This window comes from Aquipseudomonas alcaligenes NBRC 14159 (assembly GCF_000467105.1).
Lineage (GTDB): Bacteria > Pseudomonadota > Gammaproteobacteria > Pseudomonadales > Pseudomonadaceae > Aquipseudomonas > Aquipseudomonas alcaligenes.
The window spans coordinates 1-53,674 of record NZ_BATI01000029.1; the positions used below are offsets into that span (position 1 = coordinate 1).

The 53,674-nt window shown below is 66.3% G+C and carries 58 protein-coding genes and 1 pseudogene (1 of these 59 cut by a window edge); 30 read left to right on the top strand and 29 right to left on the bottom strand.

Annotated elements, in window-relative coordinates; all coding sequences use genetic code 11:
* The first annotated feature begins 93 nt into the window (after positions 1 to 93).
* Positions 94 to 876: a type IV pili methyl-accepting chemotaxis transducer N-terminal domain-containing protein gene (locus PA6_RS15565; protein ID WP_021701896.1), complete on the top strand. Its 783-nt coding sequence runs from the start codon at positions 94 to 96 to the stop codon at positions 874 to 876.
* A gap of 3 nt (positions 877 to 879) precedes the next feature.
* Here PA6_RS15565 and PA6_RS15570 read toward each other — a convergent pair whose 3' ends face one another.
* The 3 genes from PA6_RS15570 to ybaK form a co-directional block, all read right to left on the bottom strand.
* A complete protein-coding gene (locus PA6_RS15570) occupies positions 880 to 1,659 on the bottom strand; it encodes a substrate-binding periplasmic protein (RefSeq protein ID WP_021701897.1) in 780 nt (259 codons plus the stop codon).
* 41 nt (positions 1,660 to 1,700) lie between these two features.
* Positions 1,701 to 3,188, bottom strand: a complete 1,488-nt coding sequence (gene glpK / locus PA6_RS15575; protein ID WP_021701898.1) for a glycerol kinase GlpK — start codon at positions 3,186 to 3,188, stop codon at positions 1,701 to 1,703.
* A 71-nt stretch (positions 3,189 to 3,259) separates the two neighbouring features.
* Positions 3,260 to 3,730: a Cys-tRNA(Pro) deacylase gene (gene ybaK, locus PA6_RS15580; RefSeq protein WP_021701899.1), complete on the bottom strand. Its 471-nt coding sequence runs from the start codon at positions 3,728 to 3,730 to the stop codon at positions 3,260 to 3,262.
* Positions 3,731 to 3,880: 150 nt separating this feature from the next.
* On the opposite strand from ybaK, the gene PA6_RS15585 reads away from it, so the two are divergent.
* Entirely contained in the window at positions 3,881 to 4,639 is a 759-nt protein-coding gene (locus tag PA6_RS15585) for a DeoR/GlpR family DNA-binding transcription regulator (RefSeq protein ID WP_021701900.1), read from the top strand.
* Between the two features lie 127 nt (positions 4,640 to 4,766).
* Complete coding sequence (gene glpD, locus PA6_RS15590) at positions 4,767 to 6,287, top strand: glycerol-3-phosphate dehydrogenase (protein WP_021701901.1); 1,521 nt, start codon at positions 4,767 to 4,769, stop codon at positions 6,285 to 6,287.
* Between the two features lie 7 nt (positions 6,288 to 6,294).
* On the opposite strand, the gene PA6_RS15595 is transcribed toward glpD, so the two are convergent.
* The 4 genes and pseudogenes from PA6_RS15595 to PA6_RS23755 form a co-directional block, all read right to left on the bottom strand.
* Positions 6,295 to 7,317, bottom strand: a complete 1,023-nt coding sequence (locus PA6_RS15595; RefSeq protein WP_021701902.1) for an alpha/beta fold hydrolase — start codon at positions 7,315 to 7,317, stop codon at positions 6,295 to 6,297.
* Positions 7,318 to 7,438: 121 nt separating this feature from the next.
* Positions 7,439 to 7,669: an anti-sigma factor family protein gene (locus PA6_RS15600; RefSeq protein ID WP_021701903.1), complete on the bottom strand. Its 231-nt coding sequence runs from the start codon at positions 7,667 to 7,669 to the stop codon at positions 7,439 to 7,441.
* Positions 7,663 to 8,271 carry an RNA polymerase sigma factor gene (locus PA6_RS23750; protein ID WP_162149684.1) on the bottom strand — a complete coding sequence of 203 codons (609 nt, stop codon included), beginning with the start codon at positions 8,269 to 8,271 and terminating at the stop codon, positions 7,663 to 7,665. The genes PA6_RS15600 and PA6_RS23750 overlap by 7 nt, the downstream gene beginning before the upstream one ends.
* A 15-nt stretch (positions 8,272 to 8,286) precedes the next feature.
* A pseudogene (locus PA6_RS23755) lies at positions 8,287 to 9,405 on the bottom strand (beta-ketoacyl-ACP synthase III); the annotation flags it as partial.
* Between the two features lie 361 nt (positions 9,406 to 9,766).
* Here PA6_RS23755 and PA6_RS15610 point away from each other — a divergent pair.
* Positions 9,767 to 10,402, top strand: coding sequence for a LysE family translocator (locus tag PA6_RS15610; protein ID WP_021701905.1), 636 nt, complete (start codon positions 9,767 to 9,769; stop codon positions 10,400 to 10,402).
* A 7-nt stretch (positions 10,403 to 10,409) separates the two neighbouring features.
* Positions 10,410 to 11,021, top strand: a complete 612-nt coding sequence (locus PA6_RS15615; RefSeq protein ID WP_021701906.1) for a LysE family translocator — start codon at positions 10,410 to 10,412, stop codon at positions 11,019 to 11,021.
* A gap of 99 nt (positions 11,022 to 11,120) precedes the next feature.
* Here PA6_RS15615 and PA6_RS15620 read toward each other — a convergent pair whose 3' ends face one another.
* The 4 genes from PA6_RS15620 to PA6_RS15635 all read right to left on the bottom strand — a co-directional run bounded on the left by PA6_RS15620 (position 11,121) and on the right by PA6_RS15635 (position 13,271).
* A complete protein-coding gene (locus tag PA6_RS15620; RefSeq protein WP_021701907.1) occupies positions 11,121 to 11,423 on the bottom strand; it encodes a hypothetical protein in 303 nt (100 codons plus the stop codon).
* A gap of 26 nt (positions 11,424 to 11,449) precedes the next feature.
* Positions 11,450 to 11,887, bottom strand: a complete 438-nt coding sequence (locus PA6_RS15625; RefSeq protein ID WP_021701908.1) for a hypothetical protein — start codon at positions 11,885 to 11,887, stop codon at positions 11,450 to 11,452.
* 96 nt (positions 11,888 to 11,983) lie between these two features.
* Entirely contained in the window at positions 11,984 to 12,757 is a 774-nt protein-coding gene (locus PA6_RS15630) for a substrate-binding periplasmic protein (RefSeq protein WP_021701909.1), read from the bottom strand.
* A 76-nt stretch (positions 12,758 to 12,833) separates the two neighbouring features.
* Complete coding sequence (locus PA6_RS15635) at positions 12,834 to 13,271, bottom strand: HIT family protein (protein WP_021701910.1); 438 nt, start codon at positions 13,269 to 13,271, stop codon at positions 12,834 to 12,836.
* A 173-nt stretch (positions 13,272 to 13,444) separates the two neighbouring features.
* On the opposite strand from PA6_RS15635, the gene PA6_RS15640 reads away from it, so the two are divergent.
* The 4 genes from PA6_RS15640 (at position 13,445) to PA6_RS15655 (ending at position 17,342) form a co-directional block, all read left to right on the top strand.
* A complete protein-coding gene (locus PA6_RS15640) occupies positions 13,445 to 14,149 on the top strand; it encodes a glutathione S-transferase N-terminal domain-containing protein (protein WP_021701911.1) in 705 nt (234 codons plus the stop codon).
* A 103-nt stretch (positions 14,150 to 14,252) separates the two neighbouring features.
* Entirely contained in the window at positions 14,253 to 15,086 is an 834-nt protein-coding gene (locus PA6_RS15645) for a tetratricopeptide repeat protein (protein WP_021701912.1), read from the top strand.
* Between the two features lie 74 nt (positions 15,087 to 15,160).
* Positions 15,161 to 15,724, top strand: a complete 564-nt coding sequence (locus PA6_RS15650) for a COG3904 family protein (protein WP_021701913.1) — start codon at positions 15,161 to 15,163, stop codon at positions 15,722 to 15,724.
* 175 nt (positions 15,725 to 15,899) lie between these two features.
* Positions 15,900 to 17,342, top strand: a complete 1,443-nt coding sequence (locus PA6_RS15655) for a SulP family inorganic anion transporter (protein WP_021701914.1) — start codon at positions 15,900 to 15,902, stop codon at positions 17,340 to 17,342.
* 42 nt (positions 17,343 to 17,384) lie between these two features.
* Here PA6_RS15655 and PA6_RS15660 read toward each other — a convergent pair whose 3' ends face one another.
* From PA6_RS15660 to PA6_RS15675, 5 genes are all read right to left on the bottom strand, one after another.
* Positions 17,385 to 18,251: a glycosyltransferase family protein gene (locus PA6_RS15660; RefSeq protein WP_021701915.1), complete on the bottom strand. Its 867-nt coding sequence runs from the start codon at positions 18,249 to 18,251 to the stop codon at positions 17,385 to 17,387.
* 205 nt (positions 18,252 to 18,456) lie between these two features.
* Positions 18,457 to 18,588, bottom strand: a complete 132-nt coding sequence (ccoM, locus tag PA6_RS24265; RefSeq protein WP_043216795.1) for a cytochrome c oxidase subunit CcoM — start codon at positions 18,586 to 18,588, stop codon at positions 18,457 to 18,459.
* 123 nt (positions 18,589 to 18,711) lie between these two features.
* Positions 18,712 to 18,861, bottom strand: a complete 150-nt coding sequence (locus PA6_RS23855) for a hypothetical protein (protein WP_021701917.1) — start codon at positions 18,859 to 18,861, stop codon at positions 18,712 to 18,714.
* Positions 18,858 to 19,460, bottom strand: a complete 603-nt coding sequence (locus tag PA6_RS15670) for an alpha-ketoglutarate-dependent dioxygenase AlkB family protein (RefSeq protein ID WP_043216808.1) — start codon at positions 19,458 to 19,460, stop codon at positions 18,858 to 18,860. Before PA6_RS15670 ends, PA6_RS23855 begins: the two co-directional genes overlap by 4 nt.
* 40 nt (positions 19,461 to 19,500) lie before the next feature.
* Complete coding sequence (locus tag PA6_RS15675; protein WP_021701919.1) at positions 19,501 to 19,797, bottom strand: hypothetical protein; 297 nt, start codon at positions 19,795 to 19,797, stop codon at positions 19,501 to 19,503.
* Positions 19,798 to 19,956: 159 nt separating this feature from the next.
* Here PA6_RS15675 and rapA point away from each other — a divergent pair, with 159 nt between their 5' ends.
* Positions 19,957 to 22,806: an RNA polymerase-associated protein RapA gene (rapA, locus tag PA6_RS15680; RefSeq protein ID WP_043216797.1), complete on the top strand. Its 2,850-nt coding sequence runs from the start codon at positions 19,957 to 19,959 to the stop codon at positions 22,804 to 22,806.
* A gap of 66 nt (positions 22,807 to 22,872) precedes the next feature.
* Here rapA and PA6_RS15685 read toward each other — a convergent pair whose 3' ends face one another.
* Entirely contained in the window at positions 22,873 to 23,682 is an 810-nt protein-coding gene (locus tag PA6_RS15685) for an SDR family oxidoreductase (protein WP_021701921.1), read from the bottom strand.
* 101 nt (positions 23,683 to 23,783) lie between these two features.
* Positions 23,784 to 24,149 carry a DUF2784 domain-containing protein gene (locus PA6_RS15690; RefSeq protein WP_021701922.1) on the bottom strand — a complete coding sequence of 122 codons (366 nt, stop codon included), beginning with the start codon at positions 24,147 to 24,149 and terminating at the stop codon, positions 23,784 to 23,786.
* A 213-nt stretch (positions 24,150 to 24,362) separates the two neighbouring features.
* Between PA6_RS15690 and bfr the strand changes: the two genes are divergently transcribed.
* Positions 24,363 to 24,833 (top strand): bacterioferritin, encoded by a 471-nt coding sequence (bfr, locus tag PA6_RS15695; RefSeq protein WP_021701923.1) that lies wholly within the window; start codon positions 24,363 to 24,365, stop codon positions 24,831 to 24,833.
* A 49-nt stretch (positions 24,834 to 24,882) separates the two neighbouring features.
* Here bfr and PA6_RS15700 read toward each other — a convergent pair whose 3' ends face one another.
* The 6 genes from PA6_RS15700 to PA6_RS15725 all read right to left on the bottom strand — a co-directional run bounded on the left by PA6_RS15700 (position 24,883) and on the right by PA6_RS15725 (position 29,987).
* Complete coding sequence (locus PA6_RS15700) at positions 24,883 to 25,413, bottom strand: RBBP9/YdeN family alpha/beta hydrolase (RefSeq protein ID WP_043216798.1); 531 nt, start codon at positions 25,411 to 25,413, stop codon at positions 24,883 to 24,885.
* A 105-nt stretch (positions 25,414 to 25,518) separates the two neighbouring features.
* The gene (locus PA6_RS15705) at positions 25,519 to 25,794 is read right to left on the bottom strand and encodes a hypothetical protein (RefSeq protein WP_021701925.1); all 276 of its coding nucleotides are present in this window, start codon (positions 25,792 to 25,794) and stop codon (positions 25,519 to 25,521) included.
* A 7-nt stretch (positions 25,795 to 25,801) separates the two neighbouring features.
* A complete protein-coding gene (locus PA6_RS15710; RefSeq protein ID WP_021701926.1) occupies positions 25,802 to 26,509 on the bottom strand; it encodes a DUF4349 domain-containing protein in 708 nt (235 codons plus the stop codon).
* A 103-nt stretch (positions 26,510 to 26,612) separates the two neighbouring features.
* Entirely contained in the window at positions 26,613 to 28,271 is a 1,659-nt protein-coding gene (locus PA6_RS15715) for a cation acetate symporter (protein WP_021701927.1), read from the bottom strand.
* Positions 28,268 to 28,579, bottom strand: coding sequence for a DUF485 domain-containing protein (locus tag PA6_RS15720; RefSeq protein WP_021701928.1), 312 nt, complete (start codon positions 28,577 to 28,579; stop codon positions 28,268 to 28,270). Before PA6_RS15720 ends, PA6_RS15715 begins: the two co-directional genes overlap by 4 nt.
* 169 nt (positions 28,580 to 28,748) lie before the next feature.
* Positions 28,749 to 29,987: an HD-GYP domain-containing protein gene (locus PA6_RS15725; RefSeq protein WP_021701929.1), complete on the bottom strand. Its 1,239-nt coding sequence runs from the start codon at positions 29,985 to 29,987 to the stop codon at positions 28,749 to 28,751.
* Between the two features lie 215 nt (positions 29,988 to 30,202).
* Here PA6_RS15725 and PA6_RS15730 point away from each other — a divergent pair, with 215 nt between their 5' ends.
* Together PA6_RS15730 and PA6_RS15735 are read left to right on the top strand one after the other, a co-directional pair.
* Positions 30,203 to 30,427 carry a DUF2061 domain-containing protein gene (locus PA6_RS15730; protein ID WP_021701930.1) on the top strand — a complete coding sequence of 75 codons (225 nt, stop codon included), beginning with the start codon at positions 30,203 to 30,205 and terminating at the stop codon, positions 30,425 to 30,427.
* Between the two features lie 64 nt (positions 30,428 to 30,491).
* Entirely contained in the window at positions 30,492 to 32,045 is a 1,554-nt protein-coding gene (locus tag PA6_RS15735) for a glycoside hydrolase family 17 protein (RefSeq protein ID WP_043216811.1), read from the top strand.
* 35 nt (positions 32,046 to 32,080) lie between these two features.
* On the opposite strand, the gene PA6_RS15740 is transcribed toward PA6_RS15735, so the two are convergent.
* Complete coding sequence (locus tag PA6_RS15740; RefSeq protein ID WP_021701932.1) at positions 32,081 to 32,449, bottom strand: hypothetical protein; 369 nt, start codon at positions 32,447 to 32,449, stop codon at positions 32,081 to 32,083.
* An 84-nt stretch (positions 32,450 to 32,533) separates the two neighbouring features.
* Here PA6_RS15740 and PA6_RS15745 point away from each other — a divergent pair, with 84 nt between their 5' ends.
* From PA6_RS15745 to PA6_RS15760, 4 genes are all read left to right on the top strand, one after another.
* The gene (locus PA6_RS15745; RefSeq protein WP_021701933.1) at positions 32,534 to 33,100 is read left to right on the top strand and encodes a hypothetical protein; all 567 of its coding nucleotides are present in this window, start codon (positions 32,534 to 32,536) and stop codon (positions 33,098 to 33,100) included.
* Between the two features lie 79 nt (positions 33,101 to 33,179).
* Positions 33,180 to 34,478 carry an alpha/beta fold hydrolase family protein gene (locus PA6_RS15750; RefSeq protein ID WP_021701934.1) on the top strand — a complete coding sequence of 433 codons (1,299 nt, stop codon included), beginning with the start codon at positions 33,180 to 33,182 and terminating at the stop codon, positions 34,476 to 34,478.
* A complete protein-coding gene (locus PA6_RS15755; RefSeq protein WP_021701935.1) occupies positions 34,471 to 35,238 on the top strand; it encodes an MlaA family lipoprotein in 768 nt (255 codons plus the stop codon). Before PA6_RS15750 ends, PA6_RS15755 begins: the two co-directional genes overlap by 8 nt.
* Positions 35,239 to 35,330: 92 nt before the next feature.
* The gene (locus tag PA6_RS15760) at positions 35,331 to 36,179 is read left to right on the top strand and encodes a pirin family protein (RefSeq protein ID WP_021701936.1); all 849 of its coding nucleotides are present in this window, start codon (positions 35,331 to 35,333) and stop codon (positions 36,177 to 36,179) included.
* A gap of 3 nt (positions 36,180 to 36,182) precedes the next feature.
* On the opposite strand, the gene PA6_RS15765 is transcribed toward PA6_RS15760, so the two are convergent.
* Both PA6_RS15765 and PA6_RS15770 read right to left on the bottom strand, forming a co-directional pair.
* The gene (locus tag PA6_RS15765; protein WP_021701937.1) at positions 36,183 to 37,388 is read right to left on the bottom strand and encodes a patatin-like phospholipase family protein; all 1,206 of its coding nucleotides are present in this window, start codon (positions 37,386 to 37,388) and stop codon (positions 36,183 to 36,185) included.
* Between the two features lie 39 nt (positions 37,389 to 37,427).
* Entirely contained in the window at positions 37,428 to 38,363 is a 936-nt protein-coding gene (locus PA6_RS15770) for a lipid A biosynthesis lauroyl acyltransferase (RefSeq protein ID WP_043216799.1), read from the bottom strand.
* 111 nt (positions 38,364 to 38,474) lie between these two features.
* Here PA6_RS15770 and minC point away from each other — a divergent pair, with 111 nt between their 5' ends.
* The 5 genes from minC (at position 38,475) to PA6_RS15795 (ending at position 42,663) form a co-directional block, all read left to right on the top strand.
* A complete protein-coding gene (gene minC / locus PA6_RS15775; RefSeq protein WP_021701939.1) occupies positions 38,475 to 39,206 on the top strand; it encodes a septum site-determining protein MinC in 732 nt (243 codons plus the stop codon).
* A gap of 100 nt (positions 39,207 to 39,306) precedes the next feature.
* Positions 39,307 to 40,119, top strand: coding sequence for a septum site-determining protein MinD (gene minD, locus PA6_RS15780; protein ID WP_021701940.1), 813 nt, complete (start codon positions 39,307 to 39,309; stop codon positions 40,117 to 40,119).
* Complete coding sequence (gene minE, locus PA6_RS15785; RefSeq protein WP_021701941.1) at positions 40,119 to 40,373, top strand: cell division topological specificity factor MinE; 255 nt, start codon at positions 40,119 to 40,121, stop codon at positions 40,371 to 40,373. Before minD ends, minE begins: the two co-directional genes overlap by 1 nt.
* A 56-nt stretch (positions 40,374 to 40,429) precedes the next feature.
* The gene (locus tag PA6_RS15790; protein ID WP_021701942.1) at positions 40,430 to 41,065 is read left to right on the top strand and encodes an RluA family pseudouridine synthase; all 636 of its coding nucleotides are present in this window, start codon (positions 40,430 to 40,432) and stop codon (positions 41,063 to 41,065) included.
* 308 nt (positions 41,066 to 41,373) lie between these two features.
* A complete protein-coding gene (locus tag PA6_RS15795; protein WP_021701943.1) occupies positions 41,374 to 42,663 on the top strand; it encodes a M18 family aminopeptidase in 1,290 nt (429 codons plus the stop codon).
* A gap of 66 nt (positions 42,664 to 42,729) precedes the next feature.
* On the opposite strand, the gene PA6_RS15800 is transcribed toward PA6_RS15795, so the two are convergent.
* On the bottom strand, positions 42,730 to 43,446 hold the full coding sequence (locus PA6_RS15800; protein ID WP_021701944.1) for a UTRA domain-containing protein: 717 nt from the start codon (positions 43,444 to 43,446) through the stop codon (positions 42,730 to 42,732).
* A 292-nt stretch (positions 43,447 to 43,738) separates the two neighbouring features.
* On the opposite strand from PA6_RS15800, the gene PA6_RS15805 reads away from it, so the two are divergent.
* Genes PA6_RS15805 through PA6_RS15830 form a run of 6 tightly spaced genes read left to right on the top strand, consistent with a single transcriptional unit; the run spans position 43,739 to position 48,959 of the window.
* A complete protein-coding gene (locus PA6_RS15805) occupies positions 43,739 to 44,794 on the top strand; it encodes an ABC transporter substrate-binding protein (RefSeq protein ID WP_021701945.1) in 1,056 nt (351 codons plus the stop codon).
* 48 nt (positions 44,795 to 44,842) lie between these two features.
* Positions 44,843 to 45,649 carry an alkaline phosphatase family protein gene (locus PA6_RS15810; protein WP_021701946.1) on the top strand — a complete coding sequence of 269 codons (807 nt, stop codon included), beginning with the start codon at positions 44,843 to 44,845 and terminating at the stop codon, positions 45,647 to 45,649.
* The gene (locus tag PA6_RS15815; RefSeq protein WP_021701947.1) at positions 45,649 to 46,488 is read left to right on the top strand and encodes an ABC transporter permease; all 840 of its coding nucleotides are present in this window, start codon (positions 45,649 to 45,651) and stop codon (positions 46,486 to 46,488) included. The genes PA6_RS15810 and PA6_RS15815 overlap by 1 nt, the downstream gene beginning before the upstream one ends.
* Entirely contained in the window at positions 46,478 to 47,272 is a 795-nt protein-coding gene (locus tag PA6_RS15820; RefSeq protein WP_021701948.1) for an ABC transporter permease, read from the top strand. The genes PA6_RS15815 and PA6_RS15820 overlap by 11 nt, the downstream gene beginning before the upstream one ends.
* A gap of 44 nt (positions 47,273 to 47,316) precedes the next feature.
* Complete coding sequence (locus tag PA6_RS15825; RefSeq protein ID WP_021701949.1) at positions 47,317 to 48,306, top strand: ABC transporter ATP-binding protein; 990 nt, start codon at positions 47,317 to 47,319, stop codon at positions 48,304 to 48,306.
* Positions 48,306 to 48,959 (top strand): HAD family hydrolase, encoded by a 654-nt coding sequence (locus tag PA6_RS15830; protein ID WP_021701950.1) that lies wholly within the window; start codon positions 48,306 to 48,308, stop codon positions 48,957 to 48,959. The genes PA6_RS15825 and PA6_RS15830 overlap by 1 nt, the downstream gene beginning before the upstream one ends.
* Positions 48,960 to 48,975: 16 nt before the next feature.
* Here PA6_RS15830 and PA6_RS15835 read toward each other — a convergent pair whose 3' ends face one another.
* Positions 48,976 to 49,938, bottom strand: a complete 963-nt coding sequence (locus tag PA6_RS15835; RefSeq protein ID WP_021701951.1) for an NAD(P)H-quinone oxidoreductase — start codon at positions 49,936 to 49,938, stop codon at positions 48,976 to 48,978.
* 154 nt (positions 49,939 to 50,092) lie between these two features.
* Between PA6_RS15835 and PA6_RS15840 the strand changes: the two genes are divergently transcribed.
* Together PA6_RS15840 and PA6_RS15845 are read left to right on the top strand one after the other, a co-directional pair.
* Positions 50,093 to 52,171, top strand: coding sequence for a carboxy terminal-processing peptidase (locus PA6_RS15840; RefSeq protein ID WP_043216802.1), 2,079 nt, complete (start codon positions 50,093 to 50,095; stop codon positions 52,169 to 52,171).
* 86 nt (positions 52,172 to 52,257) lie between these two features.
* Positions 52,258 to 53,674 carry the 5' portion of a bifunctional diguanylate cyclase/phosphodiesterase gene (locus PA6_RS15845; protein WP_021701953.1) on the top strand. 344 nt of this gene lie beyond the right edge of the window, so the window shows 1,417 of its 1,761 coding nt (coding positions 1–1,417); its start codon is at positions 52,258 to 52,260; its stop codon lies beyond the right edge, outside the window.

Genomic DNA, 53,674 nt, shown 5'->3' on the forward strand with positions numbered 1-53,674 from the left:
ACTGATCCCCAACGAACCGGCCGTACGGCGTGAGCCGTACGGCCATCTCTCGTCTGCGGCACATGGCCCGAGCCTGTGCCTCTGGAGGTTCTCATGATGAGTCGTGTTGTTCTGCTGCTCGGCCTGACCTGGACGCTGCTCTGCCCGCCGGCGTGGGCGGCTATCGATGATGCCGAGGCGATGAATCTGTCCGGCATGCAGCGCATGCTCAGCCAGCGTATCGCCAAGAGTTACCTGATGATCGGCGCCGAGGTGCGCAGCGAACAGGCGCTGCAGCAGCTGGACCAGAGCGTGGCGCGCTTCGAAAACAACTACCAGGCGCTGGCCGAATACGCGCCCAGCGCCGAGATCGGCGCCGCTCTGGAGCAGGTCGGCGAATGCTGGCAGCACTACCGCGAGCTGGCCCTGTCGCGCCCAACCCGCGAGCAGGCGGTGCTCCTGCTGGCACTCAGCGACCAGCTGCTGGCGCAGAGCGAGGCGCTGGTGCAGCTGATCGAGGCCCACACCGGCAGCGCCGGGGCGCGCCTGGTCAACCGCAGCGGGCGCCAGCGCATGCTCAGCCAGCGCATCGCCAAGCTCTACCTGGCACTCAGCTGGCGGCTGCCGGTCGAGGGCCTGGAGCAACAGCTGCAGCAGGCCACCGGCGAATTCGAAGCCGCCCAGCAGGAGTTGCTGAGCGCCGAGCAGAACACCCCGCAGATCGCCGCAGCGCTGCAGAAGGTCGAGGCCCAGTGGCGCTTCGCCCGCGCCGGTTTCCAGCTTTCCGCCGACGCGCGCTATGTGCCGACGGTGATCACCACCACCACCGAGACGCTGCTGTGGCAGATGAACGAGCTGACCAGCGCCTATGCCGCGGTGATGCAGGAGAAATCCTGACGCCTAGCGCTCGCTGACGCCGTACTTGCCGAGCAGCGCCTGCAGGCGCCCATCGGCCCGGTAGCGCTGCAGCCCCTGCTCGAACAGTTCGACATAGCGGGCGCTGTCCGCGCGCGCCGGCGAGAAGGCCAGATAGATCGGCACATTCGGTTCGCGGCAACCGGCCTCGCGCAGCTCACCGCTGTGGCCGAGCTCGGCCAGCCGCGACTGGACTACCCAACTGTTTTCCAGCACGGCATCCAGCCGGCCGTGACTCAGCTTGGTCAGGTTGAGGTCGAGCGCATTGTCGCCGGCAGCCACCTGCACCCGGTCCCGCTGGGCGTGTGGCCCGGCAATGTAGGCGTTGATCGGCTCGCCGTAGCTGTAGTCGTTGATCACGCCGAGACGCACGGCCGGCAACGACGAGACGCCGGCGTAACGCCAGGTGGAGTCCCGCCGGGTGTAGAAACAGTTGCGCGACAGTGCCACCGGCGTCGCGCCAAACAGGAAATCGGGCGCATCTTCATAGCCGGCGCCGATCGCCGCGTTGATATCGCCACGGCGCACCTCCTGCAGCACTCGCGCCCAGTTGCGCGTCTCGTAGCGCACCTGGATACCGGCTTCGGCGAAGATGTCACGCGCCAGCTCGACGAAGATGCCCGGCCTGGGCGAGTCCGCCGCACAGTTGATCGGGCACCAGAGATCGGCGGCGATCACCAGCGTCTCGCCACGCGCCACGCCGGCCGCACTCAGCGCCAGGCAGGCGAGCAGCGAAAGGATCGGCAGGCGACGGCGCAGCTGCATGCAGCGACCTCAACGGGAGCGATGACTTCCTTGCACCACCTTCACGCCTCGCTGCGTACCCGCTTCACCGCATCCAGCCAGCCGGCATACAGCTTGTCGCGGTGTTCGCCGGCCATGCGCGGGGCGAAGCGCTGCTGGCGGTGCCAGTGGCTGGCGATCTCCTCCAGGTCGCGGTACAGCCCGGCCTGCAGGCCAGCCAGATAGGCCACGCCAAGGGCGGTGGTCTCGGTCACCTCTGGGCGCTCCACCGGCACGCCGAGGATGTCGGCGAGGAACTGCATGACCCAGTTGTTCACCACCATGCCGCCGTCCACGCGCAGGGCACTGGGTTCGGCGGCGCCATCCCGGTGCATGGCTTCCAGCAGGTCGCGGGTCTGGTAGCAGACCGACTGCAGGCCGGCGGTGACGATCTCCTTGATCCCGGTGTCGCGGGTCAGGCCGAAGATGGCACCGCGCGCCTTGGGGTCCCAGTAGGGTGCGCCCAGGCCGGTGAAGGCCGGCACCAGGTAGACGCCACAGGCATCGCCGGTCTGCTCGGCCAGGGCCTCGGTGTCACGCGCATGGCCGATCAGCTTGATGCCGTCGCGCAGCCACTGCACGGCCGCGCCGGCGACGAAGATGCTGCCCTCCACCGCGTAGCTGACCTGGCCGTTCAGGCGGTAGCCGACCGTGGTCAGCAGGCGGTTCTGCGACACCACCGGGGTGGCGCCGGTGTTCTGGATCATGAAGCAACCGGTGCCATAGGTGCTCTTGACCATGCCGGGCTGGAAGCAGGCCTGGCCGATCAGCGCGGCCTGCTGGTCGCCGGCCATGCCCAGCACCGGGATAGCGGCGCCGAGCAATTCGGGCTGGGTGCTGCCGAAATCGGCGGCGCAGTCGAGCACCTCCGGCAGCAGGCTGCGCGGAATGTCGAACAGTGCCAGCAGCTCCTCGTCCCACTGCTGGCTGTGGATGTTGAACAACAGGGTGCGTGAGGCATTGCTGGCGTCGGTGCGATGCGACTTGCCACCGCTCAGACGCCACAGCAGGAAGCAGTCGACGGTGCCGAAGCGCAGTTCGCCGCGCTCGGCGCGCTCGCGGGCGCCGGGCACGCTGTCGAGAATCCAGCGCAGCTTGGTGGCGGAAAAGTAGGGGTCGATCAGCAGGCCGGTCTTCTCCGCCACCCGCGCTTCGTGACCGGCGGCTTTCAGCCCGGCACAGTAGTCGGCGGTGCGGCGGTCCTGCCAGACGATGGCCGGATGGATCGGTGTGCCGGTCGCGGCATCCCAGACGATGGTGGTCTCGCGCTGGTTGGTGATGCCGATGGCCAGCACCTCCTCGGCCCTGAGCCCCTTGCTGGCCAGCACTTCACGACAGACCTGGAGGGTGCTCAGCCAGATCTCTTCGGCGTCGTGCTCGACCCAGCCATCCTTGGGGAAGTACTGCTTGAACTCGCGCTGGGCACTGGCCAGGGGCAGACCCTGGGCACTGAAGACAATGGCGCGGGAGCTGGTGGTGCCCTGGTCGATGGCAAGCAGGTATTGGGACATACGGTTTTCCTTGTTGTTATTCGTTCACACCCCTCCCCCGGCGGGAGAGGGGCCGAGGGTGAGGGAGCCGGTCACTCCCGCCCGATGGCGGCGAAACTGCCCTGGGTGTGCTGGGCCAGCACCTCGGCCGCCAGCTCCACCTCCAGTCCGCGCCGCCCGGCGCTGACGTGGATGGTCGGATGCTGGCGGGCACTCTCGTCGATGAAAGTGCGCAGGCGCTTCTTCTGCCCCAGCGGGCTGATGCCGCCCACCAGGTAGCCGGTGCTGCGCTGCGCCAGCTGCGGGTCGGCCATGTCGGCTTTCTTGGCTCCCGCGGCATGCGCCAGGGCCTTGAGGTCGAGGGTACCGGCCACCGGCACCACGGCCACCAGCAACTCGCCCTTCTCGGTCGCCGCGAGCAGGGTCTTGAACACCCGGGCCGGGTCCAGGCCCAGTTTCTCGGCCGCTTCCAGACCATAGGACGGCGCCTTGGGGTCGTGCTGGTAGCTGTGTACCCGGTGTTCGGCCTTGGCTTTCTTCAATAGATCGATGGCGGGAGTCATGTTCGAATTCGAAAATTTCCGACGAAGGCGCGTACATTAACGGAAAAAACGGCGGGAAGCAGTTCCGCGCATCACACCGGGGCCTACCCCGAGCGTCGCACAACCGCCACGCCTCGTTATAATCCGCCGGCCGATAAAAAAGGAAAGCCCATGAGCCTCCCTCCCCGCCAGCAAAGCATTCTCGAACGTGCCCGCGAGCGTGGCTACGTCAGCATCGACGAGCTGGCCCAGGCCTTTGCGGTGACCCCGCAGACCATCCGCCGCGACATCAACCAGCTGGCCGAGCAAGGCCTGCTGCGGCGCACCCACGGCGGCGCGGCGAGCGAGGCCTCGAGCATCCAGAACACCGCCTACGCCATGCGCGCCGGGCAGATGCGCGACGAGAAGCAGCGGATTGCCGAAGCCATCGCCGCGAGCATCCCCGATCATGCCTCGCTGTTCATCAGCATCGGTACCACCACCGAGGCGGTGGCCCGCGCCCTGCTCGGCCACCGGCACCTCAAGGTCATCACCAACAACCTGCACGTGGCCGCCACCCTGGCCGACAAGGCCGATTTCGAAGTGCTGGTGGCCGGCGGCAGCGTGCGCAGCGACGGCGGCGTGGTGGGCCAGGCGGCGGCGGATTTCATTCAGCAGTTCAAGGTCGACTTCGCCATCGTCGGCATCAGCGGTATCGACGAGGACGGCAGCCTGCTCGACTTCGACTACCAGGAGGTGCGGGTCTCCCAGGCCATCATCGACAACGCTCGCCAGGTCCTGCTGGCCGCCGACTCCAGCAAGTTCGGGCGCAACGCGGTGGTGCGCCTGGGTTCGATCGCCCTGATCGACCACCTCTACACCGACGCGCCCCCCACCGCCAGCCTGGGCCGCCTGCTGCACGAGCAGAAGATTCAGCTGCACCTCGTCTGAGCCCGGACACCCGTCACCCTTCCGATACCCGGCGTGCTTTCGGACTAGCGAAAGCGCACACGCTTCGCTAGCATATTTTCACTATCGAACATTATTGCGTTCACATTACAACTCAGAGTGCCTTGCCATGCCGACGCCCCCTATCGCTGAAATCTACGATCTCGCCGTGATCGGTGGCGGCATCAATGGTGTCGGCATCGCCGCCGATGCGGCCGGGCGCGGGCTGTCGGTATTCCTCTGCGAACGCGACGACCTGGCCCAGCACACCTCATCGGCCAGCAGCAAACTGATCCATGGCGGCCTGCGCTACCTCGAACACTACGAGTTCCGCCTGGTGCGCGAGGCTCTGGCCGAGCGCGAGGTGCTGCTGGCCAAGGCGCCGCACATCGTCAAGCCGATGCGCTTCATCCTCCCCCACCGTCCGCACCTGCGCCCGGCCTGGATGATCCGCGCCGGGCTGTTCCTCTACGACCACCTGGGCAAGCGCGAGAAACTGCCGGGCTCGCACGGCGTGCGCTTTGGCGCCGGCAGCCCACTGCGGGCGGAAATGCTGCGTGGCTTCGAATACTCCGACTGCTGGGTGGACGATGCCCGCCTGGTGCTGCTCAACGCCATGGCCGCGCGCGAGCGCCACGCGCACATCCACACCCGCACCCGCTGCGTCAGCGCACGGCGCAGCAAGGGTCTGTGGCACCTGCACCTGGAACGCGCCGACGGCAGCCTGTTCTCCACCCGCGCCCGCGCCCTGGTCAATGCAGCCGGGCCCTGGGTCGCGAAGTTCCTGCAGGACGACCTCAAGCAGAAGTCGCCCTACGGCATCCGCCTGATCCAGGGCAGCCATATCGTGGTGCCGCGCCTGCATGACCAGGAACAGGCCTACATCCTGCAGAACGAGGACCAGCGCATCGTCTTCGTCATTCCCTGGCTGGAGCGCTTCAGCCTGATCGGCACCACCGACCGCGAATACCAGGGCGATCCGGCCAAGGTAAGCATCAGCGAAGAGGAAACCGCTTACCTGCTCAAGGTGGTCAATGCCCACTTCCGCAAGCAGCTGACGCCTGGCGACATCCTGCACAGCTACTCCGGCGTACGCCCGCTGTGCGACGACGAGTCCGACCAGCCCTCGGCCATCACCCGCGACTACACCCTGTCGCTGGCCGGTGCCCCTGGCGAGGCGCCGCTGCTGTCGGTGTTCGGCGGCAAGCTGACCACCTACCGCAAGCTCGCCGAGTCGGCCATGGAGCTGCTGGCGCCGAACTTCCCGCACCTGTGCCCGGCCTGGACCGCCAAGGCGCCACTACCCGGCGGCGAGAACATGGACAGCCGCGAGAAGCTGGCCGAGCAGCTGATCGCCCGTTTCGGCTGGCTCGACCGCGAACTGGCAGAGCGCTGGGTGAGCACCTATGGCAGCCGCACCTGGCGCCTGCTGGATGGCGTGCAACGCCAGAGCGAACTTGGCGAGCACCTGGGCGCCGGCCTGTACACCCGTGAAGTGGAGTACCTGTGCCGCGAGGAATGGGCGATGCAGGCCGAGGACATCCTCTGGCGCCGCACCAAGCTGGGCCTGTTCATGACGCCGGGCCAGCAGACCCGCCTGCAGGACTACCTGCTCAGCCGCCAGGCCCTGCCGCGCGCCCAGGGAATCTGAACAACGATCACAAGGGCGAGCGCGTGGGCGACGGCTGCGCGCTCTGCGCCAGCTGTACCTCTTCCATCCGACGCTCACGCAGGTAGGGCAGCACGGCGGCCAGCAGGGGCTCGCGGAAAGCTGCCTGGAAGCGATGGGCCAGGCCGGGAATCAGTTTCAGCTCGCTGCCCCGGACATGCGCGGCCACATGCACACCGTGCATCACCGGCAGCAGCGGGTCGGCGGTGCCATGCACCACCAGCGTCGGCACGCGCAGGCGCTCGAGCAGTTCCACCCGGCTCGGCTCGGCGAGGATCGCCAGGATCTGCCGCTGTACCCCCTGCGGATTGAAGGCACGGTCGTAGCTGCGCTCGGCCTCGTGCAGCAGCTGTGCGCGATCGCTGGGCAATTGCGGACTGCCCAGCGCCGCCAGCAGATCGGCCTGCTGCGCGATGGCCGCGGCCCGATCGGGCGCCTCGCGTCGGGCCAGCTGCTCCAGCAGCTGCGGGCTGGGCGCCGGCAGGCCGGGCGCACCGGAGCTGGTCATCAGCAGGGTCAGGCTCTCGACCCGCTGCGGCGCCAGGTCGGCCATGTGCTGGGCAATCATCCCGCCCATGCTCGCCCCCAGCAGGTGGAAGCGCTGGATGCCGAGGGCATCCATCAGCCGCAGCGAATCCCCGGCCATGTCCCGCAGCGTATAGGGCGCCTGCACCGACAGGCCGAGGCGATAACGCAGCACGGCAAAGCCCAGGCTGGCCTCCGGCGCCGGCGCCACCCAGGTGGACAGACCAACATCGCGGTTATCGAAACGGATGACCCGGAAACCCTGCCGGCACAGGCGCTCGACCACGTCATCAGGCCAGTGGATCAGTTGCCCGCCCAGCCCCATGACCAGCAGCAAGGCCGGATCGCTGTCGCGACCGACACTCTGGTAGGCCAGGCGCACCTCGCCAACATCAACCCGGCCGACGGCCACGGCGGTGTCGCAACGGTTGGCAGCAAAGGCAGACAGGCCGCACGCGAGCGCGGCGAGGAAAAGTAGAACTCGCATGGCAATATCCGGAACGCAGCAACCCAGTAGAACGCGAGTCTGCGGATGATCATCGACACGCGCTGCCACAGTTCGATGACAATTTGATGAAGCCCGCCGAACGGTAGTGACCCGCTCTGAATCAGGGTTCGCGGCGTTGCCGGGCGAGCTTTTCGGCCAGCGCATCCAGTTCGGCAACGGGCTTTTCCGGCAGCTGGCGCAGCACCGCCTGGCTCAGCTTCAGCTGCCGGATGAAGCGCCGGCAATGCACGCACATCGCCAGGTGCGCACGCACGCCAAGGCGCTCGCGCAGGCGCAACTGGCCATCGAGATAGTCGCTGGAGCGTTCCACCAGGTCCTTGCAGCTCAGCATTGGCCGGTCTCCTCGAAATGCTCAAGCGTGGCGAACACCTTGAGCCGGGCACGGTGCAACAGGACACGCACATTGGAGAGCGAGAGATCGAGAAGATTACAGATCTCCTCGGGCTCCAGGCCCTGCCGCTCGCGCAGCAGCAGCACGCTGGACTGCATCTCCGACAGGCTGGCGATGGTCTTTTCCAGGCACTCGCGCAGCTCGGCCTCGGCCAGCAGGGCCTCGGGCGTATCCAGCTCCCACTGACTGGGTGGCGTCTGCCAGTGGCCATCCTCGGCGAAGCGCTCGGCGCCGACGCTGCCATGCGGCGCCGGCAGGTCATCGAGCAGCGGCTCGCGGCGCTGCTGCTTGAGACGGCTCTTGGCGGTGTTGGCGGTAATGGTCAGCAGCCAGGTCTTCAGGCTGGCGCGCTGCTGGAAGCCGTCCAGGTTGCGCACCACGGCCAGCCAGGCATCCTGCACGACCTCGTCGGCATTGCGACTGCCGACGATGGCATAGGCCACCGCGCGCATCGCGCCCTGGTAGGTCGAGACCAGTTCACGAAACGCCCGCTGCTCGCCAGCCAGCAGGCGGGCGAGCAGTTCGGCGTCGGCCTCGGCCATGCCGGCTGACCAGCCCTTCTTGCGCAGGATCACGCTGCCGATGGAGTAGCCGGCGCCAAAGGAGCTGAGCACGCCCAGGCTGCCGACCGGCAGATCGTCGTGGTGCTTGTGGAAGGCGATCACCGAGCCGGCGGAGCTAGTGTTGGCGTAGGTATCGAGGATCACCGGCGCCTCGTGGGCTTCGGCGTCACGGCCGAGCAGCTTGCGCGCGATCAGCAGGTTCATGTTGAGGTTGGCCTGGTGCAGCCAGAAGCGCTTGACGTCGCCGACGTTGAGCTGGTTCTCCGCCAGGTGGGCGCCGATCAGCTCGGCCACCATCGGGCAGACATCCTTGAACACTTTGCGGCCTTCCTGGACGAACAGCTTGTCCTTGGCACCAATGCCCTCTTCCGCCGCGCGGTTGAGGAAGCCGAAGTTGTTGCGGATGTTGTTGGAGAACTGGGTCAGCAGCTTGGTACCGAGGATGTCCCACTGATGCTTGGAGGTGGCCTGATCGGCACGCTCGATGATCACCGCAGTGGCGGCGTCGCCAAAGATGAAGTGGCTGTCGCGGTCGCGGAAGTTCAGGTGGCCGGTGCAGATCTCCGGGTTGACCATCAGCACCGCGCGGGCCTGGCCGGTAGCCACGGCGTTGACCGCGGCCTGGATGCCGAAGGTGGCGGAGGAACAGGCCACGTTCATGTCGTAGCCCCAGCCGTTGATACCGAGGGCAGCCTGCACTTCGATGGCGACGGCCGGGTAGGCACGCTGCAGGTTGGAGCAGGCGACGATCACGCCGTCGATATCGGCCACGCTGCGGCCGGCGCGCTCGAGGGCTTCCCTGGCGGCGCCCACGGCCATCTCGCAGAGGATGCCCCACTCGTCGTTGGAACGCTCGGGGATGCGCGGCACCATGCGCTGCGGGTCGAGGATGCCGTCCTTATCGATGACGAAGCGGCTCTTGATGCCGGAAGCCTTCTCGATGAAGGCGCTGCTCGATTCACTCAGCGCCTCGACCTCGCCGCGCTCGATGGCGGCAGCGTTGTCGGCATTGAACTGCTGAACATAGGCATTGAAGGAAGCCACCAGCTCGTCGTTGGAGATGCTGTTGGCGGGGGTATACAGGCCAGTGCCACTGATTACGGCTTTGTGCACGGGACATTCCTCTTCTTCTGTGGCCGCCCGGAGCGGCTGGCTTGTCGGCGGCACCACGGCAACGGCCGATGGCGCGAATTCGGTTGCAGCGCTGGCCCGAACCAGGCAGAGGCACGTGGCGCTGCAAAACGCGGAGTGTGCCATAGCCGGGCCCTGCGGCGCTGCCACGGCGAAGCGACACCGACTGGCGGCACGCCGCTCGATGATAGGGAGATGCACGATCAGGCCAGAAAGACACAGGAGATATAGGGCGATTGTCGGCAAAAACGCCGCTATCGCAGCATTCTCGACGGGCTCGCGTGTTTTGACCGCCATCTCAGGAAAGGCGCAGAATCACCTGTCCCTCGGTAAGGAGCCCGCCATGCTCGGCACTCACGACCTCGCCTTGTTCGTCATCTCCGGCCTGCTCCTGAACATGGCGCCCGGCCCCGACTCGCTGCTGATCATGGCGCGCAGCGCCACCCAGGGCTGGCGTGCCGGCTCGGCGGCGGCACTGGGCATCGGCGCCGGCACCTGCGTGCACATCCTCGCCGCCGCGCTGGGCATGTCCGCCCTGCTCGCCACCTCCGCCACGGCGTTCATGGTGGTCAAGCTGATCGGTGCCGCCTACCTGCTGTACATCGGCATCAGCATGCTGCTGGCCCGGCGCCAGGAGCCGCAGGCACCTGCCAGCGAGCTGCCGGCGCTGCCCTATGGCCGCATCTTCGCCCAGGGCTTCCTGACCAATGTGCTCAACCCCAAGGTGGCGCTGTTCTTTCTCGCCTTCGTGCCGCAGTTCATCAGCCCGGACGCCGAGCACAAGGCACTGGCCTTCCTCCTCCTGGGTGCCATCTTCAACATCAACGGCATGCTCTGGTGCCACTTCCTGGCCCTGAGCACCGCCTTCGCCCAGCAACGCCTGCGCGTCGGCCAGCGCCTCGGCCTGTGGCTGCAGCGCGGCACCGGCGGGCTGTTCACCCTGCTCGGGGTGAAGCTGGCGCTGGCCGACAGGGTCTGAACCGCGCATGGCCCTGCATACCTGGCTGATCTACCTCACCGCCGTCTTCGGCCTGTCGCTGACGCCAGGCCCCAACGGCCTGCTGGCCCTCACCCACGGTGCGCTCTACGGCCACCGTCGCGCCCTATGGACGATCAGCGGCGGCATGCTCGGGTTCGTCCTGCTGATGGCGCTGTCGATGTTCGGCCTGGCGGCACTGCTCAAGGCCTCCGCGCATGCCCTGCTGGTGCTCAAGTGGCTGGGCGCCGCCTACCTGATCTGGCTCGGTATCCAGCTGTGGCGGGCACCACCCCTGCACCTCACGCCACTGCAGGCGGCAGCGCCGCGCCCCGGCGTACAACTGTTTCGCCAGGGCCTGCTGTCGGCGCTGTCCAACCCCAAGGTGATCCTGTTCTTCGGCGCCTTCCTGCCACAGTTCCTCGACCCGACGCGCAGCCTGTGGCTGCAGTTCGCGGTGATGGCGGGCACCTTCGCCATCGTCGAAGGCATCGTCGAATACCTGCTGGCACGCACCGCCCAGCGCACCCGCCCCTGGCTGGAGCGGGCCGGAAGCGGCTTCAACCGCTGCTGTGGCGGGCTGTTCGCCGCCATGGGCCTGGCCCTGCCGCTGACCCGCTAGGCACAGCTGAGTATTACCATGACTTGCCGGACGTGCCGGGCATGGCACTGCTGCGCGCCATGAGGATGGCGAGTTCGACGCCATCCTCGCGCGCTATCGCTAGCCTTGCCCGCCCAGTGCCTCCAGGCACTGCTGCGACACCTGCTGCAGGCGCTTGATCAGCGGCTCGGGGAGTTCGGCCTGCTCCAGCGCGGCGACCTCGCTGGCGCTGAAGTCGCGGTCGATGCGCGCCACCGTGCATTGGCAATAGCGCTGCGCGCGCTCCTGCCCCAGGGGTTGCCCGGCACTCTCCACACAGCTCTTGTGGAAGGTATCGCGCACTCCCGGAGGCCATTCCGCCGCCTGTACCGGCAAGCCGGCCAACAGCGACGCGATCACGACGATACGCGGCAGATGGCGCATACGGATGTCCTCGCTGGGTGCCGGTATCAGGGCTGCGGCGGGTTGGCGTCAGGGCGCAGATCGAAGCCGCCCCTGTTCTCGCTGACGATGTGGAAGTACTGGGTACTACCCGGTGCAACCTTGACGGCCAGCTCCTTGTGCAGACGCCCCATGCCGCAGAGGGTGTCGTCCAGCGGGTCGAGGGTCAGCCCCAGCACGCGGGTACCCGCAGGCACTTGGAAGCTCGCCACCTCGGCCATGCCGATGCGTGCCGCCAGCTTGCGGTCGACTTCGATGGCCACGTAGCAACCGCCGCCCATCAGCCCCATGTCGCGATTGACCACCAGCCGGCCGCCATTCTGGAACTCGTCCTGATAGGCCAGCAGGCGATCGCCCGGCACCGGTGTGATGTTCTCGGCATCGGGGCGGAACGACGAACAGCCGGCCAGCAGAACCAGGGGTAGAACGGCGAGAATACGGCGCATGGATGCCCTCCTTGGGCGAGCGTGGTGTCGGCCCAGTATTGACCGCGCGCGCGCCGGCACTCAAGTGCCGGACACACTCGGTCGCAAACCGCTCCGTCAGCGCTGCCGGAAGAACTCCATCTCGCGCAACTGGTACTTTGTCGAATCGCGCTGGCGCTCGATCTCCGACCAGAGCGCAGCCGCCAGTGCCGGTCGCTCGGCCACCAGCGCATGCGACAGCATGAGGAAATAGGGTTTCTGCTCCAGCGGCAGGGCGATCTTTTCCACCCCGGCAGCCAGGTCGGCGTGCTGGCTCAGCAGCTGGTCGGCACGCGGCGCCTGCAGCGCCACGCCCTGCACCCGGCCCATACGCAACATGTGCAGCAACTCCAGCGGGTCGCGGCTGGTCTCGTCGACTTCGGCGCCGTGCTGGCGCAGGAAGTCGACGATGGAAAAACCGCTCAGCGAACCGATACGCCCCTGCAGGCCGAGCAGTCGCTGACCGTCCCAGCCGAGCTGATCGCCACGCCGCCGGTACAGCGCGTAGAGGGACAGGTGCAGGCGCTTGCTCACGTCCAGATCGCCCTCGGCGGTGGTCGGATAGCGTCCCATCGCCAGCCGCTCGGTCTTGAAACTGGCGGCGAAGGCGCCGTCGTAGTGACCATCCTCCAGCCCGGCGAGGCAGCGCTTCCAGGGCACGGCGACGAACTGCAGGCGCAACTGCAATGCCTCGGCGACCTGCGCCAGCAACTCCACATTGAGCCCGCCGCCATCACGCAACACCCAGGGGTAGGAGTCGCGGTCTTCATGGCACAGGGTCAGGTGCTCCTCGGCATGCGCGGCGCTCAGCGGTACGCCGAGCAACAGACTCAGGATCAGGGTGCGAAACATCAGACAGCTCCGACTGCCACCATGTCCACCCAGTATAGATGCCGGCTTCGCTACCCCGCGCCGACGACGCCCCGTCTCAGCCTTGCAGGCGTTTCACCAACCGTGCCTGCAGAGCCTGCAGCTGCGCCGCATCGGCCTGCTGGCTGGCGTGAATGCCGAGCGTGTCGCCCTCGTAGCGCGGCACGATATGCATATGGATATGGAACACCGTCTGCCCGGCCGGGGCGCCGTTGAACTGCGCCACCTGCACGCCGGCCGGTTGCAGCTCGTCCACCACCGCCTGGGTCAGCCTGCGCACCACGGCCATCACCTTGGCCAGGTTGGCGTCGTCGATCTCCAGGATGTTGCGTGCCGGCGCGTTCTTCGGAATCACCAGACAGTGACCGTAGGACTGCGGGAACAGGTCGAGGAAGGCGAGCACGTCCTCGTCCTCGTACAGCTTGTAGCAGGGCGCCTCACCGCGAATGATCTTGGCGAAGATGTTCTGCTCATCGTATTGACCGTGCAGGCTCATGCTGAAGGCTCCGTGACCCGATTGAGGAAAGCCCGCACCATACCGGCTCCGCCACGCGCAGGAAACCTTGGCCGAATCAGCCGGGTCGATGGCCACTAGCAAAAGGTTCGATTTCAGCGCATCCGCGTCGGATGCTCTGATGACGGCACCACCCAACGTCCACAGGGAATTCCATGTCCGACCTGTCCGCCTTCGCCATCACCCGCAAATGGCCCACCCAGCACCCCGAACGCCTGCAGCTGTACTCGCTGCCCACGCCCAACGGGGTCAAGGTGTCGATCATGCTGGAAGAGACCGGCCTGACCTACGAGCCACACCTGGTCAGCTTCGACAGCAACGACCAGTTCAGCCCCGAGTTCCTCTCGCTCAACCCGAACAACAAGATCCCCGCCATCCTCGACCCCAACGGGCCCAGCGGCGAACCACTGGCGCTGTTCGAGTCCGGCGCCATCCTCCTCTACCTGGCCGAGAAAACCGGCCAGCTGCTGGCCCGTGACCCGGCCCGGCGCTACCAGACCCTGCAGTGGCTGATGTTCCAGATGGGCGGCATCGGCCCGATGTTCGGCCAGCTCGGTTTCTTCCACAAATTCGCCGGCCGCGACTACGCCGACAAGCGCCCGCGCGACCGTTACGTGGCCGAATCCGCCCGCCTGCTCGGTGTGCTCGACCAGCATCTGCAGGACCGCGACTGGATGATGGGCCAGGACTACAGCATCGCCGATATCGCCCTGTTCCCCTGGGTACGCAACCTGGTCGGTTTCTACGAGGCTGGCGAACTGGTGCAGTTCGAGCGCTTTGCCAATGTGCGCCGCGTACTCGACGCCTTCCTCGCGCGCCCGGCGGTGCAGCGTGGGCTGAGTATTCCGGCGCGAGGCTGACGGCCGCTGGCCATGGCTTGTCGGGCGCCTCCAGCTTGGCTAAGGTCGCCCGCATGCCGCGCGCAAAGCACAGCCCGGCGCCCGTTCCATGGAAGGAATCCATATGCGCCACGTCTTCGCTCTCGCCTGCACCCTCGCCCTGCTCCACGGCCTGACCGCCCAAGCCGCCACCGATAGCTGCATCGCGAACCCCGATATCGAACAGGACGAACTCGACGCCCTGGCCGAGCGCGCCAGGCAGGGCGATCTGTGCTCCAGCCTGGCCGTGGCACGCTATGCCGACAGCGGCGAGCGCTACATGACGGCACGCTTCTACTACCTGCTGGCCGCCAGCCAGGGCGACACCAGCTCCGACCAGCGTCTGCTGGAGCTCTATCGGCAATCCGAGAACCTCGTGCAGCAGGCACTCTATGAGAAGTGGCTGGCCGACGCTGCCGAGCGCGGCCTGGTCGAGGTGCAGGCCGAACTGGGCCGCTACCTGCTGGCCTGGAAGTCGGGCAGCCAGGACCGCATCGGCGCCATGTTCTGGCTCGAAACGGCGGCCAAGCGAGGCCACCTGGAAGCCCAGTACCTGCTCAGCGAGCAGTACCGCAGCGACCTGGTCGAGGAGAGCGATCTGGATGCCGTCGGTGGCGACGACCTCGCCCTGCACTATGCCCGCGATGACGCCAAGGCCGCGCAATGGCTGTGCCGGGCCGCCGCGGGCGGGCTGCCGCAGGCCCAGTACGCACTCGCCGAAGCCTACAGCTTCGGCAACATTGTGCCGCTGGATCAGGACCAGAACCGTCTGTGGCTGGAGAAAGCCGCCGCCAGCGGCCACCCGGACGCCATCGCCCAGCTCGATGACAGCGCCGAACCCTGGTACGTACGCGCAGAGAACTGGGGCACGCGCCAACTGATCCGCGCCGAAGCCAGCTGCCCGGACAGCCAGCCCTGAGCGCAGGCAGGTGCATGCGCGCGCGGCTCCGGGTATCTTCTGCGCCCTGTCGTAGCAGCCAGAATCACCGCCCCATGAGCCGTCACCTTCGCATCGCCCTTGCAGGCTTCGCCGCCCTCTGCCTCAACCCCGCCCTCGCCAAGGTGGAGGTCGAGGCCGCGCAGCAGAAGAACCTTGGCAACATTCTCATCGTCAAGGTTTCCGAGGACATCGCCCCCGGCGACTACGACGCCACGCTCAAGGCCCTGCGCGCCCACCCCGGCAAGTTCGCGCGCAAGATCCTCCTGCTCGACAGCATCGGCGGCAGCGCCGCCGAAGCCATGCGCATGGGCCGCCTGCTGCGCGAGACCGGTTTCGAAACCCTGGTGCCCGCCAAGGGCGTGTGCCAGGGCAGCTGCATCTACCTGCTGGCCGCCGGCCGCAAGAAGACCGTGCGCGGCCACGTCGGCCTGCACCGCCCGCACTTCCCTGCCGGCGAGTCCGCCCAGGCCAGCCGTGCCGGCATGCCCTACAACAGCGCCGGCTACTTCCGCGACATGGGCGTGGCGCCCAGCCTGGTCGCCGACATGCAGGCGATCGAGCCGCAGCGGATGAAGGTGCTCACTCCCGCAGAGCTGAAACGCTATCGCCTGCACTGACATGCGCGGATGCCGCGGCAGGACCGCACGCGGCTGCTGACCCGCCCGCGCCGCCCCAAACCGGCCTGCCATGCCGGCTGCGCGCTGGCCCGAAACGCGCCAATTGCGTACCATCCGCATCCTTTCGCATCCGCCTCACCTGGCCGGCGCCCGCCGGCTCACCCTGGGTAAGCCCATGAAAATCGCCCGTCTGCGCGCCGACATCCTGGCCGGCCTCACCTCGTCCTTCGCCCTGGTGCCCGAGTGCATCGCCTTCGCCCTGGTGGCCCAGCTCAACCCGCTGATGGGCCTGTACGGCGCCTTCATCATCTGCACGATCACCGCCCTGTTCGGCGGCCGCCCGGGGATGATTTCCGGTGCCGCCGGCTCGATGGCGGTGGTCATCGTCGCCCTGGTGGTGCAGCACGGCGTACAGTACCTGCTGGCCACCGTGCTGCTCGGCGGGGTGCTGATGATCCTGTTCGGCATGCTGCGCCTGGGCAAGCTGGTGCGCATGGTGCCGCACCCGGTGATGCTCGGCTTCGTCAACGGCCTGGCCATCGTCATCGCCCTGTCGCAGCTGGAACACTTCCATGCCGACGGTGGCTGGCTCAAGGGCACGCCGCTGTACTGGATGCTCGGCCTGGTGGCCCTGACCATGGCGGTGGTCTACCTGCTGCCGAAACTGACCCGCGCGGTGCCGCCGGCGCTGGTGGCGATCCTCGGCGTCGGCCTGCTGGTGTACCTGCTCGACCTGCCCACGCGCACCCTCGGCGACATGGCGCAGATCGCCGGCGGCCTGCCGCAGTTCGCACTGCCGGACATTCCGTGGAACCTGGAAACCCTGCGCATCATCGCCCCCTATGCGGCGCTGATGGCCTTGGTCGGCCTGCTGGAAACCCTGCTCACGCTGAACCTCACCGACGAGATCACCCAGAGCCGCGGCCACACCAACCGCGAGTGCGTGGCCCTGGGCGCCGCCAACGTGGTGTCCGGCGCCTTCGGCGGCATGGGCGGCTGCGCGATGATCGGGCAGACGGTGATCAACCTCAGCTCCGGTGGCCGCGGCCGCCTGTCCGGCGTAGTCAGCGGGGTGATGATCCTGCTGTTCGTGCTGTTCCTGGCCCCGTTGATCGAGCTGATCCCACTGGCCGCGCTGGTCGGGGTGATGTTCGTGGTGTCGCAGCAGACCTTCGCCTGGGGCTCGCTGCGCGTGCTCGGCAAGGTGCCGCTCAGCGACGCCCTGGTGATCGCCGCCGTGACCATCATCACCGTGTTCACCGACCTGGCTACCGCCGTGCTCTGCGGCATCGTCATCGCCGCGCTGAACTTTGCCTGGCACCACGCCCGCGAGCTGTACGCCGACAGCGACATCCAGGCCGACGGCAGCAAGCTGTACCGCGTACACGGCACGCTGTTCTTCGCCAGCACCACGCCCTTCCTCAACCTGTTCGAGGTGGCCGACGACCCGCAGCAGGTGACCCTCGACTGCCGTCACCTGAGCTTCGTCGACTACTCGGCCATCGCTGCACTGAAGACCCTGCGCGAGCGCTACAGCCGCGCCGGCAAACACCTGCGCGTGGTGCACCTGTCCGAGCGCTGCAAGCAGCTGCTCAAGCGCGCCGGCGCCCACGACTGAAGAGCTAAAACGACTGCGGCGCCCGAGGGCGCCGCAGTGCTGTCAGGCCTTGGCCTTCTTGCGGAACAGGCGTTTCCACCAGTGCTTGGGCCGGGTCACCGAGTTGCCCGAGTAGGTCTTCTGCGAGTACTTGGGGAACGCCCCGAACACCTGCTGCATGCGGTAGTTGTCCAGGCTGTAGCCGGCATCCAGCGCCTCCTGGTACAGGCGTTCGAACAGCGCCTGCAGGTCCTGCCGTGGGTGCGGCATCACGGTGCCATCGAACCAGTGCTTGCGCCCCTCGCGCTCCAGGCGCGGGAAGGAGATCTTGTGCGAGAACTGGGTGCCCATGTCCGAGTAGTGGAGGATCTTGATCTGCTCGATCGGGGTGTTCTCGCCGTCGATGTTGTTGTACTGGGTATCGAACGGCTGGATCACCTCGGTGTGCTTCTTGTAGTACTTCTTCAGCTGCTGGTGGATCTCCGGCTTGCCACGCAGGTCCTCGATCGGCGGCAGGTGCTTCTGCGCCTCGGCGCAGTCCCACATGGACACGCAGAAGCGCCAGGACTCCTCGCCGCCCTTGGCCATCACCACCTTGCCCGGCTCGAACGCCAGGTTCCACATCTGCGCCAGGTCGCACAGCACCATGACGTCGGTGTCCATGTAGATGGCCTTGCCCTGGTAGCCGCAGAACGCCGGGATGCCCCAGCGGAAGGCGGAGAACGGCGTGGTCCAGGCCTCGGTGCGCCAGCCCTGCTGCTGCTCGGGGTTGGAGTACCAGAAGCTCTGCGGATCGCGCGACAGCTGCATCCAGGTGATCTCCACCGGCTGCGAGCAGTGCTTGCGGATGCTGTAGTCCAGCACCATCATCTGTTCCAGATCGCAGTCGTTCGGGTCACAGCCCACGAATACGCGAATGGTCTCCGTCATTTCCCTCATCCTTTACTGGCAGTCGTCGTGGCACGCAGCAGTGCCCAAAGGCCGGCATGATACCGCCAAATCCCGCGACAGGAGATGGCCGCCAGACGACCCGCCCTGCCCATCGCCCCAGGGACCGAAGGGTCACCCGAGCACAGGCAAAAAAATGGGCGACCGAAGTCGCCCTAAATGCCTTGCGTGCACTGTTGCGGAAGGATCACTCGGCCTTGGTGGTCGCCTTGGCCTTTTTGTGCGAGTCCTTCCAGATGAAGAGACCGACGCCGCCGAAGAAGGCGACCATCAGCGCGACCGTACCGATACCGGCGAGAACTACTGTGTCGATGAACATGGCTGCCTCCTTGAGCTGCGCCTTGTCTTGCATGGCTTCAGAGTAGAGGAGGCACGGCGGCGGGAATTGATCCGGATCAATGTCCGGTGAGATGGGCGCCGCGACAGGGCGCCGCAGACAGGCTCAGCGCTTCTTCTTGGGCTTGGACTTGCCCTTGGGCAGCGGCAGGGCCTGTTCAAAGGCCTGGCGCATCTCGTCGAGCTTCTTGTCGTGCAGGTCGTGGATGCGCTTGCCGCGCTCGGCAGTGAAGTCGATCAGCTTTTCGTCGCTCATGCTCGGCCCCGGATCAGACGAAAGGTCAGGTTGATGCGTGGCGCCACCGGCTTGCGGGTCTTGGCCACCTGATGCTGCCAATGATGCTGCGTCTGGCCGCCCATGACCAGCAGCGATCCGTCGCCCAGCTCCAGCGAATGCCCGATGCGCGTGGTGCCCTTGCGGCGCAGGTCGAAACGCCGGGTGCCGCCGAGGTTCAGCGAGGCGATCAGCGGATCGCGCCCCAGCTCCGGCTCGTCGTCGCTGTGCCAGCCCATGGAGTCGTTGCCGTCGCGGTAATAGTTGAGCAGCACGGCGTTGAATGGCCGCCCGCAGGCATCCTGTGCCCGTGTGCGAATCTCCGCCAGCAGCGGTGTCCAGGGCAGCGGCTGGTGCTCCAGGCCGGAATAGCGGTACCTGGCCTCGGGGTCGCCATACCAGGCCAGCAGGCGCGGCACGGCCAGATGGCGGCCGTGGATGAACAGCTGTGGCTGCTCCCAGGGCGTGTCGCGGGCCAGCTCGGTGAACCAGGCGGTGGCAGTGGTGGCATCCAGCCAGTGCGGCCGCAAGTCCAGCTCGGCACCGGGCAGGTCGATGGGGGAAGCGGAGAACAGGTCCACGGCAGTCGCGATAAAGGAGTGGGCGGGCATTGTCCGACGATCAGACCTCCACATCCACCCACAGGCCCTGGCGTGGCAGCTCTTCCAGCAGCTTCTCGTCGCCTTCCTCGACTTCGCCTTCGGCCAGCTCTTCGGCGCTGTAGCCACGCCGCTGGCGCCGGCGCTGCTCCTCGTAGAGCAGCATTTCCGCCTCCTGCGGGTGGCGCCGGTCCAGTTCGATGGCGCTTTCCTTGGCACTTTCGCTGGGCGGGGTGACCGGCGGAATGTCCGGACGCGGCTTGGGCACGTCCTGCTGGGCGGTCACCGGGGCCAGGCTATGCGGAATGGGCGGCAGCATCGACATTTCTCCGTGGTTAACCCAGCTGTCGGCCGGACGGTACCCAACTTGAACCGGCTACACTTTCGACTCGGGACGCCTGCGTTGATTCCGTGGACCGTCGCCCTCGACGCAGCGTTCCGCTAACATACGCGGCTTTTTTCGCAGCTGGGGCATTTCATGGCAAGTAGTGGCACTGTGCAGTACCAACCGGGGCAACGCTGGATCAGCGACAGCGAGGCGGAACTCGGCCTGGGCACCATCCTCACTTCCGACGGCCGCCTGCTCACCGTGCTCTACCCGGCCACCGGCGAAACCCGCCAGTACTCGCTGCGCAACGCCCCGCTGACGCGCGTGCGCTTCGCCCCGGGCGACGAGATCACCCACTTCGAGGGCTGGAAGCTGACCGTGCAGGAAGTCGAGGACATCGACGGCCTGCTGGTCTACCACGGCTTCGACGCCGAACACCGCCCGGTCAGCCTGCCGGAAACCCAGCTGTCCAACTTCATCCAGTTCCGCCTGGCCAGCGACCGCCTGTTCGCCGGGCAGATCGACCCGCTGAACTGGTTCGCCCTGCGCTACCACACCCTGGAGCACCAGAGCCGCCTGCTGCAGTCCAGCCTGTGGGGCCTGGGCGGCGCCCGCGCCCAGCCGATCGCCCACCAGCTGCACATCGCGCGCATGGTCGCCGACCGCATCGCCCCGCGCGTGCTGCTGGCCGACGAAGTGGGCCTCGGCAAGACCATCGAGGCCGGCCTGGTGATCCACCGCCAGCTGCTCTCCGGCCGTGCCAGCCGCGTGCTGATCCTGGTTCCGGAGAACCTGCAGCACCAGTGGCTGGTGGAGATGCGCCGGCGCTTCAACCTGCAGGTGGCGCTGTTCGACGCCGAACGCTTCGCCGAAAGCGATGCCGACAACCCCTTCGAGGACACCCAGCTGGCGCTGGTCTCCCTGGAGTGGCTGAAGGACAGCGACAAGGCCCAGGACGCCGCCTTCGCCGCCGGCTGGGACCTGCTGGTGGTCGACGAGGCGCACCACCTGGTCTGGCACCCGGAGAAGGCCAGCGACGAATACCGCCTGGTCGAGCAGCTGGCCGAAGTCATCCCCGGCGTGCTGCTGCTCACCGCCACCCCGGAGCAACTGGGCCTGGAAAGCCACTTCGCGCGCCTGCGTCTGCTCGACCCGGACCGTTTCCACGATCTCGACGCCTTCCGTGCCGAGAGCGCCAACTACCGCCCGGTGGCCGAAGCGGTGCAGGAGCTGCTCGACGAGGGCCGCCTGTCCGAGAAGGCGCATGCCACCATCGCGCGCTTCCTCGGCGCCGAGGGCGAAGCGCTGCTGGGCGCCGTCAGCGACGGCGACAGCGAGGCCGCCGCGCGGCTGATCCGCGAGCTGCTGGACCGCCACGGCACCGGCCGCGTACTACTGCGTAACACCCGCGCCGCCGTGCAGGGCTTCCCCGAGCGCCTGCTGCACCCCTACCCGCTGCCCAACCCCGAGCAGTACGCCGCGCTGGAGCCGGGCGAACACGCCGAGCTGTACCCCGAGGTACGCTACCAGGCGCAGGGCGATGACGAATTCTGGTGGCGCTTCGACCCGCGCGTCGACTGGCTGATCGACACCCTGAAGATGCTCAAGAAGTTCAAGGTGCTGGTGATCTGCGCCCACGCCGAAACCGCGCTGGACCTGGAAGACGCCCTGCGCGTACGTTCCGGCATCCCCGCCACGGTGTTCCACGAGGGAATGAGCATCCTCGAGCGCGACCGCGCCGCCGCCTACTTCGCCGACGAGGAATTCGGCGCCCAAGTGCTGATCTGTTCCGAGATCGGCTCCGAAGGCCGCAACTTCCAGTTCAGCCACCATCTGGTGCTGTTCGACCTGCCGGCCCACCCGGACCTGCTGGAGCAGCGCATCGGCCGTCTCGACCGCATCGGCCAGAAGCACACCATCCAGCTGCACGTGCCCTACCTCGAGGACAGCCCGCAGGAGCGCCTGTTCCAGTGGTACCACCAGGCGCTGAATGCCTTCCTCAATACCTGCCCGACCGGCAACGCCCTGCAGCACCAGTTCGGCCCGCGCCTGCTGCCGCTGCTGGAAGACCACGCCGAGGGCGCCTGGAATGCTCTGCTGAGCGAGGCCACCGCCGAACGCGAACGCCTTGAAGGCGAGCTGCACAGCGGCCGTGACCGCCTGCTGGAGCTCAACTCCGGCGGCGCCGGCGAGGGCGAGCGGCTGGTCGAGGAAATCCTCGAACAGGACGATCAGTTCGCCCTGCCGATCTACATGGAGGAGCTGTTCGACGCCTTCGGCATCGACAGCGAGGACCACTCCGAGAACGCCCTGGTGCTGCGCCCCAGCGAGAAGATGCTGGACGCCAGCTTCCCGCTTGGCGACGACGAAGCGGTCACCGTCACCTACGACCGCAACCAGGCCCTGGCTCGCGAGGACATGCAGTTCCTCACCTGGGAACATCCCATGGTGCAGGGCGGCATGGACCTGGTGCTGTCCGGCTCGATGGGCAACACCGCGGTGGCGCTGATCAAGAACAAGGCGCTCAAGCCCGGCACCGTGCTGCTGGAACTGCTGTATGTCAGCGAAGTGGTGGCGCCCAAGGCGCTGCAGCTGGGCCGCTTCCTGCCGCCGGTGGCGCTGCGCAGCCTGCTCGACCCGAACGGCAACGACCTGGCCAGCAAGGTCGCCTTCGACACCCTCAACGACCAGTTGGAGACCGTACCACGCGCCAGCGCCAACAAGTTCGTGCAGGCCCAGCGTGACGTGCTGGCCAAGCAGATCAATGCCGCCGAGGCGAAGATCGCGCCGCGCCACAGCAGCCGCGTGGAAGAGGCACGGCAGCGCTTCACCGCCACCCTGGACGAGGAAATCGCCCGCATGAGCGCACTGCAGGCAGTCAACCCGAGCGTGCGCCCGGCCGAGATCGAAGCCCTGCGCAAGCAGCGCGAGAGCGGCCTGGCCTTCCTCGACAAGGCGGCCCTGCGCCTGGAGGCGATCCGCGTACTGGTGGCGGGCTAAGCCCGCCCTATTCCGGCCAGCAACAAAAAGGGCAGCCTCGGCTGCCCTTTTTCATACCCGCGCGAATCAGCTGGCGCCCAGCTTGGCGCGCATCTTCTCGCACATGACGGTCATCTCGTCGTAGATGATCTGTGGGTTCTGCCGCTTGATCGCCCAGGCCACGCGGCCCTGCTCGTGCGGCAGGATCATGAACTCGCCCTTGGCCACCTCGTCGTAGATGTAGCCCGCGATATCCGCGGCGCTGATCGGGCTGCCCTCCAGCAGCTTGCCGACCTGCTGCTTCATCTCCGGGGTGGGGCCGCGGAAGGAGTCCAGCAGGTTGGTCTGGAAGAACGACGGGCAGACCACATGCACCGCCACGCCCTCGGGCTTGAGTTCGATCAGCAGGCTCTCCGAGAGCGCCACCACGCCGGCCTTGGCCACGTTGTAGTTGCTCATCGCCGGACCCTGCATCAGCGCGGCCATGGAGGCGATGTTGATGATCTTGCCCTGGCTGGCGCGCAGCAGCGGCAGGAAGGCCTTGCAGCCCTTGATCACGCCCATCAGGTTGATCGACAGCTGCCAGTCCCAGTCTTCCAGGCTGAGGTCGGCGAACATGCCACCGGCGGCCACGCCGGCGTTGTTGACCAGCACGTCGAGGCCACCGAAGCGCTCCTCGCAAGCCTGCGCCACGGCAGTCAGCTGGCTGTAGTCGCGCACGTCGCAGCGCAGAGTGAAGCCGTCGCCACCGGCCTCGCGGACCAGCTTCAGGGTCTCGGCCAGGCCCTGCTCGTTCACGTCGCACAGCGCCAGACGCCAGCCCTCACGGGCCCAGCGCAGGGCGATCTCGCGTCCCAGACCGGAACCGGCGCCGGTGATCATCATGCGGTTTTGCATACTGCTTGCCTTGTTCTGTAGTGAGGTTGTGGCGAGTGTAGCCAAGCCGACCCCGGCGGCGACGCTGTATCAGGCCGCTGAATGACAGCCCAGAAGAGCGCCTAGCGCCTCGACAGGCGCGTCAGGAGCCAGGCATAGATGATCCCGTTGACCAGCAGCACCCCACCACCCAGCCAGATCTGTAGCTGCGGGGTCAGCCCGGCCGGGTAGATCAACGGAATCAGGTAGTGCTCGACAAAGCCGCCGTCATAGCCGGCCTGCCCTGCCGCCTGACGCAGGCGGTTCTCTAGCGGGGTCAGCGGGCAGTACAGGTGCAGCAACTCCACCGCTGCGCCCCAGGCCGCCGCCGGCAGGTGCAGCACAGCCAGGCGTGGCCAGCGCAGCACCGCCAGGCCTCCGGCCAGCACGAACAGGATGAACAACAGGTGCAGCAACACCAACGCATCGGCGGCCAGACGCAACCACATAATTGAGAACTCGCATAACCCGGGAAAAGTTGGAACAGCCAGAAGCACTCACTTTATTGCGTGCTTTCAATAAGTTAGCGTCAGAACGCGGAAGCTAAACATTCTTATTTATATTAATTTTCATATATATTTCAATGGCTTATATTTGACCGGAAGGCACTTCTGACGCAGACTCCTGATTTACCAATCACCACTCAGGGCGAGGCCTCCACCATGAAAGGCGACAAGAAAGTCATTCAGCATCTGAACAAGATCCTCGGCAATGAGTTGGTGGCGATCAACCAGTACTTCCTGCATGCCCGCATGTACGAAGATTGGGGTCTGGAGAAACTCGGCAAGCACGAGTATCACGAGTCCATCGACGAGATGAAGCATGCGGACAAGCTGATCAAGCGCATCCTCTTCCTCGAAGGTCTGCCCAACCTGCAGGACCTCGGCAAGCTGATGATCGGCGAAAACACCAAGGAAATGCTGGCCTGCGACCTCAAGCTCGAACAAGCCGCCCTGCCCGACCTGAAAGCCGCCATCGCCTACTGCGAAACCGTCGGTGACTACGGCAGCCGCGAGCTGCTGGAAGACATCCTCGAGTCCGAGGAAGAACACATCGACTGGCTGGAAACCCAGCTCGGCCTGATCGAGAAGGTCGGCCTGGAAAACTACCTGCAGTCGCAGATGGACGAGTAAGCCCGTCGCTTTACGCCAGAAGCCCCGCCCAGTGCGGGGCTTTTGCATTTCAGCGCAGCAGCGAGTCCAGCAGCGCCCGCCCCTGCGGCCAGTCGCCCAGGCCGCTGTCGCCATTGATATGGCCGCACGGGCCCAGGTTGTACCAGCGGCTGCCCCAGCGGGCAGCCGCAGCATGCGCATGTTCGAGGCTGGAATAGGGATCATCGCTGCTGGCCACCACCAGGCTGGGGAAAGCCAGCGGCAGCTCCGGTACCGGCACGAAGCCCTGGATGTTCAGCTCGGCCGCCGGCCCCTCGGGATCGGGCGGCGCCACCAGCATGGCGGCGCGGATGCGCTGGCGGGTATGCGCCGCCCAGTGTGCGACCAGGCCGCAGCCCAGGCTATGGGCCACCAGCACGGTGTCCGGGCCGCTGGCCACCACCGCCCGTTCCAGGGTCGCCACCCACTCGCTGCACTGCGGGCTCCACCAGTCACGCTGCTCAACCCGGCGGAAACGCGCATCCTGTTGCTGCCACAGGCTCTGCCAGTGCTCGGGCCCGGAGTTGCCGTAGCCGGGGATGATCAGAAAGGTCGTGTGCATGGGGCTGACTGCCATGTCGGAAAGCTGCGCCCACCATGCCGCAAAGCGAGGCAGCGACTCAAGCCGGGTGGCGAACTCAGCAGCCCGCCACTGCCCCGCGACGCCTCATGGCCCAGGCAGGTCGATATCGCGAAAGAACCGCCCGAGCAGGCGCAACAGCCCGAGCAGGGCATTCACCGGCAGCTCAACCAGCAGTTCCAGCACGTCGAACCAGCCGCTCTCCACCTCACGGTGGCGCGGCCACAGCCAGTAGGCCAGCAGAAAGCCCAGCGCCATGACCAGCAACCAGGCCCACAGCGGCCCGACGACGATACCCTGCACCAGCGCGGCAATGCCGGCCAGCAGGGCCAGCACCGCCAACAGCATGCGCAGCACGTCCATGCTCAGCTCACTCGCGAATGACGAACAGCTTGATCACGAACCACTCGGCCCCCTTGTACAGGTAGCCCAGCGGGCCATAGATGGTGGCCGGCTTGGGCGGCACCTGCTGGTGGAGCGTGACGCGCAGGGTGGCCATCTGGATCTGGTCCTTGAGCACGCGCATGCGCGCTTCCATCGAGTCGACTTCCGACTGGATGCGGTTGAGCTCAGCCTCGATCAGCAGGATGTCCTTGACGTCCTTGGCCTTGGCCAGCAGGTCGCGGAAACGGTCACGCAGGGCCAGGTTGTTCTTCAGGCGGGTCTCTACGTCGACGTACTGCTCGGTGACGTCCTCACCCTTGACGTGGCGCGACAGCACGCTGCCGCTGCGCTCGACATCGCCCAGCGCTTCATTGAAGGCGTCCTTAGGCACGCGGTAGACGAAGCTCTGGCGCTGACTGCCGTCGTCGCTTTTCTCCTCGACGTAGCCGCCGAGGGCGACCATGCGCGCACTGAGCTGCTCGGCAGACTTGCCGAGATCGGCCACCTCGACGGAGAAGTCGGCGGTCCACACCAGCAGGCGGCCACTGGCCTGACCCTGGCTGGCGGAATAGCCGGCGCTCACCGGCTCGGCCGCAGCGCTGGCGACATCGCCGCCGCGGTAGGCACAGCCGGCCAGCAGGTTCAGACAGAGTGCCAGGGCAACGCTGCCCCAGCGAGAGAAAGTGATGTTCATCCTTGAGCGTCCTCGGTTCGTCCCTGTGGAGGCCGGCGATCATACCGCCGCCCATAAAAAAGGGCAGCCCGCAGGCTGCCCAGTAGTTCACACGGAGCGTCGATCAGTGGGCGGCAGCACCGCTGGCACCCAGGCCGGTCTGCGAGCGCACGAACTGCGGGTAGAAGCGTGCGCGTTCCTCGTCGGCCGCAGTGGACTTGTCGGTGATCGAGAAGAACCAGATACCGATGAAGGCCACGGTGATGGAGAACAGCGCCGGGTACTCGTACGGGTAGATCGGCGTGGCGTTGCCGAGGATCTGTACCCAGATGGTCGGGCCGAGCACCATCAGCACCACGGCGGTGATCAGACCCAGCCAGCCGCCGATCATGGCACCGCGGGTGGTCAGCTTCTTCCAGTACATGGAGAGGATCAGTACCGGGAAGTTGCAGCTGGCCGCGATGGAGAAGGCCAGACCGACCATGAAGGCGATGTTCTGCTTCTCGAACAGGATGCCGAGGCCGATGGCCAGCACGCCGAGCACCAGGGTGGTGATCTTCGATACGCGCAGCTCATCCTTCTCGTTGGCCTTGCCCTTCTTGATCACGCTGGCGTACAGGTCGTGGGACACCGCAGAGGCGCCGGACAGGGTCAGGCCGGCGACCACCGCGAGGATGGTGGCGAAGGCCACGGCGGAGATGAAGCCGAGGAACAGGCTGCCACCCACGGCATCGGCCAGGTGTACCGCAGCCATGTTGTTACCGCCGATCAGGGCGCCAGCGGCATCCTTGAACTGCGGGTTGGTGCCGACCAGCAGGATCGCGCCGAAGCCGATGATGAAGGTCAGGATGTAGAAGTAACCGATGAAACCGGTGGCGTAGAACACCGATTTGCGGGCTTCCTTGGCATCGGAGACGGTGAAGAAGCGCATCAGGATGTGCGGCAGACCAGCGGTACCGAACATCAGCGCCAGGCCCAGGGAGATGGCCGAGATCGGGTCTTTCACCAGGCCGCCGGGGCTCATGATGGCCTCGCCTTTCGGGTGCGCCTTGACCGCTTCGCTGAACAGGGTGCCGAAGTCGAAGTTGACGTGCTTCATCACCATCAGCGCCATGAAGGAGGCGCCGGACAGCAGCAGCACGGCCTTGATGATCTGTACCCAGGTGGTGGCCAGCATACCGCCGAACAGCACGTAGCAGACCATCAGGATGCCGACCAGGATCACCGCGACGTGGTAGTCGAGGCCGAACAGCAGCTCGATCAGCTTGCCGGCGCCGACCATCTGCGCGATCAGGTAGAACGCCACCACCACCAGCGTACCGCTGGCGGAAAGGGTGCGGATCTCGGTCTGCTTGAGGCGGAACGAGGCGACGTCGGCGAAGGTGTACTTGCCGAGGTTGCGCAGGCGTTCTGCGATCAGGAACAGGATGATCGGCCAGCCGACCAGGAAGCCGATCGAATAGATCAGGCCGTCGTAGCCGGAGGCGAACACCAGGGCGGAAATCCCCAGGAAGGACGCCGCCGACATATAGTCACCGGCAATCGCCAGACCGTTCTGGAAACCGGTGATGCCACCGCCGGCGGTGTAGAAGTCGGCCGCCGACTTGCTGCGCTTGGAGGCCCAGTAGGTAATGCACAGGGTGAAGCCGACGAACGCCACGAACATGACGATGGCGGAGATGTTCAGCGGCTGACGCTGCACTTCGCCTTCGATGGCACCGGCCGCCCAGAGGGTCGGCGCCAGCGCCAGCAGGCCGAGCGTGGAGAGGATACGCGCGATCATTTCTGCACCTCGGCCAGGATTTCCTGGTTCAGACGGTCGAATTCGCTGTTGGCGCGCTTGACGTAGATACCGGTCAGCACGAAGGCCGAGAGGATCAGACCTACGCCCAGCGGGATGCCCAGGGTCATCGGCGAGCTATCGCTGATGCGCATGCCGAGCACTTGCGGCTCGAAGGCGATCAGCAGGATGAAGGCCACGTAGAGGCCGAGCATGATGGCGGAAAGTATCCAGGCGAAGCGGTCGCGCTTGGCGACCAGCTCCTTGAAGCGCGGACTCTGCTCAATCCGCTTGTAGACGCTGTCGTTCATTGTTGTTGTCCTCCACAGCACGAGTTACTGGTGAGTCCACTCTGCGAGCGCCCGCGCAAGCGAGACAGACGACCTTAGTCGTAGCCTGTGGCGGTTCTCGACCAAAGTCTTAGTGCCCCAGAACCGGGCAGAAACCAGCGGGCCGCGTGGAGGGTGAGCCCGGCTGGGCTCAGAGATTGCCGGGGACTATCAGGCCCCGCTGGCGGTACTCGTCGATGGAAATGCCGAAGGCGCCGCAGCTGAGCACCTCCTTGACCCTGTAGGGCCTGCCGCAGATGTCGCGGGGCGCCTCCTGCAGGTCGACCACGCGCTCCTTGCAACGCTGCTTGCCCTCATCGAGCACGATCAGCACGCGCGGCTTGAGCTTGTTGCCGGGCGGACAGCCGATGATGACGCCGACCTCGCCGTTGCTGAACTCGACGATCTCCCCCGGCGGGTAGATGCCGATCAGGTGGATGAAGGCCTTGACGACATCGGCATCGAAATGGCTGTCGCGGGCATCGAAGAGGATGCGCAGGGACTCCAGAGAGGACTTGCCCTTGCTGTAGACCCGGTCGCTGTTGATCGCATCGTAACTGTCGACCACCGCGACTATCTTGGCGAAGTAGGGAATCCTGGCGGCATCCAGCCCACGCGGATAACCGCGCCCGTCGAGACGCTCGTGGTGGGAATAGGCGACATCCACAGTGGCTGCGGTGACCTGTTGATTGCTCAGCAGCAGCTTGCGCCCCTCGGTCGCGTGGCTTTGCATGATCAACAGTTCCTCCGGCGTCAGCGCCCCGGGCTTGTTGAGAATTTCCTCGGGCACCTTGATCTTGCCGACATCGTGCAACATGCCGCAGACGCCGATCTGTTCGAGCTGCAAGGGCAGCAGACCCAGCTCGCGCCCGAGCGCGATGGAGAGGATGGCCACGCGCAGCGAGTGCTCCGAGGTGTACTCGTCCTTGTGCTTGATGCGCGCCAGCCAGAGCATGGCCGCCGGGTTGCGCAGGATGCTCTCGACGCAGCCCTTGACCACCTCCTTCACCGTTGCCACGTCCAGCGCCTGGCCCAGCCTGACCGCCTGCAGGATGCGCAGCGACTGCTCGCGCGCCGCCTGGTAGGCCGGCTCGGCCTGAGCCATCTCGGCACTGAAAGACACCTTGCCGATCAGCGGCTGCAGGTCCGTTTCCTGCGCGACCTGGTTCTCCCGGGCCTGCTGGCGAATGCCGACCGAGCGCCGCGCATCCACCCAGACGTACTGGCAGATCTCCTGCAACAGGCGGATTTCCTGCTGCTGACGGATGCGAAAACCCTGGAACAGAAAGGCCGTCTCGGTCCAGGCCCGGTCGAGCTCGACCACATACATGCCGATGGCCAGTTGGTCTACGGGGATTCTGAGGCGATCCGCGTCGCTGAGGTTGGACATGCTGAAGTACCGGCGAAGACGATCATGCAGGACGAGGCACAGCTTCATCAGATTAGCCAGAAGCCGGCCGGCGTATATCCAAACAAAAAACTATCAATGCAAATACATCAATAGATATTCATCTATTCACACCATGCAGAGGCTGTATTTCCGCCTTCCCGAGAATGACTCTAGGCTTCACCTCAATCAGCAGTAATTCTCATTCGAGGTGCGTCATGCTCAAGACCATCACCTTCACCCTCATGCATTTCTGCATCGCCTTCAGCGTGACCTACGCCCTCACCGGCAGCGTGGCCGTGGGCGGCCTGGTGGCGGCGGTCGAACCGCTGTGCAACTCGGTGGGCTTCTACTTCCACGAAAAAATCTGGAAGCGCATCGAAGGCAACAAGACCGCCAGGGCCACCATTCCGCGGCACGCCTGGTTGCACCATCACGGCTGAGCTGGGCGCGAGCCCGGGGCTCCGCTAAGATGCGCGGCTTTGCCGCCAGCCATCTATGGACGCCATGAGCACCACGCCGCGCTTTCCCGCCCTCGCCTACTCGTTCGCCCTGCTGTTCGCCCTGGCGGCACTTGCCGCCGCCTGGTACTGGGTCGGCCGGCCGGTCGACCTGCCCGACGCCGCCACGCCGACGCACAAGCTGCAGTGTGCCTCCTACACGCCGTTCGACAAGGACCAGTCGCCCTTCCAGCAGCCTTTCGTGCTGCGCAAGGAACGGGTCGACGCCGACCTGGCACTGCTCGCGCAGCGCTTCACCTGCATCCGCACCTATTCGCAGATCGGCCTGGAAGCCCTGCCGGAGCTGGCGCGCAAGCACGGCCTGAAGATGCTGGCCGGCGCCTGGGTCAGCGCCAACCCGGCGGACACCGAGCTTGAGATCAAGGCACTGATCAGCGCCGCCAACACCTACCCGGACGTGATCGATGCGGTCATCGTCGGTAATGAGGTACTGCTGCGCAAGGAAGCCACCGAAAGCCAGCTGGTGGCCCTGATCGCACGGGTCAAGGCGGCGGTGCAGCAGCCGGTGACCTATGCCGATGTCTGGGAGTTCTGGATCAAGCACCCGCAGATGGCGCCGGCGGTGGACTTCCTCACCATCCACCTGCTGCCGTACTGGGAAGACGACCCGACCGGCATCGATGCCGCGCTGAACCAGGTCGCCAACGTGCGCCGTGCCTTCGGCAGCGCCTATGCACCCAAGGACATCCTGATCGGCGAAACCGGCTGGCCCAGCGAAGGCCGCCAGCGCGAGACGGCACTGCCGAGCCGGGTCAACGAGGCGCTGTTCATCCGTGGCTTCGTCAAGCTGGCCGAGGACAACGGCTGGCGCTACAACCTGATCGAAGCCTTCGACCAGCCGTGGAAACGCGACAGCGAGGGCGCCGTCGGCGGCTTCTGGGGGCTCTACGATGCCGACCGCGGCGACAAGGGCATCCTCGCCGGCCCGGTATCCAACCTGCCGCACTGGCCGCTGTGGCTGGGTGCCAGCGGCCTGTTGCTGCTCGCCGCCCTGCTGCTCGCCGGCCGCCCAGCCTCGTCGCGCGCCGCCCTGCTGCTGCCGCTCGTCGCCGCCTTCGGCGCGGCCTGCAGCCTGGGCTGGAGCGAGCTGGCGCTGGTCACCAGCCGCTACTGGGGCGAGTGGCTGTGGGCGGCGGCCCTGCTCGGCCTCAACCTGCTGGTGCTGGCGCACACCGTCCTGGCCCTGTCGTCGCGCCAGGACTGGCGCGAGCGTGCCTTCGCCTGGCTGGAGGCGCGTGGCGGCTGGTGGCTGGTAGCGGCCGGTTTCGCCGGCGCGGTGCTGATGCTGGGCCTGGTATTCGACTCGCGCTACCGCAGCTTCCCCAGCGTGGCCCTGCTGCTGCCGGCGCTGGTTTACCTGTGCCGGCCGGTGCGTGCGCCGCGCCGCGAGATCGCCCTGCTGACCGTGATCATCGGTGCCGGCATCGCGCCGCAGCTGTACCAGGAAGGCCTGCACAACCTGCAGGCGATTGGCTGGGCGCTGACCAGCGCGCTGCTGGTCGCCGCCCTGTGGCGCAGCCTGCGCCATTCACGCGGCTGAGGCTGGCCCTCAGCCGCGGCGCCTAACCTCGCTGGTCAGGCCGCGCGGGGCGCGCGCACCAGACGCAGGCCGGCCAGCACCAGGGCGAACACCGCCAGGCTGGCGCTGTACAGCACCAGCGCGGGAATAGCGCAGAACAGCGCCAGAGCGGCCAGCACGCGACCGGCCTTGCCCGGCGCGATGAAGCCGAGCACCGCCAATACCAGGGCGGTCCAGGCAATCACCCGGAAGTGAATCAGGTAGCCCAGCCCGGCGCGGGCCTGGCATTCCCAGCGCGCCGCCTGCTCGACGCAGATGCCCACCCACTGGCCGTCCTCCATCAGGGCGAAACGTACGCCGTAGCTGGCCGCCAGCCACAGGGGCAGCACCAGCAGCAACAGCAGGAGGGGAACATGGCGGGACATCTTGACGCTCCGGTGGTCCGAAAAAGGCGCCCAGCTTAATCTGCTCGTGCCCGAGTGCAAGACCGCAACACTAGAATTAGCCCCATGACCGCACGCCGCCTGCTCCTCGCCCTGACCCTGCTGATGCTGCTCGCACTCGGCTGGCAATGGCTGCGTCCGCCATCCGGGACGCCGCAACAGGCCTCGCCGGACGGCGTGATCCGCCTCGACGGCCATACCATCACGCCGCTGCAGCCCTTTCGCCTGGAAGCCCGGGTGCTGGGCCGCGAAGACTACCGCTTCGACCGCGGCGCGCGGATCTCGCCCACCGACCTGGCGCTGGGCTGGGGGCCGATGGCCGACCCGCAGGTCCTCGCGCGCATCGATATCAGCCAGGGCAACCGCTGGTATCACTGGCGCACCGACGACTTCCCCATTCCGCGCCGCGAGATCGAAACCCACAGCGCCAACATGCACCTGATTCCTGCCGATGCCACGGTGGCCAGGGCTCTGCAGCGGGTCGAGCCGGGCCAGCGCATTGCCCTGAGCGGCCAGCTGGTGCGCGTGGTCGGCGACGATGGCTTTCACTGGCAGAGTTCGCTGACCCGCGAGGACGTCGGCCAGGGCGCCTGCGAACTGATCTGGGTACAAAGCCTCAGCGCACTGGAGTAGCGGCTGCGGCACTCGCGGCGCTTGCGCTTGTCATAGCGCCGGTATTCACTTCAGCATCCCCTGCCCAGGAACCCGGCCCATGCCCCGTTTCCCCTCCTGCATCGCCCTGTTCGGCGCGCTGCTGTTCGGTTCGTCCGCCCTGGCGGCCGACATCGACGTGGCCAGCTATGGCTACCCGCTGGCCAACCCCTTCGAGGCGACCATCGCCACCACGCCGCCGGAACTGCGCTCGCCGGTACCCAGCGACGACGACATCGACCAGGCCGACTACGACCTCAAGCTGCGCCCGGAGCGCGAGTTCCAGTTGCCGGAAAACTTCTGGTCGGTCACCAAGCTGCGCTACCGCCTGGCCCAGCAGAAGGGCCAGGCGCCGTTGATCTTCATCATCTCCGGCACCGGCGCCAGCTATGCCAGCGGCAAGACCGAAGAGCTCAAGCGCCTGTTCTACGGCGCCGGCTACCACGTGGTGCAGCTGTCCTCGCCGACCAGCTACGACTTCATGAGCGCCGCCTCGCGCAACGCCACTCCCGGCCTGTCGCGCCAGGACGCCGAGGACCTGTACCGGGTGATGATGGCCGTGCGTGCCCAGCACCCCAAGCTGGCCGTCAGCGAGTACCACCTGACCGGCTACAGCCTGGGCGCGCTGAATGCCGCCTTCGTCAGCGAGCTGGACGAGCGCCTGCGCAGCTTCAACTTCAAGCGCGTGCTGCTGCTCAACCCGCCGGTCAACCTGTACACCTCGGTGACCAACCTCGACCGCCTGGTGCAGACCCGGGTCAAGGGCGTCGACAACGGCACCACCTACTTCGAACTGATCCTCGGCAAGCTCTCGCGCTACTTCGAGGAAAAAGGCCATATCGACCTGAACGAGGCCCTGCTCTACGACTTCCAGCAGTCCGGCCAGAAGCTCAGCAACGAACAGCTGGCCATGCTGATCGGCAGCTCCTTCCGCTTCTCCGTGTCGGACATGGCCTTCACCGCCGACCTGATCAACCGCCGCGGCCTGATCACCCCGCCGCACTACCCGATCAGCGAAGGCACCAGCCTGACGCCCTTCTTCAAGCGCGCCCTGCAGTGCGATTTCGACTGCTACATCGTCGAGCAACTGCTGCCTTACTGGCGCAAGGCCTATGACGGCGGCAGCCTGCTGCAGCTGAACGACCAGATCAGCCTGTACGCCCTGGAGCAGTACCTGAAGAAAAGCCCCAAGGTGGCGGTGATGCACAATGCCGACGACCTGATCCTGGGCCGTGGCGACCTCGGCTTCCTGCGCCGTACCTTCGGCGAGCGCCTGACTCTTTACCCGCGCGGCGGGCATTGCGGCAACCTCAACTACCGCGTCAACGGCGACGCCATGCTGGAGTTCTTCCGTGGCTAAGTACCTGTTCCCGCTTGCCCTGCTGTTGGCCGCCAGCCTGGCCCAGGCCGAAACCCAGACCGACCCGGACGGCTTCACCAACCCCATGCAGCAGCTGCAGTTCAACCCGCACCTGGACCAGCGCGAGTTCGAGCGCTCCACCCTCAGTGCCCTGCATGTCTACGACCCCTGGGAGTCGTGGAACCGCCGCGTGTACCACTTCAACTATCGCTTCGACGAGTGGGTGTTCCTGCCGGTGGTGCGCGGCTATCGCTACGTCACCCCGGGCCTGGTGCGCACCGGCGTGAACAACTTCTTCGGCAACCTGGGCGATGTGCCCAACCTGCTCAACAGCCTGCTGCAGTTCAAGGGCAAGCGCTCGCTGCAGACCACCGGGCGCCTGCTGCTCAACACCACGGTCGGCGTGGCCGGCCTGTGGGACCCGGCCACGCGCATGGGCTTGCCCAAGCAAAGCGAGGACTTCGGCCAGACCCTGGGCTTCTACGGCGTGCCGGACGGCCCCTACGTCATGCTGCCGCTGCTCGGTCCGTCCAACCTGCGCGACACCGGCGGCAGGGTGTTCGACTTCGCCGCGGAGAACCAGATCAACTACCTCAACATGGCCGAGATCAGCAGCGATCACCCGGAAATCACCGGCCTGCGCGTGATCGACCTGCGCGACAGCACCAGCTTCCGCTATGGCCAGACCAACAGCCCGTTCGAGTACGAAAAGGTGCGTTACGTGTACCGCGAGGCGCGCAAGCTGCAGATTGCCGAATGATCTAATTAATAGATATTTATTCGGTAAAAGTCTCACCCATAGATTCAATCCACTGGACTAGCATGGGCACATTCCACTTCAGGAGGTGCCCCATGACCCAGTTCCGCCAAGTCCTCACCCAGCACATCGGCCAGAGCGCCTCGGATGGCGCCGGCGTGCGCCTGACCCGCGTGATCGGCGGCGCCGGCATCGAGCGTTTCGATCCCTTCCTGATGCTCGACGAGTTCGGCTCGGACAACCCGGACGACTACATCGCCGGCTTCCCGCCGCACCCGCACCGTGGCTTCGAGACCATCACCTACATGCTCGAAGGGCGCATGCGCCACGAGGACCACCTGGGCAATGTCGGCCTGCTGGAAAGCGGCGGCGTGCAGTGGATGACAGCCGCGCGCGGCATCATCCACAGCGAGATGCCGGAGCAGCAGGAAGGCGTGATGCGCGGCTTCCAGCTGTGGCTCAACCTGCCGGCCAAGGACAAGCTGGGCGATGCCGGCTACCGCGACTATGCGCCGGAAGAAATCCCGCGCCTGACCACTGCAGAGGGCGTGGCCGTGACGGTGATCGCCGGCCGCTTCGACGACGGCGAGCTGCAGCAGGATGGCGCCGTGCAGCGTCCGCACACCGCGCCGCAGCTGTTCGACCTGCACCTGCCGGCCGGCAGCCGCCTCTCGCCACGCCTGGCCGATGGCCAGCGGGTGCTGCTGTATGTCTACGAGGGCGAGCTGGCGGTCAACGGCCACAGCATCGGCAAAGGCCGTCTGGCGCGGCTGTCGGAAAACGGCGCTATCGAGATGGGCAGCGCAACCGGCGCGCGGGTACTGCTGATCGCCGGCACGCCGCTGAACGAGCCGATCGTGCAGTACGGTCCCTTCGTGATGAACAGCCGCGAGGAGATCGAACAGGCGCTGCGCGATTTTCGCGACGAGCGCCTGACCGCCTGAGACTCAGCGCGCGGAGAGCACCGGCACGTCCTCGGCAGCCACTTCGGCATGGTCGAGGAAACGGCACAGGGCGCCCTTCTGCGCCATGGCGTCCTGGTAGCCCAGCTCGATCAGCTCGTTGCAGTAGCCAGGCTCGAACAGCAGGTAGCTGAGCACCCCGGCGCCGCTGGCGCGCGTGGCCCCCGGCCCGCGCAGAAAGAAGCGCATGGCCTTGGGCATCTCGTGGCGATGGCGTGCGGCGATCTGGTCCAGCGGCTGGCTCGGCGAGATCACCAGCACGTCCACCGGCTTCAGCCCGAGCCCGCGCGGATGCAGCCCTGAGGGCACCAGGCGGCTCATGTGGTTGAGCCGTTCGAGCAGCTCGATGTCGCCTTCCAGACTGTCGATGAAGGTGCTGTTGAGCATGTGCCCACTGATCTGCGCCAGCGTCGGCGGCAGGCCGCTGCGCGGACGCACCACTTGCTGGCTGACGCCCTTGCCCAGCGGATTGCCGCTCACGCCGACCACCAGCACACGACTGGCGCCTAGGTGCAGCGCCGGGCTGATCGGCGCCTGCTGGCGCACCGCGCCATCGCCGAAGTACTCACGGTTGACCTTGACAGGCGGGAAGATCAACGGAATCGCCGCGCTGGCCAGCAGGTGCTCCAGAGTCAGGCGGGTCGGCACACCGACGCGGCGATGGCGGAACCAGGGGTCGATGGTCGCGCGCCCCTGATAGAAGGTCACTGCCTGGCCGCTTTCGTAGCCGAAGGCGGTCACCGCCACCGCGCGCAGCTGGCGCATGCGTACCGCCGCGGCGATGCCGGAGAAATCCAGTTCACGGGCCAGCAGGTCACCCAGCGGCGCGCTATCGAGCAGCGCCACCGGCAGGTCCTTGCCCATCCCCAGCAGGCTGTGGCCAAAGAAGCGACTGGCCTGGCGCAGCACGCCGGGCCAGTCGCTGCGGTACACATCGCCACAGTGGAAGCCCTGCCAGACCTCGGTCAGGCGGCGTACCGCGCTGGCGAAATGCAGGGCACCGCAGGCCAGGCCGACAGCATTGATAGCGCCGGCCGAGGTGCCGACGATGACCGGAAACGGGTTACGACAGGATTCGCCGAGCAGATCGGCGATCGCCCCCAGCACGCCCACCTGATAGGCCGCCCGCGCCCCGCCGCCCGACAGGATCAGCCCGGTGACGGGCCTGGCAACTTCTACTGCTTCGGTCATGGGCGCTTTCCGCTTTTTTCCAGCGAGTATAGGGCCCGGCTACCGCCCGCGCTTGCGGTACAGCTTGGGTTCGCCCGCGGGACGGGTCTTGAAGCGCCGGTGTGCCCACAGGTACTGCTCGGGATGCTGGCTGACCGCCTGTTCGATCCACTGGTTGATGCGCAGGCAGTCGGCCTCCTCGCTCTCGCCGGGGAAGTCCGCCAGCGGCGGATGGATCACCAGACGGTAGCCGCTGCCGTCGGCCAGGCGCTCCTGGGTGAAAGGCACTACCCGCGCCTTGCCCAGGCGGGCGAACTTGGTGGTGGCGGTGACGGTGGCGGCCTGGATGCCGAACAGCGGTACGAAAATGCTCTGCTTGGGGCCGTAGTCCTGGTCCGGCGCGTACCAGATGGCGCGGCCGGCGCGCAGCACCTTGAGCATGGCGCGGATGTCCTCGCGCTCGATGGCGGTGGCGTCGGCATTGTGGCGCTCGCGGCCGCGGCGCTGCACGAAGTCGAACACCGGGTTCTTGTGCTCGCGGTACATGCCGTCGATGGTCTGCACCCGCCCCAGCAGCGCCGCGCCGATTTCCAGGGTGGTGAAGTGCAGCGCCATGAGGATCGCGCCCTGCCCCTCGGCCTGCACCTGGCGCAGGTGTTCCAGCCCCTCGATGTGCGCCAGCCCGGCCAGGCGCGGTTTGGCCCACCACCAGCCCATGGCCGTCTCGAAGAAGGCGATGCCGGTGGAGGCGAAGTTCTCCTTCAGCAGGCGCTCGCGCTCGGCGGCGCTCAGCTGCGGGAAGCACAGCTCCAGGTTGCGCCCGGCGATATAGCGCCGCGAGCCGGCCACCCGGTACATGAGCGCGCCCAGGCCGCGACCGAGCAGCAGCAGGACCCGGTACGGCAACTGCGCAACCAGCCACAGCAGCCCGAGGCCCAGCCACAGCGGCCAGAAACGCGGGTGAAGGAAATAGGCGCGAAATTGCGGGCGGTCCATGAATGATTCCGGGCAGGCGAGAAAACCCGGCATTTTACAGAAGTCCGCTCGGCTTGCGGCGCTGCGGGCTTATCGTTATAAGTCGTGCCCATTCAATGCAGTGGGCGAACCATGAGCCAAGCCGATCTCCTCGACCAAGACCCCGTGTTCCAGCTCAAGGGCAGCATGCTCGCCATCACCGTGCTGGAGCTGGCGCACAATGACCTGGAGCGCCTGGACCGGCAGCTGGCCGAGAAAGTGGCGCAGGCCCCCAACTTCTTCCAGAACATCCCCCTGGTGCTGGCGCTGGACAAGCTGCCGGAAGGCGAAGGTGAGCTCGATCTGGGCAAGCTGATGGACCTCTGTCGCCAGCACGGCCTGCGCACCCTGGCCATTCGCGCCAGCCGCGAGGATGACATCGCCGCCGCCGAGGCCCTCGACATTCCCGTGCTGCCGCCGTCCGGCGCCCGCGAGAAGCTGGTCGAGCCGGTGGAGGCGCGCAAAAAGGAAGAGAAGCCGGCCGAACCGCAGTACAAACCGACCCGCATCGTTACCAGCCCGGTACGTGGCGGCCAGCAGATCTACGCCCAGGGCGGCGACCTGGTGGTGATGGCGCCGGTCAGCGCCGGTGCGGAACTTCTCGCCGACGGCAATATCCATGTGTACGGCCCGCTGCGCGGCCGTGCCCTGGCCGGCGTCAAGGGCGACACCAAGGCGCGCATCTTCTGCCAGCAGATGGGCGCCGAGATGCTCTCCGTGGCTGGGCAATACAAGACCGCGGAAGAGCTGCGCCGCGATCCTCTGTGGGGCCAATCGGTACAGATCAGCCTGTCGGGTGACGTGTTGAACATCACCCGCCTTTAACGGATACTGCGGCCCAATTTCAGGGACCTGAAGGGGCATTCGGAAGCCAGTTTACCGGCGCCGGATTTCCCGATTTTTCATATATTTGGGGTGAATCACCTTGGCCAAGATCCTCGTAGTCACTTCCGGCAAGGGCGGCGTGGGTAAAACCACCACCAGCGCCGCCATCGGCACCGGCCTCGCCCTGCGCGGCCACAAGACCGTCATCGTCGACTTCGACGTGGGCCTGCGTAACCTCGACCTGATCATGGGCTGCGAACGCCGCGTGGTGTACGACTTCGTCAACGTGATCAACGGCGAAGCGACCCTGACCCAGGCCCTGATCAAGGACAAGCGCCTCGAGAACCTGTACGTGCTGGCCGCCAGCCAGACCCGTGACAAGGACGCGCTGACCAAGGAAGGCGTGGGCAAGGTCATCGACGAGCTGTCGCAGAACTTCGAATATGTGATCTGCGACTCGCCGGCCGGCATCGAGACCGGCGCGCACATGGCCATGTACTTCGCCGACGAAGCCATCGTCGTGACCAACCCAGAAGTTTCCTCGGTCCGCGACTCCGACCGCATGCTCGGCCTGCTGGCGAGCAAGTCGCGCCGCGCCGAACAGGGCCTGGAGCCGATCAAGGAGCGCCTGCTGCTGACCCGCTACAACCCCGAGCGCGTCACCAAGGGCGAGATGCTCGGCGTGGAAGACGTCGAGGAAATCCTCGCCATCAACCTTCTGGGCGTGATCCCCGAGTCCCAGGCCGTGCTGAAAGCCTCCAACCAGGGCGTACCGGTCATCCTCGACGACCAGAGCGACGCCGGCCAGGCCTACAGCGATGCCGTCGACCGTCTGCTCGGCAAGGAAGTGCCGCATCGCTTCCTCGACGTGCAGAAGAAAGGACTCATGCAACGCCTGTTTGGAGCGCGCTAATGAACATTTTCGACTTCTTTCGTGAACGCAAGAAGGAAACCCCTGCGTCGATTGCGAAAGAGCGTCTGTCGATCATCGTCGCCCACGAGCGCGGCCAGCGTAGCCAGCCGGACTACCTGCCGGCCCTGCAGAAGGAGCTGGTCGAGGTGATCCGCAAGTACGTCAACATCGAGCAGGATCAGGTGCAGGTGGCGCTGGAAAACCAGGGCAGCTGCTCCATCCTGGAACTCAACATCACCCTGCCGGATCGTTGATTCAGACGGGGTAAGCGACGGCGGCCTCGGCCGCCGTCGTCATTTGTGGAACCGCCATGCCGCTGTCGAACATCGAGATACTCCATCAGGACGACGCCCTGCTGGTGATCAACAAGCCCACCCTGCTGCTCTCGGTGCCCGGCCGCGCCGAGGACAACCGCGACTGCCTGGTGACCCGCCTGCAGGAAAACGGCTACCCGGAAGCGCGCATCGTCCACCGTCTGGACTGGGAAACCTCCGGCATCATCGTGCTGGCCCGCGATGCCGACAGCCACCGCGAGCTGTCGCGACAGTTCCACGACCGCGAAACCGAAAAAGCCTACACCGCCCTGTGCTGGGGCCAGCCGGAACTGGACAGCGGCAGCATCGACCTGCCGCTGCGCTACGACCCGCCGACCAAGCCGCGCCATGTAGTCGACTTTGAGCACGGCAAGCACGCCCTGACCTTCTGGCGCGTACTGGAACGCTGCGGCGACTACTGCCGCGTCGAGCTGACGCCGATCACCGGCCGCTCGCACCAGCTGCGCGTGCACATGCTGTCGATCGGCCACCCGCTGCTTGGCGACGGCCTGTATGCCCACGAACAGGCCCTGGCCGCCTGGCCGCGCCTGTGCCTGCACGCCAGCATGCTCAGCCTGACCCACCCGCAGACCGGCGAGCGCCTGCGCTTCGAGTGCCCGGCACCGTTCTGAGTCTCTTCCATAGCCCGGATGCAATCCGGGGAGTCCGTCCCCCGAATTTCATCCGGGCTACAACTGACTATCTTTCTTGCACCCCCATGCCGATCTTGAGAGCAGGTGTAGTGTGCTTTTGCCCCCTCTCCCGTTTACGGGAGAGGGTTGGGGAGAGGGTGAGTGGGCCAACTCCTTCTCCCACAATGGGGAGAGGGGGGCTTTCGAGATCGCGGACAGCTTCTGAGCCGTCTGAAGACATCCCCCAACACGTGCCAAACGCGCCACGGAATCCGATAAACTCGACCGATTGCCGTCCGGAGTCCGTTATGCGCGCAGAGCTGAACCAGGGTCTGATCGATTTTCTCAAGGCCTCGCCCACCCCTTTCCACGCCACCCGCAGCATGGCCCAGCGCCTGCAGGCCGCCGGCTTCCGCGCACTGGATGAGCGCGAGCCCTGGCACACCGAGCCGGGCGGGCGCTATTACGTGACCCGCAACGACTCCTCGATCATCGCCTTCTGCCTCGGCCACCGCGCCCCGCTGGATGGCGGCCTGCGGATGGTCGGCGCGCACACCGACAGCCCCTGCCTGCGCGTCAAGCCGCAGCCGGAGCTGCAGCGTCAGGGCTTCTTCCAGCTCGGCGTGGAAGTCTACGGCGGTGCCCTGCTCGCGCCCTGGTTCGACCGTGACCTGTCGCTGGCCGGCCGCGTGACCTTCCGCGAAGGCGGCAAGGTGCAGAGCCTGCTGATCGACTTCGAGCAGCCGATCGCAGTGATCCCCAACCTGGCCATCCACCTCAACCGCGAGGCCAACCAGGGCTGGGCGATCAATGCGCAGACCGAGCTGCCGCCGATCCTCGCCCAGTTCCCCGGCGAGGACAGTGCCGACTTCCGCGCCGTACTGACCGAGCGCCTGGCCGAGGAACACGGTATCAGCGCCGACGCAGTACTGGACTACGAGCTGAGTTTTTACGACACCCAGAGCGCCGCGGTGATCGGCCTCAACCAGGACTTCATCGCCGGCGCGCGCCTGGACAACCTGCTGTCGTGCTACGCCGGCCTGCAGGCGCTGATCGAAGCCGACAGCGACGAAAGCTGCGTGCTGGTATGCACCGACCATGAGGAAGTCGGCTCCTGCTCGGCCTGCGGCGCCGACGGCCCGTTCCTCGAGCAGGTCCTACGCCGCGTGCTGCCGGAAGGCGATGCCTTCGTGCGGATCATTCAGAAGTCGTTGCTGGTCTCGGCCGACAACGCCCACGGCGTGCATCCCAACTACGCCGACAAGCACGATGCCAATCACGGTCCCAAGCTCAATGCCGGCCCGGTGATCAAGGTCAACAGCAACCAGCGCTACGCCACCAACAGCGAGACCGCCGGCTTCTTCCGCCACCTGTGCCTGGCCGAGGAAGTGCCGGTACAGAGCTTCGTGGTGCGCAGCGACATGGGTTGCGGCTCGACCATCGGCCCGATCACCGCCAGCCAGCTGGGCGTACCCACCGTCGACATCGGCCTGCCGACCTTCGCCATGCACTCGATCCGCGAGCTGGCCGGTAGCCACGACCTGGCGCACCTGGTGCGGGTGCTCAGCGCTTTCTACGGCAGCGCCGAGCTGGCCTGAGTCTCGCCCCTCTCCCCACCCCTCTCCCGTCAACGGGAGAGGGGGCTTCCCCCCTACGCGGGCCGCTCAGTCCGGCACTTCAACGCTCACTCGCACGGCGTCGTGGCGCCAGTACTCCACGTCGCAATCGATGATCCGCCCGTGCTGGTCGCGATTGACCCGGGTGATGCACAGCGCCGGGCTGCCGGGGGCCGCCTTGAGGCTGAAGGCCGCATCCGCCGGCAAGGCGGTCGGCAGGATATCGAAGGCCACCCGGCCATAGCGGATGTCGTAGCGGCTGGCGTAAAGCTCGGTCAGCGAGGCGGTCAGGTCGGCATCGAGGATGCCCGGGAAGTAGGCCGGGTTGAGGTAGTGCTCGACATACAGCACCAGGCGCCCGTCGATCCGCCGTACCCGACGAATCTGCAGCACCGCCGACAGCGCCGGCAGCTCCAGGCGCTCGCAGATGTCCACCGGCGCCGGCATCAGCCGCGCGCTCAGCACCTCGGTCGAGGGCACCCTGCCCTGCTCGCGCACCATGGCGTGGAAGTGGCTGCGCACCAGCGGGTTGTAGGCCAGCCGCCGCGGCGAGACGAACCAGCCACGGCGCTCCTCACGATAGATCAGCCCCTCGGCTTCCAGCTGCCCCAATGCTTCGCGCAGGGTGATGCGGGTGGTTTCGAACAGCTCGCTGAGCGCGCGCTCGGCCGGCAAGCGCCCGCCTTCGGGCAACAGGCCGTGGTCGATCTGCTCCTGCAGGGCGCGACAGATCGCAGTAACGGTACGCGGCGCTTCTTCGCGCATGCTTTTCTCCCAATCTGGCATAGACCAGCACCAAGCCGGTGCAGGCGCCGGTCATGCTAGGCAGCCTAGATGACTGTCAGATGACAGCCAGTTTTCTTCCCTGGCAGCCTGCATGCCGCATGCCATGTGGCCTGCTGCAACTTCGACAAATCAGCCACTTAGCTATGGTCTACGCTTTCCCACGCATGCCTGGGTGCATGGCATCGCCATAAAAACGTCATACAAAGCCTCTAGATTTGGCCTGGGTCTTGCTGATCTAGACCAAACTTTCACCCTGCTAAGGAGCTTCACAATGAAACGCCTGCTGCTGGCTTCACTGATGGGATCGGCCATTGTTCTGGGTAACCAGGCCATGGCCAACGAGGACTTGAAAGCACTGGAACAAGCCGCCCGCGCAGAGGGCGAAGTCAACAGCGTCGGCATGCCCGACAGCTGGGCCAACTGGAAGGACACCTGGGCTGACCTGAACAAGCTGTACGGCCTCAAGCACATGGACACCGACATGAGCTCGGCCCAGGAGATCGCCAAGTTCGACGCCGAGAAGGACAACGCCACCGCCGACATCGGCGACGTCGGCGCCGCCTTCGGCCCCATCGCGGTGCAAAAGGGCGTGACCCAGCCCTACAAGCCGAGCACCTGGGAGCAGATCCCGGCCTGGGCCAAGGACGCCGATGGCCACTGGATGCTGGCCTACACCGGCTCCATCGCCTTCATCGTCAACAAGCAGCTGGTCAAGGAGCCGCCGAAGTCCTGGGCCGACCTCAAGGAAGGCAAGTACAAGGTCGCCATCGGTGACGTCAGCGCCGCCGCCCAGGCCGTCAACGGCGTGCTGGCCGCCGCCATCGCCAACGGCGGTGACGAGAAGAACATCCAGCCGGGCCTGGACTTCTTCGCCGAGATCGCCAAGCAGGGCCGCCTGTCGCTGTCCAATCCGACCATCCAGACCCTGGAAAAAGGCGAAGTGGAAGTCGGCGTGGTATGGGACTTCAATGGCCTGTCCTACCGCGACCAGATCGACCCGAGCCGCTTCGAGGTGCTGATCCCGTCCGACGGTTCGGTGATCTCCGGCTACACCACCATCATCAACAAGTACGCCAAGCACCCGAACGCGGCCAAGCTGGCCCGCGAGTACATCCTCTCCGACGCCGGCCAGATCAACCTGGCCAAGGGCAATGCCCGGCCGATCCGCGCCGAGCACCTGACCCTGCCGCCGGAAGTGCAGGCCAAGCTGCTGCCCAACGAGCAGTACGCCAAGGTCCAGCCGATCAAGGATGCCGCCGCCTGGGAAACCACGTCCAAGGCCCTGCCGCAGCTGTGGCAGGAAAACGTGATCATCGAAATGCAGTGACCGCGATGCGGGGCCCGCACGGGCCCCGCTCTCGCCAAGGAATTCCCGATGCCGCACAAAGTCATTCTGGTCGTGCTCGACGGTCTCAACTACGAGGTCGCCCGGCATGCCCTGGGCCATCTGCAGGCCTACTGCGCCGCCGGCCGCGCCGCGCTGTACCGGCTCGAATGCGAACTGCCGGCGCTGTCGCGCCCGCTCTACGAATGCATCATGACCGGCGTTGCGCCGATCGACAGCGGCGTGGTGCACAACGACGTGGTGCGCCTGTCCAAGGAGCGCAGCATCTTCCACTATGCCCGTGACGCCGGCCTGACCACCGCCGCCGCGGCCTATCACTGGATGAGCGAGCTGTATAACCGCGCGCCCTTCGTCGCCGCCCGCGACCGCCACACCAGCGATGCGGCCCTGCCGATCCAGCACGGCCACTTCTACTACGCCGACCACTACCCGGACTCGCACCTGTTCGCCGACGCCGAGAGCCTGCGCCTGAAACATTCGCCGGACTTCCTGCTGGTGCACCCGATGAACATCGACGACGCCGGCCATGGTTATGGCCTGGATTCGCCGCAATACCGCAACGCCGCGCGGCGCGCCGACGTGATCCTCGCCGACTACCTGCAGGGCTGGCTCGACGCCGGCTACCAGGTGCTGGTGACCGCCGACCACGGCATGAATAACGACCGCTCGCACAACGGCCTGCTGGCCGAGGAGCGCGAGGTCCCGCTGCTGGTGCTGGGCGAGGCCTTCAGCCTCGACGCCAACGCCCGCCCCCGGCAGATCGAGCTGTGCGGCACCATCTGCGCGCTGCTCGGCGCCGCCCACGACAAACCCCTGTGCAAGGAACTGCTCAAGTGATGTCCGCTCTTCGCGGCAAGTGGCTGGCCCTGCTGTGCCTACTGCCCTTCGCCGTGTTCTTCTTCGCCTTCCAGGTCGCCCCGCTGCTGTGGGTGGCGATCAACAGCCTGATCGTCGGCGACAGCTGGAGCCTGGCCAATTTCAGCAAGATCTTCTCCTCGAAGTTCTACCTGCAGGCGATCAAGCACAGCCTGCAGATCGCCTTCTGGTCGAGCCTGTTCGGCATCGTCATCGCCATCCTCGGCAGCTACTCGCTGCGCCAGGTGGACTCGAAGCTGCGCGACTTCGTCATGGCCTTCTCCAACATGACCAGCAACTTCGCCGGTGTGCCACTGGCCTTCGCCTTCATCATCCTGCTCGGCTTCAACGGCGCACTGACCCTGCTGCTCAAGCAGGCCGGCGTGATCGACGACTTCAACCTGTACTCCAAGACCGGCCTGATCGTGCTCTACACCTACTTCCAGATTCCCCTGGGCGTGCTGCTGCTCTACCCGGCCTTCGACGCCCTACGCCAGGACTGGCGCGAGTCGGCGCAACTGCTCGGCGCCGGCAGCTGGGACTTCTGGCGGCATATCGGCCTGCCGGTGCTGACCCCGGCGCTGCTCGGCACCTTCGTCATCCTGCTGGCCAACGCCCTCGGCGCCTACGCCACCGTTTATTACCTGACCACCGGCAACTTCAACGTGATGCCGATCCGTATCGCCGGCCTGGTGGCCGGCGACATCAGCCTCGACCCCAACCTGGCCAGCGCCCTGGCCATGGTGCTGGTCGGCCTGATGGCGCTGATCACCGTGGTGCACCAGTGGCTGCTGCGCAGGAGCTATCACGATGCGCGCTGAAAACAAACCCGCCGCCCTCTACCACCGCGTGGTGGTTTGGCTGCTGTTCCTGATCCTGCTGCTGCCGCTGGCGGCCACCCTGCTCTACTCGCTGTCCACCAGCTGGTCGGCGACCATCCTGCCGGATGGTCTGACCTTCAAGTGGTACCTGGCGCTGTGGAGCGACGCGCGCTTCCTCGCCGCCTTCGGCCAGTCGCTGCTGGTGTGCCTGGGTGCGCTGCTGTTGGCGGTGGTGCTGATCCTGCCGCTGCTGTTCGTGGTGCACTACCACTTCCCCAAGCTGGACGGGGTGATGAACATCCTCATCCTGTTGCCCTTTGCAGTGCCGCCGGTGGTGTCCTCGGTGGGCCTGCTGCAGGTCTACGGTTCCGGGCCGCTGGCGATGGTCGGCACGCCGTGGATCCTGATCGGCTGCTACTTCACCGTGGCCCTGCCGTTCATGTACCGCGCCATCACTAACAACCTGCAGGCGATCAACCTGCGCGACCTGATGGACGCCGCCCACCTGCTCGGCGCCAGCACCTGGAAGGCCGCCTTCCTGGTGGTGCTGCCCAACCTGCGCAACGGCCTGATGGTCTCGCTGTTCCTTTCCTTCAGCTTCCTGTTCGGCGAGTTCGTGTTCGCCAACCTGCTGGTCGGTACCCGCTACGAAACCCTGCAGGTGTACCTGAACAACATGCGCAACAGCAGCGGCCACTTCAACAGCGCGCTGGTCATTTCCTATTTCTTCTTCGTATTGCTCTTCACCTGGGCGGCCACCCGCCTGAACAAGGACAAACCGTAGGCTGCGCGCGAGCGCAGCGAGTCGAAGCCTACAAGGACACCTTCATGAGTTACCTGAGTATCCGCAGCCTGCACAAAAGCTACGGCGCCACCCCGATCTTCAGCGACATCCACTGCGAGATCGAAAAAGGCGAATTCGTCACCCTGCTCGGCCCTTCCGGCTGCGGCAAGTCCACCCTGCTGCGCTGCATCGCCGGCCTCACCGAGGTCGATGGCGGGCAGATCCTCCTGGGCGACCAGGACCTGGTGCCGCTGTCGCCGCAGAAGCGCGGCATCGGCATGGTGTTCCAGAGCTACGCGCTGTTCCCCAACATGACCGTGCAGCAGAACGTCGCCTTCGGCCTGCGCATGCAGAAGGTCGGCAAGGACGAGACCGCCCAGCGCGTCGACGAGGTGCTGCGCCTGGTGGAGCTGCACGACTACGCCGCGCGCTACCCGCACCAGCTTTCCGGCGGCCAGTGCCAGCGTGTGGCCCTGGCCCGCTCGCTGGTCACCCGCCCGCGCCTGCTGCTGCTCGACGAGCCGCTGTCGGCGCTGGATGCACGCATCCGCAAGCACCTGCGCGAGCAGATCCGCGCCATCCAGCAGGAACTGGGCCTGACCACCATCTTCGTCACCCATGACCAGGAGGAGGCGCTGACCATGAGCGACCGCATCTTCCTGATGAATGCCGGCAAGATCGTCCAGAGCGGCGATGCCGAGTCCCTCTACACCGCGCCGGTCGACGCCTTCGCCGCCGGTTTTATCGGCAACTACAACCTGCTCGACGCCGATGCCGCCAGCCGCCTGCTGCTGCGCCCGGTGCACCAGCGCATCGCCATCCGCCCCGAGTCCATCCGCCTGGAAGACAGCGGCGCCATCGCCGCCGAAGTGCTCGGCCACAGCCTGCTCGGCAACGTGATCCGCTACCGGGTGCAGGCCAACGGCGTGGAGCTGCTGGTGGACGTGCTCAACCGCTCGGAAGGCTCGCTGATCGGCAAGGGCCAGTGCATCGGCCTGTCCATCGACGCCAACGCGATCCGGGAGGTGGCGTGATGGCCCTGGCGATCTTCGACCTCGACGAAACCCTGATCCACGGCGACTGCGCCTCGCTGTGGGCGCAGCACATGGCCGACATCCAGTGGGTCGACGGCGAGTCCTTCCTCGCCCGCGAGCAGGAACTGATGGCGCTCTATTCCCAGGGCAAGCTGGCCATGGAGGATTACATGGCCTACACCCTGTCGCCGCTGGTGGGACGCACGCCGGAGGAAGTCGAGTTCATCGTCGGCCCCTTCGTCGAAGACGTGATCGAGCCGATCATCTACAGCGACGCCATGCGCTGCCTGGCCGCTCACCGTGCGGCCGGCGACCGCCTGCTGATCATCTCCGCCTCGGCACATTTCCTGGTCAGCGCCATCGGCGAACGCCTGGGCGTCGAGGAAGTCCTGGCTATCGACTGCGAGCTGCAGCACGGCTGCTACAGCGGCAAGACCAGCGGCGTACTGACCTACCGCGAAGGCAAGGTCACCCGCCTCGCCGCCTGGCTAGAAGCCGAAAGCGAGAGCCTGGACGGTGCGCATTTCTACTCCGACTCGCGCAACGACCTGCCGCTGCTGCTGCAGGTGCCGCATCCCCATGCGGTCAACCCGGACCCGACCCTGCGCGCTCACGCCGAGCAGGCCGGCTGGGACATCCTCGCCTGGCACTGACAGCGCGCGAGCCGGCTCAGGCCAGGCTCGCGTCGAGCTGCAGCACCAACTTGCCGGCCACCTGGTTGCTGGCCAGCGCGGCGAAGGCGGCATCCACGTCCTTGGCCGGGTAGACCTGCTCCAGCTGCGGCTTGAGGCGGCCCTCGGCAAACAGCGGCCAGACCTGGCGCTGCAGATCGGCCAGCAGCTCGGCCTTGAACTGCTCATCGCGGTTGCGCAGGGTCGAGCCGGTCAGCTGGATGCGCTTGCCGAGCAGCAGCGCCATGTCCAGCGGCGCCTTGCTGCCGCCCATCAGGCCGATACACACCCAGCGGCCGTCGCGGGCCAGCAGCTGCAGGTTGAGCTCGGCGTAACTGGCCCCCACCGGGTCGAGAATCACATCGAAAGGCCCGAAGTCGCGCAGGCTCTCCAGCGCCTCGCCGCGAATCGCACCGCCCTGGGCACCGAGCCCCACGCAATAGGCCAGGCGCTCGGCCGAGCCGACGCTGACCCAGCAGGGATTGCCGAACGCCTTGCACAGCTGGATCGCCGCCGAACCGACGCCGCTGGCACCGGCGTGCAGCAACACTTTCTCGCCGGGCTTGAGCGCGGCCAGCTGGAACAGGTTGAGCCAGGCGGTGGCGTACACCTCCGGCAGAGCCGCCGCTTCGGCCAGCGACAAGCCCTCGGGTACCGGCAGGCAATGGCGGGCGTCCACCACCACTTCCTCGGCCATGCCGCCACCGGCCAGCAGGGCACAGACTCGGTCACCGACCTGCCAGGCACTGCCGGCACCGACCTCGATCACCACCCCCGAGCACTCCAGGCCGAGAATATCGCTGGCGCCCGGTGGTGGCGGGTAATGCCCGGCCCGCTGCAGCAGGTCGGCACGGTTGAGGCCGGCGGCGGCCACGCGAATGCGGACCTGCCCCACATCGCAGGCAGGAACCGCCCGCTGCGCCCACTCCAGCTGCCCCTCGATGCCTTGCAATGCCTTCATGCTGCCTCCATAGTGAGTGAGACCCCGGCAATAGACAGCATGCGGCTTTGCGCCTACCGTCGGGTTTTTGCATTCTGCCGCCCGGCTCCCACGGAACCGGCGCCCTACCAGACGGCCTAATATGCGTTATCACCTGCCTTCGCGTCGAACCACCATGCAGAGATTCCTCCCCGCTACCGCCCTGGCCCTGCTTCTCGGCCTGCACTCCCTGCCCGCTGCCGCCAAGGCCGCCGCGGAGAACTGGGCCTACCTGCAGCCAGACCGCGAACAGGTGATCGCCAGCCTCAATGTGGTCGAGCTGCTCAAGCGCCACCACTACAACAAGCCCCCGCTGGATGACGCCCGTTCGGCGAAGATCTACGAGGGCTACCTGAAGATGCTCGATCCGGCGCGCAGCTACTTCACCGCCGCCGATATCGCCCAGTTCGACCGCTGGCAGAAAAAATTCGACGACCTGCTCAAGAGCGGCGATCTGGAACCCGGCTTCATCATCTACCGCACCTACCTGCAGCGTGCCGAAGAGCGTCTCGACCAGGTCGACGCCCTGCTCGCCGAAGGCGTCGACAAGATCGATTTCAGCCTCGACGAGAGCCTGCTGGTCGACCGCGAGAAAGCCCCCTGGGCCAAGAACCAGGCCGAGCTGGACGATCTCTGGCGCAAGCGCGTGAAAGACGAAGTGCTGCGTCTGAAACTGGCCGGCAAAGACAGCAAGGACATCCAGAGCCTGCTGCAGAAGCGCTACAAGAACCAGCGCAAGCGTCTCGAGCAGACCCGCGGCGAGGACGTGTTCCAGGCCTATATCAACGCCTTCGCGCAGACCTACGACCCGCACACCAACTACCTCTCCCCGGACAACGCGGAGAACTTCGACATCAACATGAGCCTGTCGCTGGAAGGCATCGGCGCCGTGCTGCAGACCGACAACGAATACGTCAAGGTAGTGCGCCTGGTGCCGGCCGGCCCGGCCGAGAAGAGCAAGCTGATCGCGCCTGCCGACAAGATCGTTGGCGTAGCCCAGGGCGACAAGGAAATGGTCGACGTGATCGGCTGGCGCCTGGACGAAGTGGTCAAGCTGATCCGCGGGCCCAAGGGCTCCAAGGTGCGCCTGGAAGTGATCCCGGCCAGCAATGCGCCGAGCGACCAGACCAGCAAGGTGGTCAGCATCATCCGCGAGGCGGTCAAGCTGGAGGAGCAGGCGGCGCAGAAATCGGTGCTCAAGCTGCAGCACGAGGGACGCGACTACAAGCTCGGCGTGATCAAGGTCCCGGCCTTCTATCTGGACTTCAAGGCCTACCGCGCCCAGGACCCCAACTACAAGAGCACCACCCGCGACGTGAAACGCCTGCTGGGTGAGCTGAAGCAGGAGAAAGTCGACGGCGTGGTCATCGACCTGCGCGACAACGGCGGCGGCTCCCTGCAGGAAGCCACCGAGCTGACCGGCCTGTTCATCGACCAGGGCCCGACCGTGCTGGTGCGCAACAGCGACGGCCGCGTCGACGTACTGGCCGACGAAGAGCCCGGCGTGTTCTACGACGGCCCGCTGGCCGTGCTGGTAGACCGTCTCTCGGCGTCCGCCTCGGAGATCTTCGCCGGCGCCATGCAGGACTACCACCGCGCGCTGATCCTCGGTGGCCAGACCTTCGGCAAGGGCACGGTGCAGACCATCCAGCCGCTCAACCATGGCGAGCTGAAGCTGACCCTGGCCAAGTTCTATCGCGTCTCCGGACAGAGCACCCAGCACCAGGGCGTGCTGCCAGACATTGCCTACCCGGACATCGTCGACACCAAGGAAATCGGTGAGAGCGCCCTGCCCGAGGCCATGCCCTGGGACAGCATCAAGCCGGCCGTACGCCCGGACAGCAATCCCTACAAGCCTTTCCTGGCCGAACTCAAGGCCCGCCACCAATCGCGCACCTCCGGCAACCCGGATTTCGTCTTCACCCGCGAGCGCCTGGCGCTGGCCCAGGAGCTGATGGCCGAGACCAGCGTCAGCCTCAACGAGGACAAGCGCCGCGCCCAGCATGCGGATATCGAGAAGCGTCAACTGAGCCTTGAGAACGCCAAGCGCCAGGCCAAGGGCGAGGAGCTGCTCAAGGAAATCAAGGCAGAGGACGAGGATGCCGCGCCGGCGGAACCGGAGAAAACCAAGCCGGAAGACGACGCCTACCTGACCGAGAGCGGGCACATCCTGCTCGACTACCTGGGCCTGGAAGCGACCGTCGCCAAGCACTGACGTAATCAAACAGTCATCGAACTGTCGTGAAACAGAGGGGCCGGTAGCGATACCGGCCCTTTTTCATTCCGCAGAACGAGACGCCCATGACCGTCACCGAGCAGTTGAGCGCGCTGGAATCCATCCTCGCTCACGGCGACTTGCATAGCCTGTTCCAGCCCATCGTCAGCCTCTCCGAGCGGCGCATCCTCGGCTACGAAGCGCTGACCCGTGGCCCCTCCAACAGCCCGCTGCACGCGCCGCTGGCGCTGTTCAGCGTGGCACGCAATGTCGGCCGCCTGAGCGAACTGGAGCTGCTGGCACGCAAGAGCGCCTGCCGCCACTTCCGCGGCCAGCAACTGAGCGGCAAGCTGTTTCTCAACGTCTCGCCGGAGTCGCTGCTCGAATCCAGCCACCAGCCCGGGCGCACGCTCAAGCTGTTGCAGGACGTCGGCATCCCCCCGGATCAGGTGGTGATCGAACTCACCGAACAGGCCCCGATCGAAGACTTCGGCCTGCTCGACACAGCCCTGCACCACTACCGCGCCATGGGCTTCTCCATCGCCCTGGATGACCTCGGCGCCGGCTACTCCAGCCTACGTCTGTGGTCCGAACTGCGCCCGGACTACGTGAAGATCGACCGCCACTTCATCGACGGCATCCACCAGGACGCGGTGAAGCGCGAGTTCGTCGGTTCGATCCTGAAGATGGCCAGGGCCTCGCGCGCCCAGGTGATCGCCGAGGGTATCGAGCTGGCGGAAGAACTGGCGACCCTGATCGAGATGGGTGTCGACCTGGTCCAGGGTTACCTGCTGTGTCGCCCTCAGGAGCAGCCACCGCGTGACGCGCAGAAGCTGCTGCCGCGCCTGGACAACCTGGCTCCGGCACTCGGCGAGGACAGCGGTGACCTCTGCGCGCTGCTCAACGAACAACAGGCAGTACCCCAGGACACCCCCATCGCCATGGTGCTGGAAGCCTTTCGCGCCCAGGCCAACCTCAACTCCCTGGCGGTGCTGGATGACAGGCAGCAGCCGGTCGGCATCGTCCATCGCCATTCGCTGTCCGACGCTCTGCTCAAGCCCTTCGCCACCGACCTGTTCGCGCGCAAGCCGATCAGCCGGCTGATGAGCAGCGACTTTCTCGCCGTGGACATCGGCCATTCGCTGCAGCAGGTCAGCCGCCTGCTCACCAGCCGCGCGCAGCAACGCATGGAGGAAGACTTCATCATCACTCGCCAGGGCCGCTACTGCGGGCTGGGCCGGGTGATCGACGTGCTCAAGCTGATCACCGAGCTGAAGATCCAGCAGGCCCGACACGCCAACCCGCTGACCCTGCTGCCGGGCAACGTACCGATCCAGCAATGCCTCGCCCGCCTGCTGCAACAGGGCCGCGAGTCGGTGGTGTGCTACGTGGATATCGACAGCTTCAAGCCGTTCAACGACCTGTACGGCTATGCCCGCGGCGACGAGGTGCTGCTGTGCCTGGCGCAATGCCTGAACGAGCGGGTCGATCCCAGCCGCGACT

Bases quoted from the DNA above. Each gene is read 5' to 3' on its own strand.
- PA6_RS15690 (WP_021701922.1), bottom strand. From the start codon at position 24,149: ATGTGGTTGCGTCTGGCCGCCGATGCGTTGGTGTTGCTGCACCTGTTG.
- PA6_RS15705 (WP_021701925.1), bottom strand. From the start codon at position 25,794: ATGGACGTGCTGCGCATGCTGTTGGCGGTGCTGGCCCTGCTGGCCGGC.
- PA6_RS15685 (WP_021701921.1), bottom strand. From the start codon at position 23,682: ATGCAAAACCGCATGATGATCACCGGCGCCGGTTCCGGTCTGGGACGC.
- PA6_RS15585 (WP_021701900.1), top strand. From the start codon at position 3,881: ATGAGCCTCCCTCCCCGCCAGCAAAGCATTCTCGAACGTGCCCGCGAG.
- ccoM (WP_043216795.1), bottom strand. From the start codon at position 18,588: ATGTTCATCGACACAGTAGTTCTCGCCGGTATCGGTACGGTCGCGCTG.
- PA6_RS15710 (WP_021701926.1), bottom strand. From the start codon at position 26,509: ATGAACATCACTTTCTCTCGCTGGGGCAGCGTTGCCCTGGCACTCTGT.
- minE (WP_021701941.1), top strand. From the start codon at position 40,119: ATGAACATTTTCGACTTCTTTCGTGAACGCAAGAAGGAAACCCCTGCG.
- PA6_RS15830 (WP_021701950.1), top strand. From the start codon at position 48,306: ATGGCCCTGGCGATCTTCGACCTCGACGAAACCCTGATCCACGGCGAC.
- PA6_RS15645 (WP_021701912.1), top strand. From the start codon at position 14,253: ATGCGCCACGTCTTCGCTCTCGCCTGCACCCTCGCCCTGCTCCACGGC.
- glpD (WP_021701901.1), top strand. From the start codon at position 4,767: ATGCCGACGCCCCCTATCGCTGAAATCTACGATCTCGCCGTGATCGGT.
- rapA (WP_043216797.1), top strand. From the start codon at position 19,957: ATGGCAAGTAGTGGCACTGTGCAGTACCAACCGGGGCAACGCTGGATC.
- PA6_RS15700 (WP_043216798.1), bottom strand. From the start codon at position 25,413: ATGCACACGACCTTTCTGATCATCCCCGGCTACGGCAACTCCGGGCCC.
- PA6_RS15600 (WP_021701903.1), bottom strand. From the start codon at position 7,669: ATGCTGAGCTGCAAGGACCTGGTGGAACGCTCCAGCGACTATCTCGAT.
- PA6_RS15730 (WP_021701930.1), top strand. From the start codon at position 30,203: ATGCTCAAGACCATCACCTTCACCCTCATGCATTTCTGCATCGCCTTC.
- PA6_RS15625 (WP_021701908.1), bottom strand. From the start codon at position 11,887: ATGCGCCGTATTCTCGCCGTTCTACCCCTGGTTCTGCTGGCCGGCTGT.
- PA6_RS15630 (WP_021701909.1), bottom strand. From the start codon at position 12,757: ATGTTTCGCACCCTGATCCTGAGTCTGTTGCTCGGCGTACCGCTGAGC.
- PA6_RS15765 (WP_021701937.1), bottom strand. From the start codon at position 37,388: ATGACCGAAGCAGTAGAAGTTGCCAGGCCCGTCACCGGGCTGATCCTG.
- PA6_RS15675 (WP_021701919.1), bottom strand. From the start codon at position 19,797: ATGCTGCCGCCCATTCCGCATAGCCTGGCCCCGGTGACCGCCCAGCAG.
- PA6_RS15770 (WP_043216799.1), bottom strand. From the start codon at position 38,363: ATGGACCGCCCGCAATTTCGCGCCTATTTCCTTCACCCGCGTTTCTGG.
- PA6_RS15810 (WP_021701946.1), top strand. From the start codon at position 44,843: ATGCCGCACAAAGTCATTCTGGTCGTGCTCGACGGTCTCAACTACGAG.
- PA6_RS15595 (WP_021701902.1), bottom strand. From the start codon at position 7,317: ATGCGAGTTCTACTTTTCCTCGCCGCGCTCGCGTGCGGCCTGTCTGCC.
- PA6_RS15660 (WP_021701915.1), bottom strand. From the start codon at position 18,251: ATGACGGAGACCATTCGCGTATTCGTGGGCTGTGACCCGAACGACTGC.
- PA6_RS15725 (WP_021701929.1), bottom strand. From the start codon at position 29,987: ATGTCCAACCTCAGCGACGCGGATCGCCTCAGAATCCCCGTAGACCAA.
- PA6_RS15825 (WP_021701949.1), top strand. From the start codon at position 47,317: ATGAGTTACCTGAGTATCCGCAGCCTGCACAAAAGCTACGGCGCCACC.
- PA6_RS15565 (WP_021701896.1), top strand. From the start codon at position 94: ATGATGAGTCGTGTTGTTCTGCTGCTCGGCCTGACCTGGACGCTGCTC.
- glpK (WP_021701898.1), bottom strand. From the start codon at position 3,188: ATGTCCCAATACCTGCTTGCCATCGACCAGGGCACCACCAGCTCCCGC.
- PA6_RS15650 (WP_021701913.1), top strand. From the start codon at position 15,161: ATGAGCCGTCACCTTCGCATCGCCCTTGCAGGCTTCGCCGCCCTCTGC.
- PA6_RS15760 (WP_021701936.1), top strand. From the start codon at position 35,331: ATGACCCAGTTCCGCCAAGTCCTCACCCAGCACATCGGCCAGAGCGCC.
- PA6_RS15820 (WP_021701948.1), top strand. From the start codon at position 46,478: ATGCGCGCTGAAAACAAACCCGCCGCCCTCTACCACCGCGTGGTGGTT.
- PA6_RS15735 (WP_043216811.1), top strand. From the start codon at position 30,492: ATGAGCACCACGCCGCGCTTTCCCGCCCTCGCCTACTCGTTCGCCCTG.
- PA6_RS15790 (WP_021701942.1), top strand. From the start codon at position 40,430: ATGCCGCTGTCGAACATCGAGATACTCCATCAGGACGACGCCCTGCTG.
- ybaK (WP_021701899.1), bottom strand. From the start codon at position 3,730: ATGACTCCCGCCATCGATCTATTGAAGAAAGCCAAGGCCGAACACCGG.
- PA6_RS23855 (WP_021701917.1), bottom strand. From the start codon at position 18,861: ATGAGCGACGAAAAGCTGATCGACTTCACTGCCGAGCGCGGCAAGCGC.
- PA6_RS15655 (WP_021701914.1), top strand. From the start codon at position 15,900: ATGAAAATCGCCCGTCTGCGCGCCGACATCCTGGCCGGCCTCACCTCG.
- PA6_RS15835 (WP_021701951.1), bottom strand. From the start codon at position 49,938: ATGAAGGCATTGCAAGGCATCGAGGGGCAGCTGGAGTGGGCGCAGCGG.
- PA6_RS23750 (WP_162149684.1), bottom strand. From the start codon at position 8,271: ATGGCCGAGGCCGACGCCGAACTGCTCGCCCGCCTGCTGGCTGGCGAG.
- PA6_RS15745 (WP_021701933.1), top strand. From the start codon at position 32,534: ATGACCGCACGCCGCCTGCTCCTCGCCCTGACCCTGCTGATGCTGCTC.
- PA6_RS15815 (WP_021701947.1), top strand. From the start codon at position 45,649: ATGTCCGCTCTTCGCGGCAAGTGGCTGGCCCTGCTGTGCCTACTGCCC.
- PA6_RS15635 (WP_021701910.1), bottom strand. From the start codon at position 13,271: ATGAGCCTGCACGGTCAATACGATGAGCAGAACATCTTCGCCAAGATC.
- PA6_RS15720 (WP_021701928.1), bottom strand. From the start codon at position 28,579: ATGAACGACAGCGTCTACAAGCGGATTGAGCAGAGTCCGCGCTTCAAG.
- PA6_RS15570 (WP_021701897.1), bottom strand. From the start codon at position 1,659: ATGCAGCTGCGCCGTCGCCTGCCGATCCTTTCGCTGCTCGCCTGCCTG.
- PA6_RS15795 (WP_021701943.1), top strand. From the start codon at position 41,374: ATGCGCGCAGAGCTGAACCAGGGTCTGATCGATTTTCTCAAGGCCTCG.
- PA6_RS15750 (WP_021701934.1), top strand. From the start codon at position 33,180: ATGCCCCGTTTCCCCTCCTGCATCGCCCTGTTCGGCGCGCTGCTGTTC.
- PA6_RS15800 (WP_021701944.1), bottom strand. From the start codon at position 43,446: ATGCGCGAAGAAGCGCCGCGTACCGTTACTGCGATCTGTCGCGCCCTG.
- PA6_RS15610 (WP_021701905.1), top strand. From the start codon at position 9,767: ATGCTCGGCACTCACGACCTCGCCTTGTTCGTCATCTCCGGCCTGCTC.
- minC (WP_021701939.1), top strand. From the start codon at position 38,475: ATGAGCCAAGCCGATCTCCTCGACCAAGACCCCGTGTTCCAGCTCAAG.
- PA6_RS15740 (WP_021701932.1), bottom strand. From the start codon at position 32,449: ATGTCCCGCCATGTTCCCCTCCTGCTGTTGCTGCTGGTGCTGCCCCTG.
- bfr (WP_021701923.1), top strand. From the start codon at position 24,363: ATGAAAGGCGACAAGAAAGTCATTCAGCATCTGAACAAGATCCTCGGC.
- PA6_RS15640 (WP_021701911.1), top strand. From the start codon at position 13,445: ATGTCCGACCTGTCCGCCTTCGCCATCACCCGCAAATGGCCCACCCAG.
- PA6_RS15620 (WP_021701907.1), bottom strand. From the start codon at position 11,423: ATGCGCCATCTGCCGCGTATCGTCGTGATCGCGTCGCTGTTGGCCGGC.
- PA6_RS15805 (WP_021701945.1), top strand. From the start codon at position 43,739: ATGAAACGCCTGCTGCTGGCTTCACTGATGGGATCGGCCATTGTTCTG.
- PA6_RS15840 (WP_043216802.1), top strand. From the start codon at position 50,093: ATGCAGAGATTCCTCCCCGCTACCGCCCTGGCCCTGCTTCTCGGCCTG.
- PA6_RS15715 (WP_021701927.1), bottom strand. From the start codon at position 28,271: ATGATCGCGCGTATCCTCTCCACGCTCGGCCTGCTGGCGCTGGCGCCG.
- PA6_RS15615 (WP_021701906.1), top strand. From the start codon at position 10,410: ATGGCCCTGCATACCTGGCTGATCTACCTCACCGCCGTCTTCGGCCTG.